Source organism: Brucella pseudogrignonensis (assembly GCF_031454375.1).
GTDB classification, from domain to species: domain Bacteria; phylum Pseudomonadota; class Alphaproteobacteria; order Rhizobiales; family Rhizobiaceae; genus Brucella; species Brucella pseudogrignonensis_A.
Genome location: NZ_JAVDQT010000002.1, coordinates 282033 through 339703 on the forward strand (window position 1 = coordinate 282033; position 57671 = coordinate 339703).

Genomic DNA, 57671 nt, shown 5'->3' on the forward strand with positions numbered 1-57671 from the left:
GCTCAGGAACTGCGCAAGACTATAGCCATAAGGACGAAGCTGCTCGTCCTGGAAGCCGAAATCCTTAACCAGCCAAGGCCAGAAAGAGAACTGACCATCCTTGGAGATCAGGATTGTTTCTGCATTGGCAAGGTCTTTGAAGTCCTTGTATTCGCCTTCATGTGCCATCAGTGCCTGCGGATCCTTCTGGTAGAAAGCAGCCACGACAGTGGTTGGCACGCCATTGGCGACGTTGTTGAACGACAAGAGAAGATTGCCAGTCAGCAGGAAGTCAAGACGGCCAGCAGCCAGCATCGGACGATTGTTGACCTGTGGTCCGCCCATTTCGATCTTGACGTCAAGGCCGTGCTTTTCATAGGTGCCATCGGCAACCGCCTGATAGAAACCGCCATGACCGGCTTGTGCCAGCCAGTTGGTGCCCAGTGTTACCTTGTCGAGTGCATAGGCCATCTGTGCAGAAAGGCCCAGTGAAAGAGCAGCGAGTGCTGTAACGAGTGTCTTTTTCATTTTAGTTCCCCTTAGTTAGTCCTGTGCTACCATGTCGGCTGTCCAGCCGCGGGTTTTGCCCGGATTGAGCAGGCCGTATGGGTCAGCCTGCTTCTTGAATTCGATCTGAACACTGTCGATTTCCTTCATGCCGCCGTCTTCGATGGTGTAGGCGTGCGGATCATAGATGTCGCAGCCATCAACCTGTTCCAGCTCTTCGATCAGGCGGTACATTTCTTCGCGGCCTTCAAAGCGCACGAGCGGCAGTGCAAAAATCTGCAGCTCCCCTTCAAGACGCGCCATTTCGTGATGCATATATTGCGTCTCGCCATAGCGTGCGATCTGGCGTGTCACCACATCGATGTCGAACGGGCGAGGATAGGCAACCTGCAAATAAGTCCAGCCCGGTTCTGCCTTGAGTGCCTGAAGTGTCGTGTGGTTCCAGCCGCATTCGTAAGCGGGTTGCAGTCCAGCCTTGTGCAATTCATCAAGCGTCATCGAGAAGGTGACTTTGCCACCAAATTCAGTCGCAAGAGCTTCAAAGCGCGCCACTTCTTCTGGTGCAATCATCGCAAAAACCGCATCCTTGTCGGATGGGAAAAGATCACCAAACTTGGTGTAGAAGCGTGCAAAGCGGCGATCCACCGTCGTCAGCAGATAGCAATCCAGATTTTCTTCGAGTGCTTTGAGGCAGAATTTCAGTGTTGCCTCGTAGCTGTCGAAGAGGGCTGCGGTATGCACCCACTCGGTTGCTTTGGTGAGACCTATTTCGAGTTCAAGAATAATGCCATTGGTGCCATAGGCGTGCTGCACTTTGTGAATGTCGCGGCCTGTCAGCTCAATGATTTTTGGCTCGGCCTCAACGGTCAGAACCTTGACTGAATAGACATTGCCATCGTCGCGCAGCATGCCGTGGCGCAGCGAACCGATACCGCCCGAGCCGCCTGAGAAAAAGCCGCCAATGGTGGCAATACGGCGCGTGGACGGGTACATCAGCAGTTCCTGACCCGTTTCACGCACAGCATCGTCGAGGCGCGAAATACGGGCGCCGCCTTCAACACGAACCTTACCCGGCTCGATTGCAATGATGCGGTCGATCTTGGTCATATCAAGAATGACGCCGCCTTCGAGCGGAACGCACTGGCCGTAATTGCCGGTGCCACCGCCGCGAACGGTGATTGGAATGCGAAGCTTGGCGGCAGCAGCTGCCACGCGGCGCACTTCATCCTGATCTTTTGGGATAACAACGAGATCGCCTAGATAATGACCGATATCTTCCGTCAGGATCGGGCTATACCAGAAATAATCGCGGGACCGCAATTCGACCTGCTTTGGGTCGTCATAAATGCGGATACCTTCGATTTCGGCGCGAAATGCGGCCCAGTCATAGATGCGCTGTGGTGCGGCAGAATTCATGGGGTTCTCCGATTAAATTGGTTTGCCATCGCGCCAAACGGTTCGATGTGCTTGTGGACGGCTGATGAGGTCGTTGATGTCGGTGGCGTCGTGCCAAATGAAGTTTGCAGGTCCGCCTTCGGTCAGCGTCTGGACGCGGTTGCTTCCGATGAAACGCGCGGGCAGTGTGGTGATGCTATCTAACCATTCATCCGGCTCCAGATGGCAGACCGGGGCCGCGAGGCGCAGGGCCGAAAGCGGGTCGTAGTCGCCATAAGGATAAAACGCGTCGCGCACATTGTCGGAACCGAGCATGGCGTCCATTCCCGCCCGGCGCGCTTCTTTAAGGGGGGCAACACCACGAAGGCGTGGCGATTTTCCGCCAAGCCTGTCTTGCAGGTAGAGGTTGGATGTTGGCAGCGATACCAGCGCTGTTCCTGCATCCGCAGCAGCATTGAGAATGCGGCTTAGGTCTTCGGGCGAACGCAATGAAAGTGAACAGGCATGGCCGCAAAGAACACGGCCCGCCATATTGTGTCGCTTGGTTGCAGCAACAATCAGCGAAAAGCCATCGGCCTCTAATTCAAGCCCTTCATCGACATGAAAGTCGAGCTTGAGGCCGTGCAAAGCCGCGAGACGAAACATCTCTTCGATTTTTGCTTTAAGATCAGCATTGCGATAGAAGAATGCGCCAAGGACGCCGCCGTCTTTTGCTACACGTTCAGCAATGGCTGCACCTGCGCCGAGTACAATGTCGCCATGGATAAGAGCCGCAAGCTCAAGATCAATGCGGTCTTTCCATTCCTGACGCAGCTCGTTCAGCGCAGGCCACGCGGTCGGTACATCAGGTGTCGTCCAGTCGACATGAGTACGCATTGCGCCAACGCCCTGAGCATAGGCTACTTCAAGAGCAATGGTGGCGCGTGCGTGAATATCGTCAGCATTCCAGTGCTGGCGATCAATATTCATCAGATCAATCGCGTCGAACAGACATTCAACTTTGGCGCTGCCTCGTTCGGCAATGCGGCCAATGGTGAATGTTTTGTCGAGATGCACATGCACGTCGGCGAATAGCGGTGTAATAAAGCCACCATTTTTAGATTGTGAGGGCGTCAGTGAAGCAATGTGCCCGCCATTGATGCTGATGTCGTAATGACCATCAAGATCAGCAATGGCGACACCTTTCAGCATATCAACGTTCACGGCGGATCTCGCTTTCATGCCAGCGTCCGAGAACGAGGCGCGATAGCCAGCTTGTGAGCAGGAAAATCACGATGCCGAGCAGTGAAACGAGGAACAGTGCCGCGAACATGCGCGGGATTTCGTTACGGAAGCTCGATTCCAGAATGCGAGACGCGAGGCCGGTACTTTGGCCAGCGCTGCCCGCAACGAACTCTGCTACCACAGCACCGATCAGCGAAAGACCACCCGCAATCTTGAGCGCTGCCATGAAGTAAGGCAGAGCACTTGGGGCAAGCAGATAGCGCAGACGTTGCCACGGCGAAGCGCGATAGAGTTTGAACAGATCCCGCAGATTATGATCAGCACTGCGCAGGCCGATGACGGTGTTTGACAGGATCGGGAAAAAGGCCACAATCCACGCGCAGATCAGCAATGCTGAAAATGTATCGCGCACATAGATCAGGATTAGCGGTGCAATGGCGATAACCGGGGTCACTTGAAGAATGACGGCAAACGGAAAGAAAGCCATTTCAATTGGTCGCGACAGGGCAAAGATCATGCCGAGCAGAACGCCGCCGACAATCGCGCAAAACAGCGAAATGAGTGTGAGCTTGACCGTAAACCACATCGACGTCGCCAATGATGGTCCGTCTTTTACGAGCGTTTCACCGATCAGTGACGGGGCTGGGATGAGGTAATGCGGCACTTCATAAAAGCGCACAAGGCCTTCCCAAATGCATAGTGCGATCAGGATCGCGAATGTCGGCATGATGATGCGCAGATTGCGCTCACGACGAGCGAGACGGTGTTGCTCTGAATTAAGAACAGGCAGTTCGTTTTGCATTTTCCCCGTCCTCAATGGTCGATGTCTTGCGACGAAAGCGTTGCGGTGAGCGCATCGGAAACCCGTGCGCAATCTTTTGCGTAAGCTTCGGTGGCACGATAATTTTCGGCGCGTGGATAGCTGCCGTCGATGCCGATATCGGCAACAACGCGTCCGGGACGGGCGGCCATGACGATGACGCGATTGGAGAGATAGACGGACTCGTAAACGCTGTGCGTGACGAAGATCACGGTTAGACCGTGTTCCCGCCAAAGCCGCAGCACGTCGTTGTTGAGCTTGAAGCGCGTCATTTCATCGAGCGCCGCAAAAGGCTCATCCATCAACAAAAGGCGCGGGCGTGTTACCAATGCACGGGCAATGGATACGCGCATCTTCATGCCGCCGGAAAGTTCGCGCGGATAAGCGGCCGCAAAGCGTGACAGGCCAACTTGCGTCAGAGCTTCTTCGACGCGCGGGGTGGCTTCCCTGCGCGACATGCCGGAAAGGCGCAGTGGCAAATAGACATTGTCGAACACGCTGGCCCACGGCATTAGGGTTGGCTCCTGAAACACAAAGCCGATGTCCTGCGCACCAATCGGGCCTTTGCCCGGTGCATGGCCATTGACGCGAATGTCGCCAGCGGAGATGGATTCAAGCCCTGCGATCATGCGCAGCGCTGTACTTTTGCCGCAACCTGATGGGCCGAGGAAGCTTACGAACTGACCTTGTTCGATCTTGAGAGACATATCGCTGACCGCAATGACGCCTGTGCCATACTGCTTGTAGACGCCGTTGATATCGATCAGGGAAGGTGAGGTTTGCGAGTTGGGGGCCACGCTCATCGTCCTTACCAGGCAGGCTTATTATCAAGCCAAGAGAGCGGCGCTCGCTCAATCTCAGCCAGGACTTCAACCAACCGTTCGGCGGCGAAATCGATGGTCTTGCGGCCTTTTTCGGCAGTGGCGAGCGACGCGTCACCCGCAGCACCATGTGCATTGATGTCCTGAACCTGCCATGCAGGTTTCGCACCACCACTCAGCGAAAGGTGCTTGTAGTCCGAAGCTAATGTTTCAGTCAGCGTGTGGAAGTTCTGCGCTTTAGACATATCCACCAGATCGGGGTGGAACTCGAGCATGACAGAAGTTTCCATATCGCCTGCATGAATGCCGTGCTTAAGCTCATGCTCGCTATAAACACCGTCCGGCATACCGAGGCCGAACCAGTTGACGCTGAACACCATCATATTGTGCTTAATGCGCAATTCGCGGGCGACCGTATCCATGATCGTGATCTGGCCGCCATGGCTGTTCAAAAGCGCCATTTTGCGCACGCCACTTGCTGCAACGCAGGCACCGATTTCGCACCACATGCGAATGAGCGTCTCTGCGGAGAATGTTAGCGTACCGGGATAGAGGCTATGTTCATTGCTTTTACCAATGGCCTGTGTCGGCAGAAAAAGTGCATGGCTTTCATCAGGCAGGCGGGCGACGGTCTCTTTGACCATGCCGTCTACGATTGCCGCATCGACTGCCAGCGGCAGGTGTGGTCCGTGCTGTTCAATTGCGCCAACGGGCAAAACCGCCACAATCTTCTCGCGCTCGAGGCGTGAAAACGCTTCGCTCGTGTAATCAGACCAATATCTTTTCAATGCGGTGGCTCCTGCATTCTTGGGAGGCGGTAAAGCTTTTTACTAAACAATCTGACCGATCGGTCAAACTAAATGTTTTAAAAAAATAGGATGCATGTAAATAAGGTGTGAATCCGTGACGAATTCGCCACGCGACAGCCTGCCTCATGTTTATGATGCGCGGAAATTTCCGGAGGTCCTATGGACAACAGATGTATTATTATTGGCGCGGGGCATGCCGGGTCACAGGCCGCAATCAGTCTGCGACAGGAAGGTTATGCTGGCGAAATCGTTCTCATTAATGATGAGACGGATATTCCTTATCATAAGCCGCCGCTCTCAAAATCTTATCTGAAAGCCCCAGAAGCAGGCATTCTCGTTCTGCGCCCGGAAAGCGCTTATCGCGATAATAATGTTGAGATGCTGTTTGGGCGTAGCGTTGAGTATCTTTCGCTTGGTGATAAGACCGTCACGCTTGATGATGGCAAAGTGCTTCAATGGTCGGAACTGGTGTTTGCCACCGGCGCTCGTGCGCGAATCCCCGATATGCCGGGTGTTGACCTTGATGGCGTTGTTACGCTGCGCCGTTTGGATGATGCGCGCCACATTGCTGAAATGATGCCACGTGTTGAGAACGTGGTGATTATCGGTGGCGGCTTTATTGGCCTTGAAATGGCACATAGTGCAGTTGCGCTTGGCAAGAAGACGGTTCTGATTGAAGCAGCGCCACGTGTCTTGGGCCGTTCCGTTGCCACACATATTTCGGCCCATGTCGAAACACGCAGCCGTGCGGCGGATATTACGCTTCTCACGGGCGTTGGCGTTGAAGCAATTCTAGGTGAAAACGGCCGGGTAACGGGCGTAAAGGCAGCAAACGGCACCGTTTATTCGGCTGATATGGTTGTGCTTGGCACTGGTGCCGTTCCGAATGTCGAGCTTGCGACCGAAGCCGGACTCGCTGTCGATAATGGGATTGTGGTTGACGAGCATATGCGGGCGTCAAGTGAGCATGTTTATGCGATTGGCGACTGCGTGAGCTATGATCATTTTCACGCAGGTCGTCGCGTGCGTCTGGAATCGGTGCAGAATGCCACCGATCAGGCCAAGCATGTTGCGCGCTCGATTTTAGGTCGCGGCACGCCCTTCCGCGATATTGCATGGTTTTGGTCGGATCAGGGCGACATGAAGTTGCAAACGGCTGGTCTTTCTTTTGATGCCGACCGCCATATTCTGTCGGGCAGTCTCGAAGACAATGCCTTTTCCGTATTTCACTTTGCAGGTGACAAACTGGTGGCGGTTGATTCCATCAATCGCCCGACGGATCACATGATGGCGCGGAGATTGCTCGCGGCTGGTATCAGTCCGAGTGAAGACGATATTGCAGTTGGTGCCGTGCGTTTCAAAGAATTGCTAGCAGCCGCGCCGAAAGCCTGAGGATATAGAATGACTTTTTTAAAACATCTGCTCCCTGCCGATATGGCGGCTCCCTTTGCTGCTTATAGCCATGGCGTGAAGGTAGTCGCTGGCGCTGAACTGGTTTTTTGCTCTGGCCAATTGGGTATTGGGCCGGATGGTTCTGTGCCTGAAGATGCAGGCGCGCAGGCCGAGCTTTGTTTTGAGAATATCCGCCGCATTTTGCGTGATGGTGGCATGGACTTTTCAAACGTTGTGCGCATCAATGCCTATGTCACGGATCGTGCGCATATGCGGCCCTATATGGATGTGCGTGATCGCCTGTTTCCGCAGCCTGCACCGGCTTCGACATTAATGATCGTTTCCGGTTTTACGCGGGAAGAGTTTAAGGTCGAGATCGAGGTTGTCGCGGCGAAATAGCTATCCATCATTGTGAATTGATCACAATAAAGCGTATCGCCTTCGCTTGCGAGGAATGGTAGGGTTGTCCGACATCCTCCATTCCCTTCAGGCTTATTCATGTCAAATAATCAGACTTCGGCTTTGTCGCCGGAAACTTTACCGCGCTCGTCTGTGCGACTGGCAGAGCTGGCACTTGCCCTTGGCGGCTTCGGTATTGGCACCGGAGAATTCGCAATCATGGCGCTTTTGCCGGATATCGCACGTGATCTGCATGTGACGATTCCAAGTGCAGGCCATTTAATCAGTTCTTATGCGCTGGGCGTGCTGATTGGAGCGCCGGTTCTGGCCGTGTTTGGTGCACGGCTTGATCGTCGCAAACTGGTATTTTTGTTTATGGCGCTGTTTGCCTTTGGCAATCTCGCCAGTGCATTTATGCAAAGCTATGACGGCCTGATCCTGATGCGCTTCGTTGCAGGTTTTCCGCATGGCGCATATTTTGGCGTTGCGTCGCTTGTGGCGGCATCAATGGCTGAGCCGGGCAAGCGTGCGCAAGCGGTTGGGCGCGTCATGACTGGCTTAACGGTCGCAACGCTGGTTGGTACGCCGTTGGCAACATGGCTGGGGCAAATTGCAGGTTGGCGCGCCATGTTTGCGGCGGTTGGTTTGATTGCTATTCTGACGATGGTGTTGATTAGTGTTTTCGTCCCGAAGCAACCTGCAGAAGAGGGCGCTTCGCCGCTACGCGAACTGGGTGCTCTGCGTCGCAAACAAGTTTTGCTGACCCTTGCGATTGGCGCTGTGGGAACGGGCGGGCTGTTTTCGGTCTTTTCTTACGTCGCGGCAACGATCACAGAAGTTTCGCATGTCGATATGAAGTGGATGCCGATTGTCTTTGCCATGTTCGGGCTTGGTATGGTGCTTGGCAATATTGTTGGCTCTAACCTGACAGACCGCTCCGTTATGGGAACGGTTGGCGGCGTTCTTCTCTATGACCTTGCCGTGATGCTGGCATTCCCATTTTTGATGCAGCATCCGGCAACGGCATTTCTGAGCGTTCTGCTTGTCGGTGGTGGCTTTGCATTGGTGCCTGCATTGCAAACACGCCTAATGGATGTCGCCGCTGATGCGCAAACGCTTGCGGCAGCACTTAATCATTCGGCACTCAATCTTGCCAACGCGTTAGGCGCGTGGCTCGGCGGATTGGCGATTGCATGGGGATATGGCTGGACCGCGACCGGAACAGTTGGTGCTTTCCTGGCGGTTGCAGGGCTGGCGGTGTTTGCGGTCTCATTGCTGACGGATCGCATAACACGCCAAAAAACAGCGCTTGCCGTTGAATAGTGCACAAAAAATAACACCCGCCGCGGGAGGAGCGGCAGGTGTCATTTAGGGTAAGACCGGAATGGGAGGAGGAGGTCCGGTCTTTATGTCACCGAGGAAAATGGGAGGAGGGAACACCCCGGTGAAAACTCTGGAAACTGTAGAACCGCGTGAATAAGGCATCGCGGTTCAAATCAAAGGCGTTAGCCTTTAGATGGCGCGTTCTTAGCGAACAGCTGCCTTACGTGCAACGAATGGAATTTCCGAAGGCATAATGCCGAGGTCGTTCAGTTCGCGTGGGCTCAGGCGGCTCAGTTCGTTTACAGTGTTACGGTAACGGCGCCAGTTGTTGTACGAGCGGATCAGGTTCATTTCTCTCACCTAGTGAAAATCAAATCTCTTTGTTGCCACCAGCATATAGGCGCTATGTTTTTGGAAGTGGAGAGCCAGATTTGCATAGCTGCTGTGCAATATAGCCTGTCGATTGCATGGCTTTTGCGCAACTTGGCCATTTTATAATCACAATCATCTCGCCAGATTGCCAAATCACCATTTGACAGCAGATGTTGTTGTCTTATCAGACTATCGTTTTAACAGTTTATTGATATTTACGGGGCCGCGTGAAGCTGCGCTCTTGATGTTTGCGATTATTTCCTGCGAAAGGCCGAGATCATCATAGTCGCAATTTTCAGTTTTGATTTTATTTATAGCTTTCTTCGCTGTACCTTCGTTGTCAATCTTAAGGTCATTTTGGGAAAAATTCTCAAAAGATGCAGGTAAGTCCTTATTAAAGACGATCACTTCGCCTGCGATTTGGTTCTTAGCGGTGCTGTATATTTGACCTAAGTCAAAATCGGTTGAAAGTTCACGTTGTGTAGAAGTAAACTCGTACGGGACTTGCAGCGTGAATTGATAAGGCATTAATTTGCCTGCATCGATAGCAGCGAAAAATTCTTTTCCGAGTTCGTATCCACGTTTTTTGAATGGGTCGCCATAGATGCTTAGCCCAGTAGCTGTTTCATGAAGATAAGCGCATTGAAAGTTTTTCCATGAACGGGCGGATAGATTAATATAATCCTCTTTCGTCATGTCCTGAGCGAACGTAACTCCCGCGTTTGATAAAATTACAATTACTGTTATTATATATTTACTTGCTGGCAATCTAATATTCCTTGTTTTAAATAAGTCGGTAGCTTTTAAACGATATTTGCGCGGTTATTGTAGTTATCATTTAGTTCAATAGCGATGTTGGCGCACAGATTTTTTGTCGCAAAAACCCCGGGATTTGTCGCCTTGTGACGATAATTATACATGACTCTGGAAATGGTTTAAGCTAAGTGACGTATGTCGTGTGATGGAGCTGTGCTTCTTGTAAGTATGTTTTATCACTGTTTGTCTGCGGGAGAGAGCTGGCGGAAGCTGGCCACCGAAGGGGAAATCGCCCGAAATCTCTCAGGTACCATGAACCGCAGATGGGTAAGGCAACTCTGGAAAGTCGGGGGAAACCCCGCGCCGAAGGTGTAAGTATAGCTTTATAGCTATGCGAGTCTCTCAGGCCTGAGACAGAGGGGCACGAAGCAACCGCATTTCGCGGAGGCACACGTGCGACTCTGGAGTTGTTATGGGCGATACCGCACACTTGAATACCCTGCCTTTGCAGGATCTGCATGAGGAAGCTGGCGCACGCTTTGGCGGTTTTGCTGGCTGGAACATGCCGATCACTTATCCGCTCGGCGTTATGAAGGAACATCTTCATACGCGTGAGCATGTCGGCCTTTTCGATATTTCTCATATGAAGCTGATTGAAGTTTCGGGCGCAGATGCAATTGCGCTTTTGAGCGAAACCTGTCCGCTTGATCCTTCGGTTCTGAAAATAGGCCAGTCGAAATACACTTTCTTTCTCAATGAACAAGGCGGCGTTCTTGACGATCTTATCGTCACGCGCCTCGGCGAAGACCGTTTCATGGTTGTTGCCAATGCGGGCAACGCCGATGCCGATATTGAGCATCTCAATGAAGCAGCATCTGGCAAGGATGTAACGGTTAATCCACTGGATCGGGTTTTCCTGGCCATTCAGGGTCCGGAAGCCGAAAGCGTCATTACCGATGCTGATCTTAAAGGTGCAGAGCTCGGCTTTATGAGCGGCTTTGAGCCTAATCCCAACTGGTTCATGACCCGTTCGGGCTATACCGGCGAAGATGGTTTTGAAATTGGCTTGCCTGCCGATGAGGCGCGCGCGCTCGCAACCAAGCTTCTGGCCGACGAACGCGTCGAATGGATCGGTCTTGCTGCCCGCGATTCCTTACGCCTTGAAGCGGGTCTTTGCCTGCACGGTCAGGATATTACGCCGGAAACCGATCCTGTCTCTGCCGGTCTCACATGGGCAATCACCAAGTCAGTGCGTGAAAAGGCTGCCTTTAAGGGCGCCAAAGCAGTTCTGGATGCGATTGCCAAGGGTGCAACCGCCAAGCGTGTTGGCCTTAAGCCTGAAGGCCGCCAGCCAGTGCGTGGCGGCGCAGAACTTTTCGACGAATCCGGTTTCCAGATCGGCACCGTCACATCGGGTGGCTTCGGCCCATCCGCAGGTTTCCCGGTTGCCATGGGTTATGTCGAGGCAAGCCTCGCAGTCCCCGGCACCCGCATTTTCGCAGACGTCCGCGGTAACAAGGTTCCCGTTGATGTTCATGCACTTCTCTTCACACCGCATCGCTATCGCAAAGGATGATTTCCATGGCCAATATCCTGTTCACCGAAGATCATGAGTGGATCAGAGTCGAAGGTGGCGTTGCCACTGTCGGCATCACGATCCACGCACAGGAACAGCTGGGCGACCTCGTATTCGTAGATCTGCCGGAAGTCGGTCGTACCGTTTCCAAGGGCGAAGGCATCGTCGTTGTTGAATCGGTCAAGGCCGCTTCCGACGTTTATGCTCCGGTCGATGGCGAAGTGGTTGAAGTTAACGAGGCCGTTTCGAGTGATCCGGCTCTCATCAATCAGGCTGCAGAAGGCGAAGGCTGGCTGTTCAAGCTCAAGCTTTCCGATGAAGGCCAGCTTTCGGGACTTCTCGACAAGGCCGGTTACGACAAACTCGTAGGATAAAAAGATGACGCAACAGGTTCTCCCCTTTGTTGCCCGTCATATCGGGCCACGCGTAGAAGACGAGCGCGCAATGCTTGCAGCGCTCGGTCTTCCTTCAATGGAAACACTGATCACGCAGGCGGTTCCGGCATCGATCCGCTTGAACCGCGCGCTTGATCTTCCAGCGGCTTTGAGCGAACACGCAGCCCTTGCCGAGCTCAATGAAATCATGGGCCGCAATGTGGTGAAGAAGAGCTTCATCGGTGCGGGCTATCACGGTGTGCAGACGCCACCTGTCATTCAGCGCAACCTGTTTGAAAATCCAGCCTGGTACACGGCTTACACGCCTTACCAGTCGGAAATCAGCCAAGGCCGTCTGGAGCTTCTGTTCCACTTCCAGACGCTCGTTGCCGAGCTCTCCGGCCTGCCGGTTGCCTGCGCATCGCTGCTGGATGAAGCAACTGCTGTTGCTGAAGCCGTGGGCGTTGCCGTTCGTCATCACCGCGACAAGCGTTCGCGCATTCTGCTTGCAGGCGATCTGCATCCGCAGAGCGTGGATGTGATCAACACTCGCGCAGAGCCACTTGGCTGGCAGGTTGAAGCCGGAAGTGCTGTTGACGACAACACCGCTGCCGTCATCGTGCCTTGGCCGGATACGCGCGGCGTTTATGGCGACTTCGCCGCTGTCATCGCCGATGCCAAAGCTAAGGGCGCTTTGGTCATCGCTGTTGCCGACCCACTGGCGCTGACCATTCTGGAAGCGCCTGCCAAGTGGGGCGCTGACATGGCTGTCGGCTCTATGCAGCGCTACGGCGTTCCAATGGGCTTTGGTGGTCCACATGCTGCATATCTCGCAGTATCTGAGCCTCTGACGCGTATCATTCCGGGCCGCATCGTTGGTCAGTCCGTCGATGCGCATGGCCGTGCCGCCTATCGTCTGGCTCTTCAGACGCGTGAACAGCATATCCGCCGCGACAAGGCGACGTCCAACATCTGCACCGCGCAGGCGCTGCTTGCCAATATGGCTGCATCTTTTGCCATCTGGCATGGTCCTGCTGGCCTTCAGGCTATTGCAACGCGTGTTGCCGGTCTTGCGTCTCGCTTCGCAACGGGCCTTAAAGCTGCGGGTGTTGAAATTGCTGGCGACAGTCTGTTCGACACCGTAAGCGTCAAGGTTTCCGGCAAGGCGCAGGCCATTGCTGACGAAGCTGACAAGGGTGGTCGTCTGCTTCGTATCATTGATGCGGATACGGTCGGCGTCACCTTTGACGAAACTTCGACGGAAGACGATCTTGCAGCACTCGCCGTTCTGTTTGGCGCAAAGCCAGTCGGTAACGACGATCTGTTGGTTCCCGGCAAAGGCCGTGGCGAAGGATTCCTGACACAGGACGTGTTCCATTCGCACCGTTCGGAAACCGAGATGATGCGCTTCCTGCGTCGTCTGGCGGACAAGGATCTGGCGCTTGATCGTGCGATGATCCCGCTTGGCTCCTGCACGATGAAGCTCAATGCGGCAGCAGAAATGATGCCAGTGAGCTGGAACACGGTTGCCAATCTGCATCCGTTCGCGCCTGCCGCACAGACAACCGGCTATGCTAAGATGACCTCAGACGTCGAAGCTTGGCTTTGCGAAGTCACCGGCTTTGCAGGTGTATCGCTGCAGCCAAATGCGGGTAGTCAGGGCGAATATGCGGGTCTTCTCGCAATCCGTCACTATCACCAGTCACGCGGCGAAGGTCATCGCAACATCTGCCTGATCCCATCGTCCGCACATGGCACCAATCCTGCAAGCGCATCGATGGCTGGCATGAGCGTTGTGGTCGTCAATTGCCGTCCGGATGGTGATATCGATATCGACGATCTCAAGGCTAAGGCTGAAAAGCATCGCGACAATCTTGCAGCGTTCATGATTACTTATCCGTCGACCTATGGTGTGTTCGAAGAGGGCATCAAGGCTTTCTGCGAAATCGTCCATGACAATGGCGGTCAGGTCTATTTCGACGGCGCTAACCTTAATGCACTCGTTGGTCTTGCACGTCCTTGTGATATTGGCGCAGACGTTTGCCACATGAACCTGCACAAGACCTTCTGCATTCCGCATGGCGGCGGTGGTCCGGGTGTTGGTCCGATTGGCGTGGCCAAGCATTTGGTTCCTTACCTGCCGGGTCATGTTGATCTCGGTTCCAAGCACGCAGTTTCGGCTGCACCGTTTGGCAGTGCATCTATTCTGGTCATTACGTGGATGTATATCCGCATGATGGGCGGCGCGGGTCTCAAGAAGGCAACCGAGGCTGCAATCCTCAACGCCAACTACATCGCGCATCGTCTGAAGGACGCTTATCCGATCCTTTACACTGGCGCACATGAACGTGTGGCACATGAGTGCATCGTGGATACGCGTGTTCTCAAGGATAGCGCAGGCATTACCGTGGAAGACGTGGCCAAGCGCCTCATCGACTATGGTTTCCATGCGCCGACCATGTCGTGGCCGGTTGCTGGAACGCTGATGATTGAACCAACCGAGTCTGAACCAAAAGCGGAAATCGACCGCCTTTGCGATGCGATGATTGCGATTGCAGGCGAAGCGAAGAAGGTTGCCGATGGTGTCTGGCCTGCGGATGACAATCCGCTTGCCAATGCACCGCACACGGCAGGCGATACGCTGGCAACAGAATGGACACATCCTTACACCCGTGAGGAAGCAGTGTTTCCGGGTAGCGCGTTGAGCGGTGATTTTGACACGACGGCAAAATATTGGCCGCCGGTCAGCCGCATCGACAATGTGGGTGGCGACAGAAATCTCATCTGCTCTTGCCCGCCGGTTGCGTCTTACGGCTAGGGCGCATCCCGAAAAGTGTAAAACGGTTTTCGGGTAAGGTGCGCGTTGAAAAGACTTTGTTAAGCAGCAGAACGGAGCGGTACTCTATCGCTCCGTTTTGAATAGAATTTCTTGTTCTGCGAACCGGTTTTATTTACCGGTTTAAAGAGCCGGAAATAGATTTTTAGAACAAAAATGATGATGAGAATCCTGTTCTCATGCGATTATTTTTGACGAAAAATACTCGTGATTTTATGAAGCGCTGCAGCAACGCAGCGCTTTTTATTTTTATTCTAAGCTTTTGAAATTTAGGCAAAAAAAGAGCCGGACTAAAAAGCCCGGCTAAGTTATGAAGGTGCCATAAAGGCAAACCTCCAGAGGGGAACACTTACCGCGCGCAATGGGAGGAAGCGCAAGCGGTAAGCAAGTGTCATATGGACCCGTTGCAACTATTCTTCAACCCCTAAAACGCGAAATTTTTGACCATTTCGGAAAATTCTGAAACTTTTCACAAACCTGTGTAATTTCCCCGACATCATGTCCGCTGGCGCGTTGTGATTTTTCGATCTGTCTGACAGATCAAAAGCATTGATATTTCCGTTAGATAGCTCTGAAAGTCGCCGTGTACACGGCGGCCTCTTCCATTAGCTATCCTATAAAGTGCTACATAAATCTATGAAATCATTAGAATAATTCTAAAACATTCCCATGGTGTTCATGTTCATTTCAGTTGCTTGGCCGCATCCAGAGTTATAGAAAGGAAGGTGATCGACGATGGTCTGACGAACTATTGTGGGGGCTTAACAGCATTTCCTGCAATAGCACTTGGCGGCATCGTGTGGGGCGAATGCGATAGGTAAGATAGAGAGTGATTCCCTTCAAACGACGATGTCGGGCACCGCTCTGGTCACTGCATGAGAGTCGCTCTCGTTCGGTTTCAAGCGTACTGGATTGTTTCGTAATGCTCGTGCCATTTCTCATTATGTTCCGTGAAGGCGTGGAAGCTGCGCTGATCGTTGGTATCATTGCGAGCTATCTGCATCAGACCGGACGCAGTGCATGGATGCCAGTCGTATGGATCGGCGTTTTCCTTGCGCTCGCTTTGTCTTTGTCTGTTGGCGCCATTCTGCAATTGCTGAGTGCTGAATTTCCGCAAAAAGCGCAGGAATTGTTCGAAGCCATTATCGGATTGATTGCCGTATTCGTCCTCACGTCGATGGTTTTCTGGATGCGCAAAGCTGCGCGTTCCATCAAAGCGGAACTGCACCACTCGATTGATGCTGCTTTTGAAACGCCAACACATAAAGGCTTTGGCCTGATCCTGATGGTGTTCTTTGCTGTGGCGCGTGAAGGGCTTGAGTCAGTTTTCTTTTTGCTCGCTGCTTTCCAGCAGAGTGAAGGTGGAGCCGCTCCGCTTGGTGCCTTGCTGGGTGTGCTGCTTGCAGCTTTGGTCGGGTATGGTATTTACCGCGGCGGTTTGAAACTCAATTTGCGCCGCTTCTTCCGCTGGACGGGTGTGTTCATTCTGATCATCGCGGCTGGCATTCTCGCAAATTCCGTTATGGCTTTGCACGAAGCAGGCATCTGGAACCACTTCCAGACCGTTGTTTTTGACACCAGCGAAGTTCTGCCGCTCGATAGCACGCTTGGTTCCGTATTGGCCGGGATATTCGGCTATATCGCGACGCCGACCGTTAGCGAAGTTTTCGCTTATCTGGCCTTCCTTATTCCCGCCCTTATTCTATTTCTGATGCCATCGTCCGCACCGGCGCAAAACGCGCCTGCCAAACGTTCCGCGTAATTAAAGAGATTTCTCATGACCAAGCCGCAAGATTCAAAGCCAGCCGCACCATTCTCCCGCAACCTTGTGCGAGCGGTGTTGGTGCTTGCTATTTTGTTGGTATTGGCGGCAGGCGCTGCGTTTTACTACGCCTCTAAGGTTTCAGATAAGTCACGTCATGCGGATGCTGACGGTAAGGTTCAGGTCATTATTAACGCGAAGAGTTGCGAGCCGAATGAGCTGACAGTGCCCGCTGGGCGTACTGTTTTTGAAATCGTCAATAAATCAGATCGCTCGGTCGAATGGGAAATTCTCGATGGCGTTATGGTGCTTGAAGAGCGCGAAAATATTGCGCCGGGATTCAAGCAAACACTTTCAGCCAAGCTTTCGCCGGGCGAATATCAGATCACTTGCGGTCTGCTTTCTAACCCACGTGGCAAATTAATCGTAACACCTTCAGCAACCAGCGAAGCTGAAAAAGGCAAGCTGCCTTTGACTGCTTTCCTCGGCGCATTGGCTGAATATCAGATCTACCTCGCAACAGAAGTGGCGGAATTCCAGAAGGCGGTTGGCGTGCTCTCGGATGCTGTCTCAAGTGGTAATCTGGAAGCTGCACAGGCCGCTTACGCGCCAGCGCGCGAAGCCTATGCCCGTATTGCGCCCGTTTCAGAAGCACTTTCTGATCTTGATACGGCAATCAATGCGCGCGCTGATTTCTTTGAAAAGCGCGAGCAGGATCCAGCATTTGGCGGTCTGCATCGCCTTGAATATGGTTTGTTTGATCAGAAGTCGCTTGATGGACTTCAGCCTGTTGCAGCCAAGCTTGTAGCGGACGCGGCTGGCCTGAAAGATCGTATTCGTGCGTTGCGCATCTCGCCTGACCGTATGCTGGCGGGTACGGCATCGGCAATTAATCGCTTTGCATCAACAGCTGGTGATACCGGCGATGACCGTTATGCGCATACGGATTTACAGGTATTTGCGGGGCTTATTGAAGGTTCCGCAAAGACGGCGGACGTATTGCGTCCGATTATTGTCAAAGTTGACCCCAAGGTTCTCGATGGGGTTGATGCGCAGGCGTCTGCTGTGAAGTCGTTGCTCGCGGCTCAAAACGGCAAGGCCTATGATACGCTTTCTGCTGATGAGAAGGCAAAAATCAAGGACGGTGCGACTGCTCTCGCCGACCAGTTTTCAAAACTCCGCGATCAACTTGGAGTGGATTAATGACCAAGAAATTTTTCAAAAAAGATAATGTAAAAGACAATCCAATATCGCCAGAGCGCCGCGCACTTTTGCTTGGTGCTGGTGCCGCAAGTGTTGCAGGTGTATTGGCATCTCCGGCAGCCAATGCGCGCTCGTCGAACAACACGCTATCGTCCGAAAGCGTGACGAATGCGCCTGAAAGTGACAAGCTGCATGAGGCACAGCCATTTTATGGCATTCATCAGCCGGGTATCGTAACGCCACGTCCGGCAACAGGACTTGTTGCGGCGTTTGATGTTCTGGCGCGTGACCGTGCCGATCTTGAACGCATGTTCAAGCTTCTCACGGAGCGGACAGCCTTCCTTATGAAAGGTGGCGAACCACCTGAACTTGATCCTAAATTTCCGCCTTCGGACTCCGGCATTCTCGGGCCGCATGTGACGCCAGATAATCTGACAATTACGGTTGGCCTCGGCAATTCGTTGTTCGATGATCGGTTTGGCTTAAAACCGCATAAGCCGAAGCAATTGCAGCGTATGACAGCGTTTCCAAATGATGCACTGCAGAAAGATCTCTGCCACGGCGATTTGGTCATTCAGTTCTGCTCGAATACGGCAGATACCAATATTCACGCCTTGCGCGACATCGTGAAGTACATGCCAGACCTGCTGATGATACGTTGGAAGCAGGAAGGCTCTGTACCAGTGCAGCCGCCGCATTCGCCAAAAGCGAAAGAAAGTGCGCGCAACTTCCTTGGTTTCCGGGATGGTTCGGCCAATCCCGATGCTGCTGACAAAGCGCTGATGGACCGTATTGTCTGGATTCAACCAGACAAAGGCGAGCCGGAATGGGCTGCGAATGGTAGTTACATGGCGGTGCGCCTCATTCGCAATTTCGTTGAACGCTGGGATCGTACGCCACTGCAAGAACAGCAGACAATCTTTGGTCGCCACAAGGATAGCGGTGCGCCCTTTGATGGCAAAACCGAAGCGGATGTGCCTGACTATGCGAAAGATCCTGAAGGCAAAGTTACGCCAATGGATTCCCACATTCGGTTGGCCAATCCGCGCGATGCTCATGCCGAACAACATTTGATTTTGCGTCGTCCTTTTAACTATTCAAATGGGGTCACAAAAGCTGGACAGCTCGATATGGGGCTGCTGTTCATTGCTTATCAGGCCGATTTGGAGAAGGGCTTTATTACTGTTCAGAAGCGCCTCGATGGCGAGCCTCTTGAAGAGTATATCAAGCCAATCGGCGGCGGTTATTTCTTCACGCTACCCGGCGTGAAAAATCAGGATGACTTTTACGCATGTGCTCTTTTGCAGGCGAGTGGGCCGCAGAATGCACGTGGGTGAAAGTTGTATCACCACGGAGAGGCAACTATGAAATATCGTCTTCCACTTCTTGCGTCGGCTTGTGCTGTCGCTCTTTCCCTGAGCTTTGGCGTTGCAAAAGCTGAAATTTCCCCACTCGATCTCGTTCAGCCGATTGCTGACTATAAGATCTATGTTCAGGACAACCTTGATGTTCTCGTAAAAGACACCAAGGCTTTCACCGATGCCATCAAGGCTGGTGATCTGGCGAAGGCGAAAGAGCTTTATCCATCAACGCGCGTTTCTTATGAAAGAATCGAGCCGATTGCCGAACTTTTCGCTGATCTTGACGCATCGATCGACAGCCGTGCAGACGATCACGAAGATGCGGAAAAGTCAGACGATTTTACCGGCTTCCATCGCCTCGAATATGGTCTTTTCGACCAGAATTCGACCGAAGGTCTCGATAAATATGCTGATAAGCTTTACGCAGATGTTGTCGAACTTCAGAAGCGCATCAAAGACATGACCTTCCCACCTGAAAAGGTAGTTGGTGGTGCAGCAGCACTTATGGAAGAAGTGGCTGCAACCAAGATTTCTGGTGAAGAAGACCGTTATAGCCACACGGATATCTGGGACTTCCAGGCCAATGTTGATGGTTCACAGAAGATCGTCGAACTTTTCCGTCCGTTGATTGAAAAGGAAAATCCAGAGCTTCTGAAGAAGTCGGATGCCAATTTCAAAACCGTCAACGACATTCTTGTTAAGTACAAGAAGGGCGATGGCTATGAATTGTATGATAAGCTGACCGAAGAAGATCGTAAGGTTATGGCTGGCGCGATCAACACGCTTGCAGAAGATTTGTCGACGCTGCGCGGCACGCTTGGCTTGAACTAAGCACTACAAATTTAATCGAAATGGCGGGCTTTGCCCGCCATTTTTTATGCCGACAAACGCAACTTGATTTCCGCATTGAGAAGAATGCGGTTCTCCGGCGGAAGGCTCGCTCTGTTTTCGGTCGTTTCGCCAAGCGTGCGGAAAAGAAGCTCCATCGCCAGCCTACCAATCTCGTTGTAATCCTGCGCAACTGTGGTCAGCGGAGGGCAAGTATATTCAGACAATGGATTATTGTCATGACCCGCGACTCGAATGTCGCAGTCATTCAGTCTCCCAACCTTGAGACCCGCTTGCCAGAGCGCCGATGTGACACCAAATGCGATACGGTCGTTCGAGCACAGTATCGTGCTAGTCGGGAAAGCACGCTTTTCCCGCAAAATACGAGCGGCCTGTTCAAAGGCATATTGCTCAAAATCCCAGCTTCGGCTCTGTTCCAGCTCAATAATCCTCGGCTGGTAACCAAGCTTTTCCATTGCTGCGCAATAGGCTTCCTGTCGCTTGATCGCATTGTTGTTAACGAGCGGCATAGGGAAATAACAAGGTTCGCTTCCTGATCGGCATAGATAATCGACAATCAGATGAAATGATTTCGAATTGTCCGTGCCAACGAAAGGCGAGGTGCTGTCGAGCGGTGAATCCACGTAAATAATTGGCACGTCTTCGGCGAGGCGTATAAGCGCAGAATGTTGCGACTGCTCACCGAGAGGGGCGATAATCGCTCCAGCCACATTTAGAGATCTTAATGTCTCAATGGCCTCTTTTTCAAGCTCTGCCTTTCCATCGGAAGACAGAACAATTGCAAGATACCCGTGCCGCTCTGCAAGCGTTTGAAGGCGCTTGGTCAACGCCATATAGAAGTGATCAATCTGGTTAGGGATGATAATTCCCAGAATTGTCGTGCGTCGCCTATTTAAGTTTACTGCGAACAAGTTTGGTCTGAAACCAGATGTCTTAATCGCAGCTTCAATGAGCGTGCGAGTTTTTGGGCGCACTGAGTCAGGTGCATTAAAATATTTGGAAACCGTCGGGCGAGACAGTCCTACGAACTCAGAGAAATCCTCCATTGTGCGAATGTTTTTTCGCACGTCTTTTGTTTTGTCTGTCATATCCGACCCTGCGCACATCAGCTTATCGCAGAGTTTTTAATACTGCATTTCGCCAGATTGCACGTTACTAAGCGCATTCATTCATGAGTTATATCGGCAGACACAACGCATAAAGATCAGCGGAATCAATTCATTACTGTCAAATATCTTGCGCTGCTCCTCCTGCTTGCAAGATGACTTCAAAGTGTCAAAGGCTGATCGAAACGTCAAGCAAACAAATGATTTAGAAGAGTAAGATGCAGTGTTTTGATAAATGTGCTAGAATGAAATTGGGATGATTTCGGCTAAAGTAATAATGAAGAAGACGAAGAAATCGATCGATTTGCGGTAAATTTAAAGGCCGAAAAACAATTTGAAAACCGTGCTTGACAAGCCACGGAACTCCGCGCGATAAATTTTACACATGTAAGAAATTTGCTATGCATTCGTAAAGGAGGAGACGAGATGCGAACCAAATCTTATATAGCCGGGCTTATTGCGTCGGTTGCAGGGGGGGTGATCATGGCAGGTTCGGCCTCGGCCGAAGAGTTGACCATCGCGACGGTCAACAATGCCGACATGATCATTATGCAGAAGCTTTCGTCGGAATGGGAAAAGGAAACCGGCAACAAGCTTAATTGGGTGGTTCTGGAAGAAAACGTTCTGCGCCAGCGCGTAACCACCGACATTGCTACCAAGAGCGGCCAGTTTGATATTATGACTATCGGTGGCTACGAAGCGCCGATCTGGGGTAAAGCTGGATGGTTGCTTGAAGTCGATGATCTTGGTGACGATTATGATTATAACGATCTGATCAAGCCAGTTCGCGCCGGCTTAACGGTCGATGAGAAACTTTACGCCGTACCTTTCTATGCAGAAAGCTCGTTTACGCTTTATCGCAAAGATTTGTTTGATGCTGCCGGTCTTACAATGCCGGATCAGCCAACTTATGAGCAGATCAAGGAGTTTGCAACCAAGCTTACTGATAAGTCGAAAGAGCAATATGGTCTTTGTCTGCGCGGAAAGCCGGGCTGGGGCGAAAATATGGCTTATCTCGGAACGCTGGTGAATACTTACGGCGGTCGTTGGTTTGATGAAGAGTGGAAGCCACAGATCAATTCCGATGAATGGAAAAAGGCGATCAACTTTTACGTCGATCTGATGAAAGAAGCTGGCCCTCCCGGAATTACCTCAAACGGCTTCAACGAAAATCAGGCACTTTTCTCTACTGGCCATTGTGCCATGTGGATCGACGCTACGTCCGCAGCGGGACGTATTTATGATCCAAACCAGAGTCAGGTTGCCGATAAAGTTGCTTTCACCAAAGCACCTGTCGAAGTGACGCCAAATGGCTCGTCATGGGCTTGGTCATGGAATCTCGCAATTCCGGCATCGACAAGCAAAGCAGAAGCCGCAAAGTCGTTCCTGAAATGGGCCACTTCAAAGGGGTACGTTGATCTGGTCGGTGAAAAGGAAGGCTGGGTTGCTGTTCCTCCGGGCACGCGTCAGTCGACCTATGCCAATGAGAACTACAAAAAGGCAGCGCCATTTGCTGCAACGGTTCTCACGGCTATTGAGTCTGCTGATCCGACAAAACCTACTAAGGATCCTGTTCCTTATACAGGTATCCAGTTCGTAGCGATCCCTGAATTCCAGGCTATTGGTACGATTGTCGGTCAAGCCGTTTCTTCGGCTGTTGCAGGTCAGCAGAGCGTGGATGCCGCTCTTGATGGTGCACAGCGTCAAGCAGAGCAAATTATGACACAGGCCGGTTACATCAAGTAAACGGATATATGCCGATGATCTGCTGCCTGATAGCAATAACGGGCAGCAGGTTAAATTTTCGCAAGCTTCTTATTGGAGTGAGAGTCGCGCGGAAAGGGAGGGGCATCTATGCCATCTAATAACGCTGCTGTAGCCAGCACCAAATCTCGTTTTGCATCCAGATCGCGTCGTAGCATTCGCACCGGGCCTCTGCTTGCGCCTGCCGTTATTGTGTTGCTGCTTTGGATGATCGTTCCACTGGCGATGACGCTGTGGTTCTCTTTCCAGTATTACAATCTGATCAATCCGTTTGTCACCGGATTTGCTGGTGTTTCAAATTACAAGTTTCTTCTCTCCGACCCCGGATTGTGGTCGGCGATTGCCAATACATTGATCCTGCTTGGGTCTGTTCTGGCGATATCAATCGTATTCGGCGTCTTTTTCGCTGTTATTTTCGATCAGGACTTCTTTGGCAAGAATATTGCGCGGCTTCTGGTTATTGCGCCATTCTTCGTCATGCCGACCGTGTCGGCATTGATTTGGAAAAATCTGCTGATGCATCCGGTCAACGGTTTTTTCGCGTTTGTTTCGCGTAGCTTTGGCTTACCGGTAATTGACTGGTTTTCGCAGTTTCCTATGGCCTCAATCATTATGATTGTGTCCTGGCAATGGGTGCCTTTTGCTACTCTTATTCTCATGACAGCGATGCAGTCGCTGGATCGCGAACAAATGGAGGCAGCGCGTCTTGATGGCGCGAAAGGTCCGGCGATGTTCTACTACATCATCTTGCCGCATCTGCTGCGCCCAATCTCGGTCGTCATAATGATCGAGACGATTTTCCTTCTGGCTATTTTTGCAGAAATACTTGTCACCACCTCGGGCGGTCCGGGAATTGCTACCACCACACTCACCTACTTCATCTACCTCAAAGCGCTTCTGCAATGGGATATTGGCGGTGCTTCGGCTGCTGGCGTGATTGCCATCATCCTGGCAAATATCGTTGCCTTTTTCCTCATCCGTACCGTCGCGCGTAATCTGGATAATTAGGAGGCTGAGATGGCTGCAAAACGTAAGTTTAATAACGCAACAGTCTCTGCCGGCATTATCGGATGGGCAGTTGCGCTGCTAATGTTTTTTCCAATCCTTTGGATGCTGCTTGCATCTTTTAAAACTGAAATCGATGCGGTTGCGCCACCAAAGTTGTTTTTCACGCCGACGCTTGAAAATTTTGAGGTGGTCAATCAGCGTGCAGACTATTTTCGTTATGCGATGAACAGTGTTGTGGAAAGTGTCGGCGCTACGATACTTTCACTCATCATTGCTGTGCCTGCGGCTTACGCAGCTGCATTCTTTCCGGGCAAGCGCACGAAAGATCTTTTGCTTTGGATGCTTTCCACCAAAATGCTTCCGGCAGTTGGCGTCTTGGTGCCGATCTATCTGCTCGCACGCGATAGCGGGCTGCTTGATAGCCGCACTGGTCTTATAATCATCTTCACGCTTTCCAATTTGCCCATTGTTGTCTGGATGCTGTATTCTTTCTTCAAAGAAGTTCCACATGAAATCCTGGAAGCAAGCCGCATGGACGGTGCAAAAGTGGGCCAGCAAATCCGCTATCTCCTTCTGCCGCTTAGTTTGCCGGGTATCGCTTCAACAGCACTTTTATCGATTATTCTTTGTTGGAACGAGGCATTCTGGAGTCTCAATCTGACTGCTTCAAAAGCTGCACCACTGACTGCTTTCATTGCGTCCTTCTCGTCACCTGAAGGGCTGTTCTGGGCAAAGTTATCGGCAGCTTCCACGCTCGCCATCGCGCCAATTCTTGTCTTTGGTTGGATTACGCAGCGCCAGCTGGTGCGCGGTCTGACTTTCGGCGCCGTGAAATAGAGGGAACCCCATGGCTACACTTTCTTTCCATAACGCGACTAAGTCTTATGGCAACGTTGATGTTATCAGAGGTGTTAATCTCAACATCGAAGACCGCGAGTTCGTCGTTTTCGTCGGCCCCTCTGGCTCAGGCAAATCCACGCTTCTGCGCATGATTGCGGGACTTGAAGAAATCACCGGCGGCGAGCTGAACATAGACGGTCAGCAATGTAACGATGTGCCGCCAGATGAGCGCGGGCTTGCGATGGTGTTTCAGACATATGCACTTTACCCGCATATGAATGTGCGAGATAATATGGGCTTCGCACTTAAACTCGCAGGGGTGTCTAAATCAGAACGTGATCGTAAGGTTGAAGAAGTCGCCAAGACACTTCAGCTTGACAAGTTGCTTGATCGAAAGCCGCGCCAATTGTCGGGCGGTCAGCGTCAACGTGTCGCAATTGGTCGTGCCATGGTGCGCGAACCGAAAATCTTTCTTTTTGACGAGCCGCTATCCAACCTTGATGCTGCACTTCGTATAAAGATGCGCATTGAACTTGCACGTCTTCATGATCGCCTCAAAGCAACAATGATCTATGTGACGCATGATCAGGTTGAAGCGATGACGCTTGCCGACAAAATCGTTGTGTTACGTGATGGGCGCGTGGAGCAGGTGGGATCGCCACTTGAGCTTTATCATCATCCAGTCAATCGCTTCGTCGCTGGTTTCATTGGTTCACCAACTATGAACTTCATCGATGTGACGGTGAAAGCTGCGGGTGCGGATGGCGTTACAGTCGAATTGGCTAATGGCAAGAGCATTACAGTGCCGGTTGAGGTCGATGGGGCCAATGTCGGCGCATCGTTGACCCTTGGTGTACGTCCCGAGCATCTTCATCCGGCGAGTGACGGCATTCTTGATGGAGAGATTATGGTCGTCGAGCGCTTGGGCGGAGAAACCTATCTCTACGTTCAAAACCCTGCGGCGTCCGATCTCATTGTTGCAGAAGCGGGCGGCGGAAGCACGTCACGAACGCATGAGACCGCCAATTTGGGCTTTAATCCCGCAGATGCGCATCTTTTCAAAGCTGATGGTTTGGCGCTTGAACGCCGTGAACGTCATCCGCTTCTACTCGCTGAAACGAAAAAGTCGCGTTGACTTGATTTATTAATGCTCCCGGAGAATTTCTATGAGACTGAAAGATAAAGTTGCACTTATCACAGGTGCTGCACGCGGTATTGGTCTTGGCTTCGCCGAAGCCTATGCGCGTGAGGGTGCAAAAGTCATCATCGCCGACATCAATATTGAGCGCGCGGAGGAAGCGGCGCGCGGTCTCGGTGATGCGGTGAAAGCAGTAAAGCTCGACGTGACCAACCTTGCAGATATTGAAAGGGTGGTCGCGGAGGTCGACAAGGAATATGGCGGTATCGATATTCTGGTCAATAATGCTGCGATTTTCGATATGGCGCCGATCAATGCGATCACCGAACAAAGCTATGAAAACGTGCTTGGCATTAATCTGAAAGGCCCGCTTTTCATGATGAAGGCCGTATCGAACGTCATGATCGAACGCGGTCGCGGCGGTAAGATTATCAATATGGCAAGTCAGGCTGGCCGTCGGGGCGAAGCGCTCGTCACACTTTATTGTCTGTCAAAGGCAGCTATAATTTCCGCAACGCAGTCCGCTGCACTGGCACTCGTCAAGCATAACATTCAGGTCAATGCGATCGCGCCGGGCGTTGTCGACGGTGAGCATTGGGAAGTCGTGGACGCAAACTTTGCTAAGTGGGAAGGCCTGAAGCCTGGAGAGAAGAAAGCAGCGGTTGCCAAATCTGTACCGGTGGGACGTTTTGCAACCCCGGAAGACCTGACAGGCATGGCAATTTTCCTTGCATCTTCCGAAAGTGATTACATCCTCGCCCAAACATTTGGAGTCGATGGCGGCAATTGGATGGCTTAGAGCACGTTTCGATCTGATTACATCAGATCGATGCTCTAACTCCTTTTATTTTAAGCATAATCTTACCGATCGTCATTCCACTTCGGTCGGATTATGCTCTAGGCCAGTTTTAGGTGCAAAAATGAAAGCCATTTATTTTACCGGGCATGGTGTAGCGGAGCTTACCCAACTCCCTGATCCAGAACTCAAACCCGGACACGCCTTGATTGACGTCAAGGCTTCAGGGTTATGCCACACTGATATTGATGTGTTGCATGGCCGTTACGGCTCGAGTGCGTTTCCGCTTGTGCCGGGTCATGAGTATGCGGGTGTCGTGATTGCTGTTGCGGAAGATGTGACCAATGTAAAGCCCGGCGACCGGGTGGCAGTCGACCCGAACATTCCCTGCGGGCATTGCAGTGCCTGTCGGAAGGGGCTAACCAACTTATGCGCTGACCTTAAAGCCTATGGCGTCACGCATAATGGGGGCTTTGCAGATAAAAGCCTTGTAAATGCGCAGCATCTTCATCCGATTGGCAACTTGCCTTTCGATGTGGCGGCGCTTGCCGAGCCGCTGGCCTGCGTTCTCAATGGCCTTGGCGCGGCAGAGTTAAAGGCAGGCCAGCAAGGGTCCGAAACTGCACTGGTGTTTGGGGCAGGGCCAATCGGTCTTTTGCTTGCTTTGTCTCTCAAAGCGCAAGGTGTTGAAAAAGTCGCCGTTGCGGACATCAACGAGCACCGTCTGGCTTTTACTGAGAGCCTCGGCCTTCAGCCTATTGTTTCCGGTTCTGCAGAACTTGAGGCGCGCAAAAAGAGTTTTGATTTCGTTGCTGATGCCACTGGCATTGCGAAAGTCGTGGAAGGCATGGTCGGCTTTACGGCGGATGGCGGTACGGTGCTGGTGTTTGGTGTTTGCGCACCCGATGCGCGCGTATCGGTGGCACCATTTGAAATCTTCCGTCGCCAAATTCGTATTGCAGGGTCTCATTCACTTAATCGCAATATTCCGCAAGCGCTCGAAATTCTTCAAAAGGACAGGGGCGATATGGCACGTCTGGTATCGCATCGCTTGCCGATTGAAGAAATGCTGCCTTTCTTCACAAAACAGGGCAGTGATCCTGCTACGATGAAGGTACAGTTCGTTCCGGCTTGATTTCAGGAGGAAGTTTTCATGACCAAACTTACGCATGCCACTTTGCATGGCTTCACTAAGGTTCAAAAACCGGGCTATGATTTTACGGCATTAAAGCCCGGAATTGTGCATTTTGGCGTGGGTAATTTCCATCGCGCGCATCAAGCCGTCTATCTTGATGACTTGTTTGGTCTGGGACTCGATCACGATTGGGCTTTGGTTGGCGCGGGTATTCGTGGGAGCGATGATGCCATGCGCGATACGCTCAAAGCGCAAGACTGGCTGACAACAGTTGTCGAACAGGAAGCTGACTATTCAAGCGCGCGCATTACGGCATCAATGGTCGACTACGTGACCATATCGACGGATGGGGGTCGAGAAGCCTTGATGACCTATCTTACATCGCCGGATATTCGCATCGTTTCGATGACGATTACTGAAGGTGGTTATTATATCGATCCGGCAAGCCAGCATTTTGATCCAGCGCATCCGGATATTGTCTATGACAGCGTTCATACCGATAAGCCGAATACGGTCTTCGGCCTCATTGTGCAGGCGCTGAAACTGCGAAAGAAAGCCGAAGTTGAGCCGTTTACGGTCATGTCCTGCGATAATATTCCCGGCAATGGCCATGTTACCGAAGATGCCGTCGTAGGACTTGCCAAGCTCAGCGATCCGGAATTTGCTGACTGGATTGCGGCCCATGTGGCTTTCCCGAATTCGATGGTGGATCGCATCACGCCCGCGACGGGTGAGCGCGAACGCGATATCGCGCTACAGGAGTTTGAAGTTGAAGATGGCTGGCCGGTCTTCTGCGAAGGGTTCAAGCAATGGGTGGTAGAGGATAAATTCCCGACTGGACGTCCCCGGCTGCAAAAAGTTGGCGTAACCTTTTCCGATCAGGTCGACGCTTATGAGCTGATGAAAATCCGGATACTTAATGGTGGGCACGCGGCAATTGCCTATCCGGGAGGGCTTCTTGATATCCATTTTGTGCATGAAGCGATGGAACATCCACTGATCCGTCAATATCTGGAAAAACTCACCAGAGAAGAAATCATTCCTGAGGTGCCACCGGTTCCAAATACGGTTCTTGAAGACTATCGCCTGCTTATCGACAAGCGTTTTGCCAATCCAAAGATCGGCGACACAATCCGCCGCCTTTGCCTTGATGGTTCCAACCGTCAGCCGAAATTTATTTTGCCGACAGTTTCAGACCGTCTGGCCAAAGGTCATTCGGTCACGGGCCTTGCACTGGTATCCGCTCTCTGGTGCCGCTATTGCTATGGAACGACGGATAACGGTGCGGTGATTGAACCCAATGATCCGTCATGGGATCGTCTGGTAAAGCAAGCGTTCCTTGCCAAAGACGAACCGGCGCACTGGCTCGAAATGACCGATATTTTCGGCGCATTAGCCACCAATCCAGCTTATATCGATGCCTTTTCGGCGGCGCTCAAGCGTATCTGGCAGGATGGCACAGCCAAAACGCTTGAACGTTATCTGGCAGATCAGCCACTATAAAACTTACAGTGCGCCCGGATAGACTCTAACCGGGCGGTTGTCTTTGACGGATTCCATCACCACGAAAGTGGACGTACTTGCCACATTCGGCAGGCTCGAGATTTTTTCGCCCAGCACCTCGCGGTAACGCCGGATGTTGGGCGTTCGCACTTTCAGCAGATAGTCGAACGAGCTTGCGATCATATGGCATTCTTCGACTTCGCGTATTTTGCGTACCGCTACATTGAATGCGGTGAGGGCCGCTTCGCGTGTGTCCGATAATTTCACGGTCGTAAAGGCGATATGATCGAGGCCCAGCTTTTCGGGATCAATCGCCGCGCGAAAGCCGATAATATAGCCTTCGTCGACCAATCGTTTGACGCGTGCCTGACATGGCGTCTTGGAAAGTCCGACTTTTTTTGACAACTCGGTCATAGCAATGCGACCATCATCGCTTAGCACTTCAAGAATGCGGCGATCGAACTGATCCAGATCGTCTACAGAGTCTATCTTTCGCATTCAAAATGCCTCTTAAAGTCGCTTTAATAAGATCGAATTGCCTTTATATGGATCAAATGAAGGCAGAATGCAATTTGCGTCGATGATAGTGTGCGACCACATATAGCGCATCCCGAAAAGTGTGAAACGGTTTTCGGATAAGATGCGCTTTAAAACAAAGAATGAGAGCGCTGATCTGATATAGTCAGATCGAAATGCGCTCGGAAGCATAGTTGAACTGGGCCTGAGCCTTTTTTTGCGAGCATTGCACCATGACTGATAAAGTATCCGCCAACGCTACCCCTGTTTTCCAGAGCTTCGCGCCGCCAATCCGTCCGCAGACGCCGTTGCGCAAGGCGATTACCGATGCCTATCGTCGGCCAGAAGCTGAATGCGTGACCGCGCTGGTTCAGCAGGCGACCCTGCCTGAAGAAACGACCAAGCAGATCAGAGCGACCGCTCGCAAGCTGATCGAAGCCCTGCGTGCTAAGCACAAGGGAACGGGCGTTGAAGGTCTGGTGCATGAATATTCGCTGTCGAGCCAGGAAGGCGTGGCGCTGATGTGCCTTGCCGAAGCTCTGCTGCGTATTCCGGATATGGCAACGCGTGATGCGCTGATCCGTGACAAGATTTCCAATGGCGATTGGAAATCGCATGTCGGCGGTGGTCGTTCGCTGTTCGTCAATGCTGCAACCTGGGGTCTTGTTGTTACCGGTAAGCTCACCAACACCGTCAATGACAGCGGCCTTTCGGCAGCGCTTACTCGCCTGATCGCCCGTTGTGGCGAGCCGGTTATCCGTCGCGGCGTGGATATGGCAATGCGCATGATGGGCGAGCAGTTTGTCACCGGCGAAACTATCGATGAAGCACTCAAGCGCGCAAAGTCGCTTGAAGAGCGCGGATTCCGTTATTCCTACGACATGCTCGGTGAAGCTGCCACGACGGCTGCTGACGCAGAACGTTATTACAAGGATTACGAGACTGCGATTCATGCGATTGGTCGCGCTTCCGCCGGCCGCGGCATTTATGATGGTCCCGGCATTTCGATCAAGCTTTCGGCGTTGCATCCGCGTTATGTTCGCGCGCAGAGCGAACGCGTCATGGGCGAACTTCTGCCAAAGGTGAAGGCGCTCGCAGCCCTTTCCAAGAAGTACAATATTGGGCTCAACATCGATGCCGAAGAAGCAGACCGTCTTGAGCTTTCGCTCGATCTTCTGCAGAGCCTGATTGAAGATCCTGATCTGGCTGATTGGGAAGGCATCGGCTTTGTGGTGCAGGCCTATGGCAAGCGCTGCCCGTTTGTGCTTGATTTCATTATCGATCTTGCCCGCCGCAACAATCGTCGCGTCATGGTTCGTCTCGTCAAGGGCGCTTACTGGGATGCCGAAATCAAGCGCGCGCAGGTTGATGGCCTTGAAGATTTCCCGGTTTACACCCGCAAGGTTCACACCGACGTTTCCTACATTGCTTGCGCCCGCAAATTGCTTGGCGCCCGTGATGTGATCTTCCCGCAGTTTGCAACGCATAATGCGCAGACGCTTGCCACGATCTATCATCTGGCAGGCCCGGACTTCAAAACCGGCTCTTATGAATTCCAGTGCCTACATGGCATGGGCGAGCCGCTTTATGACGAAGTTGTCGGTGCATCGAAGCTGGGTCGTCCAGCTCGCATTTATGCGCCGGTTGGTACGCATGAAACGCTGCTGGCCTATCTGGTCCGTCGTCTGCTCGAAAATGGTGCGAACTCTTCCTTCGTCAATCGCATTGGCGACAAGAGCGTGTCGGTTGATGAACTGATTGCCGATCCTGCGGAAGTCGTTCGTTCGATGGCCGTTGTCGGTGCACGTCACGACCAGATCAACCTGCCGGAAGGCCTTTATGGCATTCGCAAAAACTCGGCAGGTTTCGACCTTTCCAATGAAGAGCAGCTGGCAGAACTGAGCGAAACGCTCAAAGCCAATGCTACACGCGCCTGGACTGCGGAGCCGCAGATTGCTGGCGCCAAGGTTAAGGGTGAAAGCCGTCCGGTTCTGAATCCCGGCGATCATTCCGATGTCGTGGGTACGGTTACGGAAATCGCCGCCGACGATGTTGCACAAGCAATGAAGGCGGCTGAGAAGGCTGTTGCAAGCTGGTCTCAGGTTTCGCCTGCTGATCGTGCAGCCTGCCTTGATCGCGCTGCCGATATCATGCAGCGTGAAATGGCAGAACTGCTTGGCCTCATCATGCGTGAAGCTGGCAAGTCCATGCCAAACGCTATTGCAGAAGTGCGCGAAGCTATCGACTTCCTGCGTTATTATGCCGAACAGACCCGCCGTACGCTGGGCGTTGCGCACAAGCCGCTTGGTCCAATTGTCTGTATCAGCCCGTGGAACTTCCCGCTGGCGATCTTCACCGGTCAGATTGCAGCAGCCCTTGTTGCAGGCAATCCGGTTCTGGCAAAGCCTGCTGAAGAAACCCCGCTCATCGCAGCGCAGGGCGTGCGAATTCTGCACGAAGCTGGCATTCCGGCCGATGCATTGCAGCTTCTGCCGGGCGATGGCCGAATTGGTGCAGCCCTCGTTGCAGCACAGGAAACCTGTGGCGTGATGTTCACCGGCTCGACCGAAGTTGCACGTCTTATTCAGGCGCAGCTTGCGTCGCGTCTGCTGCCAAATGGCAAGCCGATCCCGCTGATTGCTGAAACCGGCGGCCAGAACGCCATGATCGTGGATTCGTCCGCTCTTGCCGAGCAGGTCGTGTTCGACGTTATCGGTTCGGCTTTTGACAGTGCCGGTCAGCGCTGTTCGGCTCTGCGCGTTCTTTGCCTGCAGGAAGATGTTGCTGATCGCATTCTGACCATGCTCAAGGGCGCGCTCAAGGAACTGTCCATTGGCCGCACCGACCAGCTGAAAGTTGATATTGGCGCCGTAATTACTGCTGAAGCCAAGGATATCATCGAAAAACACGTTCAGACGATGCGCGATATGGGTCGTAAGGTGGAGCAGCTTCCGCTTGGACCTGAAACCGGCAAGGGCACCTTCGTTGCTCCAACCATCGTCGAGATCGACAGTCTGCGCGATCTGAAGCGTGAAGTGTTTGGTCCTGTTCTGCATGTTGTGCGCTACAAGCGTAACGACATGGACAGCTTGATCGATGACATCAACGCAACTGGGTATGGCCTGACTTTCGGCCTGCACACGCGCCTTGATGAAACGATTGCTCACGTTGCTGATCGTATCCGCGTTGGCAACGTCTATATCAATCGCAACGTTATCGGTGCGATTGTGGGCGTCCAGCCTTTCGGTGGCCGTGGTCTGTCCGGCACGGGCCCGAAGGCTGGCGGTCCGCTTTATCTCGGTCGCCTCGTTGAAACAGCGCCAATTCCGCCGCGTATGGCTTCGGTGCACACCGATGCCGCGCTCAACGATTTCGCAAAGTGGCTTGGCAATCGCGGCATGAACGAACTGGCGCAGGCCGCTCGTGAAACCGGCAGTGCTTCTGCACTTGGTTTGAATATCGAGCTTCCGGGTCCGGTTGGTGAACGCAACCTCTATGCGCTTCATGCGCGTGGTCGCATTCTTCTGGTTCCGCAGACTGAAACCGGTCTCTATCGTCAGCTGACAGCGGCACTCGCCACTGGCAACGAAGCGGTAATCGACGAAGCTTCAGGCTTGCGCAATGTTCTGAAGGACTTGCCTTCAAGCGTCGCTGCTCGCGTTGTCTGGACAAAGGACTGGCAGGCCGATGCGCCTTTTGCCGGTGCGCTTGTTGAAGGAGAGGGCGAACGCCTGACCGACATCAATAAGAAGCTGGCAGCTCTTCCAGGCCCGCTCGTGCTGACACAGGCAGCAACTTCGGCGCAGCTTGCCGAGAGCGCTGATTGCTATTGCCTGAGCTGGTTGCTTGAAGAGGTTTCTACCTCCATCAACACAACGGCTGCAGGCGGCAATGCCAGCCTGATGGCCATTGGCTGATAAGCCTTCCATTGATTAGAAAGAGGCGGTCTTCGGGCCGCCTTTTTTGTTGTTCAAACTTTTTGCAAGGCTGTGCAAAATTGGAATGGAATGATTATTTCACCGATTTTCAGAATGAAATATTTAAATTGTGATTGACACATAAATTTAAAAAACAAAGAGTATGCACAGCTTTGCAAAATCTCAGATTTTGCCGGTATTAAACCAACTATGCCATGCATCTTCATTCCTGCTGACTGGAAACCAAGCATGACCTCAGACATTTCAAAAGAGCTTGAAGCACGATTTAAGCTTGCGCAGGACATTGCGCACGAGGCTGGTGCGCTGGCACTCGATTACTTCAATCGCCGCGAGACGCTGGTGATTGAAACCAAGCGCGATCCGCAGGATGTGGTGTCCATTGCTGACCGCAATGTCGAACAGCTGATCAATGAACGTGTATCAGCAGCTTTCAGCGACGATGGCTTTCTGGGTGAAGAATATGGACTGAATGCGGGCAGCTCAGGCTATACATGGGTGGTTGATCCCATCGATGGCACCAGCCCTTTTGTCAATGGAATGCCGAACTGGTGCGTTTCCATTGCCGTGCTGAAAGATGGCGAGCCGGTGATCGGTGTTATTCAGGCGCCATGTTTTGATGAGCTTTACGCATCCGCCAAGGGGCAGGGTGCAACGCTTAATGGCAAAAAGCTTGTGCTTGATGAAACGCGCACAATTCGCAACGCGGTGACGGGCATTGGTGCCAATAATTACGTAACCCCACAGGTGGTTGCGAAGATCGTTGAAGATTTGCTTGAAGCAGGCGGCACATTCATTCGCAATGGCTCAGGCGCACTGATGATTGCCTATGTGGCAGCAGGGCGTCTGGTGGGCTATTACGAGCCATATATGCACGCTTGGGATTGCATGGCAGGTTTTTGCCTGGTCCGCGAAGCAGGCGGCTATACGCATCCATTTCCGACAGAGGGCGAAAAGCTCACCAAAGGTAGTCACGTTTTCGTTGCAGCACCCGGTGCGGTGGACGATTTGAAAAAAGTGGCAAAACTCTAAGAAGAAAGCCCCGGAAATCCGGGGCTTTCTTTTTATGCTGATGGATTATCGCATTTATAAATCCAGTCGTGATCCGGATGGTTTTTAAATCGCCATTTGCGGATCGGTCCAGCCATGACGTTGAGATAATACATCTCATAACCATAGGGCGCGCCGCATGGGTGATGTCCCTTTGGCACCAGAACGACATCGCCGTCAGAAACGGCCATGGTTTCATCGAGACTGCCATCTTCGGTAAAGACCCGCTGAATGCCATAGCCCTGCGATGGGTTTAGGCGATGATAATAGGTTTCTTCCAGATAGGTCATATCCGGGAAGTTATCTTCATCATGCCGGTGTGGCGGATAGGATGACCAGTTGCCCTGTGGTGTGAAAACTTCAGTCACCAGTAGACTATCGGCGACATCGCGGCCTTCCATGGCAATATTGAAGATGTTGCGGGTATTCGCACCTTGTCCACGCGTATCGAATGTCAGCCCTTCCGGTCCGAGTTTTTGTGCCTTGCGGCCCGGTTTGCCCGGTGCGGTGCAGACAGCAAGCACGCAATCGGTTGTCGCCACTGCATCCCAGTCGCTCTCAGCAGGCACATAGAGGCAATGCGGAGCGAGTTTTTCAAACACGCTCATTCGATCGCCCATTTCACCGAAATCTTCTCCCGATGCTTTGAGCTTTGCCTTGCCTTCGACCAGCACCAGAATGACTTCCCGGTCGCCGGTTTTCTCGGTTGCGGTTTCGCCTGCTTTAAGTTGATAGAGGCCAAAGCCAACATAGCCCCAATTGGCGCTTTCCGGCGTGATGTCGTGCACCTTGCCATGCTTGCCGCTCGGTTTGCGTAACAGATTGGCCATAGCTCAGTCTCCTTTGTCTAACCCTGCTTCGCGCGCAAATGCTTTAAGCGATTTCAGCCCCAGCGACTGATATTCGAATGGATTGCGCACATCAGGGTCCTGTTCGGCTTCAATCACCAGCCAGCCCTGATAGCCATGCTGGGCTGCGACCGTAAGCACTGGCACAAAATCGACACCGCCTTCATGGTCGCCGGGAACCGTGAATACGCCGCGGCGCACACCTTCCAGAAAGGACAGGCTCTGGTCGCGTACCTGTGCCGCTATAGCCGGGCGCACATTTTTGGCATGGATATGGCGAACACGCCCCATATGGTTCTTTGCAACGCGTTCAGGATCACCGCCGCCAAACAGACAATGACCTGTATCAAGCAGTAACTTGGCATGTGGACCGGTATGTTTCATCAGAAGGTCGATCTCGTCTTCGCTCTGAACAATCGTGCCCATGTGATGGTGATAGACGAGTGCAATACCCTGTGCGCTCGCATATTCGGCCAGTGCTTCAACGCCTGCACCAAACTCAGCCCAGCGTGCTTCTTCCAGCACCGGACGTTCGGAGAGTGACTTGCTATCGTCTCCATGAATGGCGTTCGATGTTTCGCAAACGATGATGACCTTGCAGCCCATGGCGTTCAGAAGATCGAGCGCTGGCTGCATCGCAGCCTTCTCATTCTCAACCGAATTGGTAAGAAGGTTCAGCGAATGCCAGCCGGAAACGTAGCGCAGATTGCGTGGTTCGAGTACTGCTTTAAGTTCCGCTGCAACTTGTGGAAATTTATGACCTTTTTCGATTCCGTTGAAGCCGATTTTTGAAGTCTCATCAAGGCATTGATCAAGGCTTATATGCGCGCCAAGGCTGCGATCATCATCGTTCGACCAGGCAATCGGGTTGGTGCCATAGAGGATCATCGGTCAGTTTCTTTCTTTGATCTGAGCTTCATAATTTTCACGCGCGGCGCGTACTTGGTCGCGGTCGGAGACTTCCGGCACAGCCACGTCCCACCACCAGCCGCCGGTTTCAGGCGTTGGGTAAGGATCGGTATCGATGACGATAACTGTTGTGCGCGGGCTGTTGCGCGCTTCTGCCAGCGCATCTTCCAGTTCACGGATAGAGCCGACTTTCTTACTGTCGGCACCCATCGCACCTGCATGGGCTGCGAAGTCGATATTCGATGCATTCACATGGGTTGTGTGGTCGAGCAGATTGTTGAACTCGGCACCGCCGGTCGCCATTTGCAAACGGTTGATGCAGCCATAACCGCGATTGTCTGTAAGAACGACTGTGATCTTGATGCCCATCATCACAGAAGTCGCGAGCTCTGAATTGGCCATCATATAGGAGCCGTCACCTATCATCACGATCACGTCGCGATCCGGTTCCGCCATTTTGATGCCAAGCCCACCTGCAATCTCATAGCCCATGCAGGAGAAGCCATATTCCATGTGATAGGACATCGGGCGACCGGCTTTCCAGAGCTGGTGCAATTCACCCGGCATGGTTCCCGCCGCGCACATGACGACGGTATTTTCTTTCGACTGACGCTGAACTGCGCCGATTACCTGCATGTCTGTGGGAAGCTGGTTGGCGTCACCGGGAGCGGCCGTGAAACGGTCTGCTGCTTCAAACCAGCGTGTTTTCAGCGTGGTGTCGAGCGTGCCGCGCTTATAGTCTTTCAGACCAGCTGAAAGTGCTAACAGCCCAATTTTTGCATCTGCGACAAGTGAGACTGAACCTTGCTTGTGGGTGTCATAGGGCTGAACGTTGAGCGAGAGCAGCTTTCGGCCCGGATGCTTAAACAATGCCCAGGAGCCGGTGGTAAAATCCTGAAAGCGAGTGCCTACGCCTATGATCAGATCGGCACTTGCTGCAACTGCATTTGCACTGTCTGCACCAGTTACGCCGACCGGACCGAAATTGAGCGCATGATCCCACGGCAAAGCCGATTTGCCTGCCTGAGTTTCGATAACCGGTATGTTGTGGGTTTCCGCAAAGCTTTTCAGCGCTTCATGGGCGCCTGAATAATGTACGCCGCCGCCCGCAATGATAACCGGGGTCTTGGCAGCTTTGATTGCGGCAATTGCCGTTGCCAGCTCATGTTCATCGGCTGGCGGTCGCCGCCAATGCCAAACTTTTGGCGCGAAGAACTCCTCTGGCCAGTTATAAGCTTCGGCCTGCACGTCCTGACAGAAAGATAGCGTTACCGGTCCGCAATCCGCAGCGTCGGTCATTGTGCGGAAGGCGCGCGGCAGGGCAGTGAGAAGCTGCTCAGGGCGGGTAATGCGATCAAAATAGCGGCTTACGGGGCGGAAACAGTCATTGACGCTCACTGTGCCGTCGTTGAAATCCTCGATCTGCTGCAACACTGGATCGGGGCCGCGATTTGCGAAGACATCGCCGGGAATGAACAGGACCGGCAGACGGTTCACATGGGCGAGCGCTGCCGCTGTGACCATATTGGTTGCACCGGGGCCGATAGAGGAGGTGACAGCGCAAGCGCGTTTGCGACCAAGTTGCTTACTATAGGCAATGGCCGCATGAGCCATGGTTTGTTCATTATGGCCGCGCCAGGTCAGGAGCTTGTCGCGGATGCCATGCAGTGCCTCGCCAAGCCCGGCAACATTTCCATGGCCAAAAATCGCCCAGACACCAGCAATGAAAGGCTCACCTTCTGGTGTCATCTGATTGGCAATATAGCGCACAAGAGCCTGTGCCGCAGTCAGTCGAACAGTCGTCATAATTCCTCCCGGCGGAAATCCGCCTCATCGCAATTTCAGATACAGGCCTCCACCTGTTGCTAAGATGCGTTTATTTCTGGCGCAGTCTGTCCCACAGATCGCAGAAACTGCGGTAGCGTTCTGCCATTTCCGAAACAGCATCTGCATCGCTCATTTTGCCTGCAAGCCACTTGCGGGCAACTTCGCCTAAAATGGTGCGGCCAATTGCGAAACCTTTGACAAGATCAAAGCGCGCTGCAACTTTGAGGCTTGCTTCCAGTTCTTCGGCGGGTGCATCGAGGCCCAGCACGACAATGCCGCGCGTATGAGGGTCATTGCGCAGGATGGTATCGCAGGTACTTTGCCATGCTTCTTCTGTCGTCAGAGGTTCCAGTTTCCACCAGTCCGGATAAACGCCGATCTCATAGAAACGCTCGACGACTTTCGCCGTGCTCATGTCATCGACAGGTGCGACTTTGGACGGAATAACCTCCAGCAGGAATTCAAGTCGGTTACGGCGTGCAGCTGTATAGAGCCGTTTTACAGTTGCTTCCTGTTGTGCTTTTATCTCGTCACTGTCATCCGGGTGATAGAAGGAAAGCACTTTTACGACGTGCTCAAGCGGCCATTCAATAAGACCACCGCAATCGGGGCCGAGTTCAGGTTCAAGCTCCAAGGGACGCGAACTTGGCCATTCTGTAGGGCGTCCGATCCAAAGACCAGTTCCAGCGGCACGGTAAAGTGCGTCGCGACCTAGTCGGCTATCACAAAGGATGCCGTAGCCGTTTTCACCGCCTGAAACCTCTAATGCAGCATTCAAGCATAATTCTTTGAATTGTCCGATTTTTTCATCACGCGCACCAGCTTCCCTTGCCATCTCTTCTAGCTGAATACGGTGATCAAAAGCGAAGACCCGCATATGTGGCCAGTCACCGTTACGATTGGTCGACCAGTGAATTTGCTCGAGTGCCTGATCATTGCGGAGCGCTTTGTCGCGAATGCCGGTGTTGAAGAAATATTGCAGCTCTTCCCAGCTCGGATAAGCGGGGGTGCAGCCATGGCGTGACACGGCGAAGGCACCGCAGGCATTGGCAAATTTCAGACTGGTAGGCCAATCTTCATCCTTGAGCCAGCCGCGCAAAAGGCCAGACATGAAACCGTCGCCCGCACCAAGCACGTTGAACACTTCAATTGGAAAACCTTCGCCGGATTTTCCCTCGTCGAGACTATCAGGAATGTCGTCTTCAAAGACCACTGCGCCCATTGGCCCGCGCTTGCAAACGAGTACTGCTGTTGTGATATCGCGAACGGCTTTGAGGGCTTCAACTGTATCGGTCGTTCCACCGGCAATGTGAAATTCTTCTTCCGTGCCGACGATGAGATCGAACAGATTCAGCGTCGTTTGGAGTTTCGCGGTAACGGCGGCAGATTCGATAAAACGGTTTTCACCATCGCCGTGACCTGCAAGTCCCCAGAGGTTCGGGCGATAGTCTATATCAAGCACTGTGCGGCTGCCATTTTCCCGCGCGAGTCTCAGTGCCTTGAGAACTGCAGCTTCTGTAGACGGATGCGACAGGTGCGTGCCGGTGGCGAGTACACATCCGGCCTGTGCAATAAAGTCTGGATCAATGTCATCTTCGCAAAGCGCCATGTCAGCGCAGTTTTCGCGATAAAAGATCAGTGGAAAATGCTGCTGGTCACGAATGCCGAGAATGACAAGTGCTGTCAGTCGCTCAGGATCGGTTACGATGCCACGCGTATCCACGCCTTCGCGTGCAAGTTCATTGAGTAGAAATCGCCCCATATGCTCATCGCCGACGCGTGTGATGAGCGCGGATTTAAGTCCGAGGCGAGCCGTTCCGGTTGCAATATTTGTGGGAGAGCCGCCAACATATTTGTTAAAGGACGACATATCTTCGAGCAGTCCACCGACCTGTGCGCCATAAAGATCTACCGAAGACCGGCCAATTGTGATCAAATCCAGCCGCTTCATTCCATCCTCCACCGGTGTATGCGTCTTTCATTCTATTTCTGATTAAAATGGATTTAATATTCCATTTCAACTGAAAAATGGAATGCCGTAGTATTTTATGATTGGCGTTTTGTACCGACGGCGACAGCGAGCGTAATTGCCAGGCAGAGCGTTGCAGAAAGCGAGCGGAATGCACCGAAATCCACCTCGGAAACGAGCAATGATTGTTGTGCCAGCTTGCTCATAGGACTGACAATTGTGTCGGTGATTGCGATAACATCGATGCCGCGCGCGCTGGCATTTTCTGCCATGGCGATTGTTTCGGGCGAATAGGGCGAAAAAGAAATGGCAAGCAGTACATCGCCCTTGCGAATGGAATGTTGGTTTTCAAGTTTCCCCACTGCGCTGTGGAGCATCGCTGGAACCTGCATCTTTTCAAGAGCATAGGCCAGATAGCTTGCAACCGGAAATGCGCGCCGAACGCCAATGATGTGAATGGTTTCTGCCGTTGCCAACAGCTTGACGGCTTTCTCAAGTGCTTCCGGCTCGATGGTCTTCAACAGGCTTTCAAGTGAAGTGCGGCCTGCCTCGGCAAACTCTGCCAGAAGGGCCGGGGCGCTTCCTGCCGCCGTTTCACGCAAATGTTCAAGCCGCGTGGAATAATCGGGCCAACCGCCAGCATAGGAGTCGCGAAAAAGTTTCTGCATTTCCGAGAAGCCGGAAAAGCCCAATATCTGACAAAAGCGCATGAACGCTGAACTCTGAACGCCTGCGCCTTCGGCCATTTCCGCCACAGTCGAAACCGCGATTCTGTCCTGATTGGCTGCAACATAATCGGCGCATTGCTTCAAGCGCTTGGGCAGGCGATCTGCAATTTCCAGCAATTTCACTTCAAATTCTTTAATATTGCCTGGAGCTGTAGCAACCTGTTCGACGTCCATTACGGCCCTTTCAGAAACACTCTCTTGACTTCTATTATATCACAATCTAGCAAAATAGAATAAATATTCTATTGCCATTGTGCTCTCGCACGAAGTGCAAAAGGTGAAACTGTTCTGTCGGTCAATCGAGGATGACCGTTTTGGGAGGATGAAGGCAATGGTTACACGTCTTGCTCTGCTCGGTGCTGGTCGTATTGGTAAGGTTCATGCAGGCGCGATAGCTTCCGACAAGCGCGCAAAGCTGATCGCAGTAGCAGATGCTAATGAGGATGCAGCGCGTGCCATTGCCGATTCTGCGGGTGCTGAAGTGCGCACCATCGACGAGATTGAAAATTCTTCTGATGTTGACGCGGTGCTGATCTGTACGCCAACGAATACGCATGCCGATCTGATTGAACGGTTTTCCCGCGCTGGCAAAGCGGTGTTCTGCGAAAAACCGATTGATCTCAACATTGAGCGCGTGCGTGCGTGTCTCGATGTCATCAAGGAAACCGGCGGCAAGGTTATGCTCGGGTTCAATCGCCGCTTTGATCCACATTTCGCGGCAGTTCGCAAGGCTATTGATGACGGTCGGATTGGCAAGGTCGAAATGGTAACGATCACCAGTCGTGATCCGGGTGCGCCGCCTGCGGAATATATCAAGGTTTCTGGCGGTATTTTCCGCGATATGACGATCCATGATTTTGACATGGCGCGTTTTTTGTTGGGCGAAGAAATTGCAACCGTATCGGCCTCTGCGTCGGTTCTTGTCGATCCTAAGATCGGTGAACTTGGCGACTTTGACAGTGCAAGCGTGATCCTGACGACGGCTTCTGGTCGTCAGTGCGTGATTTCAAATTCACGCCGTGCTTCTTACGGTTACGACCAGCGCATCGAAGTACACGGATCAGAAGGAGCGGTTTCGGCTGAAAACCAGCGTCCGGTTTCCATCGAGGTGGCATCAAAGGATGGCTATACCCGCCCGCCGCTGCATGATTTCTTCATGACTCGTTACACGGATGCTTATGCTGCTGAGGTCGCATCGTTCATTGATGCGATTGATAATGGCAATGCTCCAACACCTTCTGCTGAAGATGGATTGCAGGCTTTGGCGCTTGCAGAAGCTGCCCTTCTGTCAGTCAAGGAAGGTCGTGCTGTGAAAGTTGCGGAAGTTCTCGCCTAAACACTCATTTTCATTTGCCTTTTTTCGCTATCGGCTGCGATATGCGGAGCATGGCTTATGAATTTGACAAGTTGTCGCTCGATGAGTTTTTTGTGCCTGTGGCAAATGCCACGGCTGCATTAACTAGGCTTGACGAGCGGCTTGCCCGATCACCGATCCGCGATGGAATGTTGGAGCGTATGCATATGCATGACGCTGTCGCCTCCATGTGGCTTGAGGGCGAGCTGGTGCATCTAGAAGATCTGATTTTGCATGACGCAGTGATGGATACGCGTATGCCGAGCCATGCGCTTACGATTGCGCACTCCGTTTTGCGTCTTCGTCGGCAAGTCGCTGGACGCGCAGCAGGCTGGGCTTTGAGCAGTTCAGGCATCCAGCAATTGCTTGGTCGGAATGTCGACATTCAAGCCGAACCCGTGAAGCAATATGATGAGCCGGAGGAGGGTGAAGCCGACGCACTTCTGGATGATATTGATGCACTGCTCGCGCGCACTGATGCACTTTTGAAAGGCATTGTTCAGGAGAAACCCAAGCCTCAGCCTGTTGAAATTGATCCGCTTTTAAATGATGAGGACTGGAATGAGGATGAGCGTTTGCAGCAATGGCGCGACATCTTTGAAAAGTCTGCTTACCTGCCTTCCTTGATGCGTGCTGCAATCATGTATGATGCCTGGTTTGATATTGAGGTGGTGCAGCGCTCCTCATGGGTAGGGCGCTTGCTCGCTGCCGCTTATCTGCGTCAGTCGGGAATAGCTTCTTCGCATTTGCCAGCACTGAGCATCGGATTGCGAACCAAACGGCCTGATGAACGCCGCTCGCAGAACCGTCTGGTCCGTCTCAAAACCTTCTTTGCAGCCATTGAGGATGGTGCTGAGACAGTGATGAAAGAGCATGACCGTTTGATGCTGGCGCGAGAGCAGATGCAGCGTAAACTCAAAGGGCGTCGTTCTAATTCCCGCTTGCCGCAACTCGTGGATATGATGATGCGTAGCCCGCTTGTATCGAGCCCAATGGTGGAGAAGGAGCTTGATGTCACGCCACAAGGAGCACTCAAGCTGATCGCTGAGCTTAATCTTCGGGAGATTACCGGGCGGGGCCGTTTCCGTGCATGGGGCGTTCTTTAGAGCGCGTTTCGATCTGATTTTATCAGATCGGCGCTCTATGCATTTGTTTCACGCACACCCTGGTCCGAAAACCGGTTCCCACTTTTCGGGATGTGCTTTAACTCATTTATTCATGCAATGATTGCGCAGATGCGTTGCGAATAGCTGGTATTCATTGCGTCTTGCAGCCTTTGCGCGCCAGACTAAAGCGAGCGAACGATAGTTGTTCTGCCCTTCATAAGGCACGATACTGATTTCACTGCCACGGGTAACGCCTGCTTTGATTGCGACTTCTGGCAGAAGCGTTACGCCCATGCCAAACTCCACAAGCTGCACCAGTGTCATGATGCTTGTCGCATGAACATCACCACTTGTCTGGGTGGGCTTTGAGCCAATGGCGGCCATGACGTGTTCGCGTAAGCAATGGCCAGTTTCAAGCAGCAGAAAAGGCTGATCCTGTAGGTCGCTGGCATCAATATGGTCGCGATTTGCGAGCGCATGATCGCGGCGCACGGCGAGAAAGAACGGATCTTCCCCAATTTCAGCGACTTCAAAATCATCAAGATCATAGGGGTGAGCGACAAGCGCCACATCAAGCGAACCCGAGCGCAGATTGTCGAGAAGGGTGCGCGTCAACCCTTCACGCACGCTTAATTGCAATTCGGGAAAGGCTTTGGCTGTTGTCGGCAACACCTTGGGCAATAAAAACGGTGCAATTGACGGGATAACACCCAGTCGCAGACGCGTGGTCAGAGGGCGTTCTGCCTGACGCGCATGTTCAGGTAGTTCCTCTATGGAGGCAACGATTTCTTGCGCACGAGTGAGAAAATCTTCACCCGCCGGCAACAATTGCATGCGTCGTCCGGTGCGGTCGATCAGTGTAGCGCCGATCTCGGCTTCGAGCGCCTGAATGGACGCACTGAGCGTTGATTGCGTAACGCCGACCGCTTCTGCCGCGCGCGAAAACGAGCCCGCTTTAACAAGAGCGATAAAATAGTGGAGTTGTCGAACACTGATATTGAGCATAGTTCCGGGCTAAACTTATCCCCATCGTTAAAATCGATGGATTTGATCGTTTTAATCGCTTTGACCGATTGTATTAGAATCCCTATATATGTCTAGCAAGTAGAGAGTTCTGAAACTTCTGAATTTTCTGCATAACAACGAATTGACAGGCAGGTATGAGATGCTCGGTATTGGTGACAAGCTTCCTTCTTTCAAAGTAACCGGCGTGAAGCCTGGTTTTAACTTCCACGAAGAAAACGGCGTTTCGGCTTTTGAAGAAGTCACCGAAGCAAGCTTCGAAGGCAAGTGGAAGGTTATTTTCTTCTACCCTAAGGACTTCACATTCGTTTGCCCAACAGAAATCGCAGAATTTGCACGTTTGGCTTCGGACTTCGAAGACCGCGACGCAGTCGTTCTCGGCGGCTCGACCGACAACGAATTTGTGAAGCTCGCATGGCGCCGCGATCATCAGGATCTCAACAAGCTGCCAATCTGGTCGTTTGCTGATACGAACGGTTCGCTGGTTGATGGCCTCGGCGTTCGTTCGCCAGATGGCGTTGCTTACCGCTACACCTTCGTTGTTGATCCTGACAACACGATCCAGCATGTTTACGCAACCAACCTCAATGTTGGCCGCGCTCCTAAAGACACGCTGCGCGTTCTCGACGCTCTGCAGACCGATGAGCTTTGCCCATGCAACCGCGAAGTCGGTGGCGAAACGCTTAAGGCTGCTTAATCAGCATAAATCATTTGACACGAGGCGGGTTGAGACCCGCCTTTTGTTTATCAAGAACTGACACATGACATTTTAAAGAGGGTTCCATGTCCATTGATGATCTGAAGTCTAAAATCCCGGATTTCGCCAAGGATGTTCGTCTTAACCTTTCGTCCATGGCAAGCGATGAAACGCTGACGCCACAGCAGAAATATGGCCTGTTCATCGCCTGTGGTATTGCTTCGCGCAATGCTGATGTGCGCAAGGCGCTGACTGCTGAAGCAGCTGGTAAGGTTGATGCTAGCGTTGTGCAGGCTGCAAAATCCGCTGCCTCCATCATGGGCATGAACAACGTTTATTATCGTTTTGTGCATCTTGCGACTAACAAGGAATATCGCACGCTTCCAGCCAAGCTGCGTATGAACGTTATTGGCAACCCGGGCGTTGATAAGGTCGATTTCGAACTTTGGTCGCTGGCTGTTTCGGCAATCAATGGCTGCGGCATGTGCATTGATGCGCACGAAGATGTTCTACGCAAAGCAGGTGTTTCGACCGAAGCTATCCAGACTGCTGCACGCTTCGCTTCGATCATTCAGTCGGTTGCGATTGCGTTAGAAGCTGCTGATACCGAATAAGTTATCAGTTTTAAAAGAAAAGCCCGCGTGGAGCGATCCACGCGGGCTTTTTTGTTTGGTGTTTAGTTTGGCTTATTCGCCGCGCTTGAACGAGATGAATGCAAAGCCGATCAAAGAAATCACAGCGGCAGCAGTCATGTAGTAACCAACATAAGCGAAGCTATAATGGGTTGCTAGCCAGGTTGCGATGTAAGGTGCAACCGATGCGCCGAGAATGCCTGCCAGATTGAAGGTCAGCGAAGCGCCGGTATAGCGAACCGAAGTCGGGAACGGTTCAGCAAGCGCTGCGCCAATTGGACCATAGGTCAGTCCCATCAAGCCAAAGCCAAGGATAAGGAAGGCGAGAACGCCGACAGTGCCGCTGAGGAAGAGCGGAGCCATCAGGAAGCCGTAGATACCAATCAGCACTGTGACGATGATCATGACTGGACGCATGCCGTACTTATCTGAAAGCAGTGCTGCGACAGGAATGGTGAGGCCGAAGAAGATAACACCGACCATTTGCAGGATGAGGAACTGCTCACGGCTATAGCCGAGTGCACGCGTACCCCAGCCGAGCGAGAACACCGTCATGAGATAGAACAGGACGAAGGTTGCAACAGCGCCGATGGTGCCAAGAAACAGGCTCGCCTTGTGCTTTTTGAAAAGCGTGGCAACCGGAACTTCAACGCGTTCAGCCTTGTCGATAGCCTTTTGGAATTCTGGTGTTTCAGCGATCTTTAAGCGGATGAAGAGGCCGACGCCAACCAGCAGGGCACTTGCGATGAAAGGAATACGCCAGCCGAACGACATGAACTGTTCTTCGGTCAGGAGTTCAGCAAGAACCAGGAAGATACCCGTTGCAAGGATGAAGCCAACAGGCGCACCAAGCTGTGGGAACATACCGTACCAAGTACGCTTGCCTTCCGGCGCGTTTTCTGTTGCGAGCAGAACTGCACCACCCCATTCGCCACCAAGGCCAAGACCCTGACCCAAACGGCAGAGTGCGAGCAGCAGAGCCGCCCAAACGCCGATGGATTCATAAGTTGGCAGGAAGCCGATTGCGACCGTAGAAATACCCATGGTCATCAGTGCTGCAACGAGCGTTGCCTTACGGCCAACCTTATCGCCGAAGTGGCCAAACAACGCGCCGCCGATTGGACGTGCAAAGAAGGCAATAGCGAAGGTCGCCAGCGACTGGAGTAGTGCCGAGTTACCGTCACTTGCCGGGAAGAAAAGGTGCGGGAAGACGATTACCGCAGCAGTGGCATAAATATAGAAGTCGAAGAATTCGATTGTTGTTCCGATCATGCTCGCGGCCAAAACGCGGCGTGCAGAATTTTTCTTTGGAACAACTGCTTGAGCAACAGTCATTGTTTCATATCCATACTTGTGGGCTTTACATTGTGGGGGAAGCCCAAGATGCTGCCTTCTTAGTGCCACAAAATACGAAACCGCAAGCTTAAAAGGTGTTTCACGTAATTTTCTGATTTCGAATGTGTCGTTTTCGAAACAAAATGAATGTGAAGGGTGTTTTGCGGAGTCGAAACGCAGGATGAAACACAGCCAAATGGTAAGGAATCAAACAGGCGCGTGGGTGATTTTCGATCGAGTCGAAGGGCAAAAAAATTTGACCGCTAAAAAGCAAAAATCCCGGACGAAGCCGGGATTTTGTTGCCTACACTTAACGGAAAACTGGAGCGGGCGAAGGGATTCGAACCCTCGACCCCAACCTTGGCAAGGTTGTGCTCTACCCCTGAGCTACACCCGCTCGCGCCAGTTTTCAGTTTGGAAACTGTTCTCTAGGAGAAGTCGTTTCCGTTAGGCAAGCGCTATATGGACCAACGCTTTTGAGATTGCAACAGGGAATTTCATGTTTCGACTAAGTTATTTTCAAAGATTCACAGGCTAATTCATCGCTTGCGTCTGGAGATGCTGATAATTGAGGCCAATGCGGCAAAACCAGCTGCGACAAGTAAGATATTGGGGATGTTGGTTAGTCCCCAATGCCCTAGCAGAAATGCGACGAACGCTGCACCAAGTGACTGGCCCATCAACCGCGCTGTGCCGAGCATGCCGCTTGCTGCACCACTTCTGGCTCTCGGGGCGGATGTTATAATCATGCGATTGTTGGGTGCCTGAAAGAAGCCAAAGCCGATTCCGCAGAGTGCCATACGCCAGGATATGTCCTGAACCGTTGGTTGTTCGGGCAAAAGCCCCATCAGCCCTAGGCCAGTTGCAAAAATGATCAGCCCGATAAGGCCGAGCGTTGCGGGTGAATATTTGTCAGAGAGTTTACCAGATACTGGTGCGACAATTGCCAGAGCAATTGGCCATGGCATCATCAGAAAACCGACTTCGATGGGCTGAAAGCCGTAAACCGTTTGAAACAAGAATGGCAGCGAAATAAACGCCATCATCTGTGCCAGAAATGACATGATAGAAGTACAGAGTGAAAGGCTGAATACTGGAATTCGTAGCAGATCAAGCGGTAATAGCGGATCTGTTTTGCGCATTGAGCGGCGAATAAGCCATGTTGCAGCGGCGATACAGCCAACTGCCTGTAACAGAAGCCATGATGCATCAATTTCGCTGCCAGCACTGTCAACCACTGTCACCAAAAGCCCAAGCGTAAGTGCACTCAGTATAGCGCTCAGATAATCGAAACGGCGCGATGAACGCTCATTATCGGGCAGATTTTTTAGGCCCATGGCAACAGCCAGAACGCCCAGCGGAATGTTGATGACAAAAAGCCAAGGCCAGCTCAGCGAATGAAGAATCACACCCGCAAGCGTTGGTCCGATTGTTGAAGAAACAGCAACAAACAAAGCATTTAACCCGATAGCAGTGCCAAACTTGGCCTGCGGCACCGTATAGCGGAGTAGGGCAGTGTTGACGCTCATCAGGCCCGCAGCACCAAAGCCTTGAATGACGCGTGCGATGGTAAGAGCTTCAAGCGAATTGGAAAAAACACAGGCAATGGATGCGAGTGTGAACAACGATACACCCAGAAGATAAATGCGACGATAGCCGTAAATCTCACCCAAGGCTGCAAGCGGCAAAAGCGTGATCACGATTGCAAGCTGATAACCATTGACGATCCAGATCGATGCTGATGGCCCGGCAGAAAAGTCGGCCGCAATCGTTGGAAGTGCAACATTGGCTATAGTGCCGTCGATGACGGCAAGAGTAAGCCCCACCATCAGGGTCGCCCAAGCCCAGTATAAACGCGGCTTTGGCAGGCCATCCGGTGCTACGAACGTACTTTCTTGAATAACCTTTTCATGCTTCATTTTATCGACCACTAACCAGTACCGCACAAGCAGACCAGCGCGCGGCGAATGTATGAGAGGATTCTGGAAACCTTATCCGGATGGGCAAGGTTCGCATGTCATGTAGAGCATTAACGCCTGAAAAGCACCGGTTGTCGTGGTTAAACCAAGCATAGTCACGCTATTGTGTGGGGCTTTCGTTCATATTGGGCAGTTTCATCGCGCGCGCATAGTGGCGGGGATTGAAGCTTAAATATAGCGGGCAGATGCTGGCAACCAGAATAAGATGCATGATCCAACCAGAGGCAAATGTCCCTGTCAAATTGTGCAAGAAAGCCGTTGCAACAGGGCCAAGCGCTGCAATTAGAAAGCCACCGCCCTGCATCATGGCTGCGAGAGCGCCAGCCTCCTCAGGCTTTGGTAGATGATCAAGCGATGTAATCATGGCGAGCGCAAAGCTCCCACCAAGTCCGGCACCACATATCGCCGACCAAAACATCGGCGAGAGTTGCGGCAGAAATGCAAGGCCCGCAAAACCAATAGATTGCATAGCTAGTGTCAGCAGCAGCCAAGGACGGCGATCAATGCTGCGACTGGCAAGAAGTGGAAGAATAAAGGCGGAAACTGCTTGAGCAATCGCCATTACTGCAACCAGATTACCGGTCGCCGCAGGACTGACACCGAGTGCCTGATAATAAGGTGCCAACCACGCAACCATTGATGAGTAGCCCGCATTTACAAGGCCAAATGCGATCATCAATATCCATGTGCGCGGACGGCGCAGCAATTTGCCTGCTATGTTCGATTTTGGGCCGGAAGCTTTCGTTTCCTGAAGAATCGGAATTGCGGTGAGCAAAGCCAGAATTGCTGGAATTGCGAGAACGGAAAGTGCGAATCGCCAGTTATGTTCGGTACCCGCAAGCCACGGCGTGAGACGAGCACCAAGCGCACCTCCACCCATGATCATTGCAGAGTATAGGCCGGTCACGGTGGCAATGTTTGCTGGAAACTTTGCCTTAATGAGGCCCGGCATCATCGCTTGAATCATTGCCACGCCCGCACCACAAAGAATAGCGGTCAGGATCAGCGATAAACTATCAGGAACGAATCCCCGTAAAATTGAGCCCGTCGCCAGAACGATAAGTGCTGCGAACATGCTGCGCCGTGTTCCGACAATGGACTGGATATGCGGTGCTACAAATGCCCCAAGTCCCATCAACAACATTGGCAGAAAGGTTAGCAATGACAGTGCACCAAAACCCATACCTGTATCGCTTGCGATATAGCTGAGCACAGGTCCGGGTGCCGTTAGAAATGGCCTAAGATTGAGGCCAATAAGCACGACGAGAACGATAAGCGCTACAGGCGTTGCCTGCTTGCCTACGGATGGGGCTGAGGTTGAAACCATTTTAAGGTCTATTGCTCGGATAGTTGTTTTTGTTGCCATACGCGATAGAGCTGAGCCTCATCTTGTGGCGAACAATGATCAAACCTTATTCCTGTCTGCTCACTGATCGGCCTGGCAAGCTCTTTCGCAATCTGTGCTGTTGAAAGATTATAAGGTTCTGCCTCATCGTTTGAGTAGGCAAAGATGATTTCTTTGATGCCTGACATACGCATGGCGGCAAAACACATGGGGCAGGGCTGACCACTCGCATAAACCGTGCAATCATCGAGGCGCACTGATTGCAAAGCCTGACCTGCCGCACGTAATGCAAGCAGTTCGGCATGCGCGGTTGGATCGCAATCAGCCTGCATACGGTTGACACCGGTGCCGATAATCTTGTCATTTTTCACGACGACGGCACCAAATGGGCGGCCGCCCTGTTTGATATTTTCGAAAGCAAGCGCGATTGCCTGACCGAGAAAAGTATTACTGGTGCTCATTTCGCGCCAGCCTTTTCAAGCATAGCCACCATTGGCGAAAACCCGCGTTGACGCGCATGCTGTAATGGTGTGACCCCATCTTTATCGGCGAGATTAACATCTGCACCGGCATCAATTAGCAATTTCATAATATCAATATGTCGCTGCCCGCCATCACCAAGAATGATAGCTTCGAGCAACGCAGTCCATCCAAGATTGTTGACGTGATCGACCTCAACGCCCGCTTTAATCAGCGTACGAACAGTTTCGACATGGCCGCGCTCGGAAGCGGGAATAAGGGCCGTACCGCCGTAACGATTTGTGCTTTTCAGGTCCGCGCCGTGAGCAAGTGTTAGCTTGAGGATTTCGAGGTGGCCGCGCGCGCCAGCATAAAGATAGGGGCTATCCTTGATCGAATCCTTTGCATTCACATCAGCACCGGCATCAATAAGTGCGCGGGCTACATCGACATGATTGGCATGTGTTGCGGCAAGCAGAGCTGTTTCGCCCGCTTTGCCACGCGTATCGAGATTGACACCTGCTTTGATTGCTTCTTTGACAGCAGAGAGGTTCCCTGCGCTAGCTGCATCAATAAGTGAAGTCTGCCCATATGCTGTGGTTTGATGCCCCGGCAGTGACGGTTCTATCATGACAATTGCTCCTGCAATTAATGCCAAGGCATTCAAGCGGATTAAGGTTTGACGCATGGCTGTTCTCCTATTTCTTGCTAAAATAGTTGCAGTGAGACATATTTAAAAATTAAATGTTCAACTGGCGTTCATTCAAAAAATGAATAACATTTTTAGTCTCGATCTTTTACGCGCTTTTGTAGCCGTTGTGGATACACGCAGTTTTACCGCTGCGGCACAGCAACTACATTCAACGCAATCAACTGTGAGCCAGAAGATCTTGCGACTCGAGGACGCTGCGAAGCAACCTTTGCTAGAGCGCGCCAGACATGATGTCCGGCCAACTGAAGCAGGTGAAAAGTTGCTCGGCTATGCGAGACGCATGCTGCATCTCCATGACGAAGCGACTGCTGCGATGACCGGCAGTTCATTGGCAGCGGTGTTTCGCCTCGGTTTGGCAGAAGACTTTGCGGCGAAGCTTGTCACGCCGGCACTTGCAGCCTTCCTTCGCGCACATCCCAATATGAAGCTGGAAGTCACCAGCGGGATGAGCCGTGATTTACAGAAGGGGTTTGAGACCGGCGAATATGATCTGGTGATGGTCAAGCAAAAGCAAGGTGATACGCGAGGTGTGATACACTGGCCTGAGCCACTTTCATGGTTGGAAAGCGCTGATTACCCAGTGTCTCATATGAATCCATTGCCGCTTGTGGCGTTCCCACCAAATGGTCTTTATCGTAGCGATATGATGGAAGCTCTCGATCATATAGGGAGGCCGTGGCATGTGGTATTTACCAGTTCCAGTCTTGCCAGTGTTCAAAGCGCTGTGGCAGAAGGCTTGGGTGTAAGCCTGTTACCTGACCGGGTGGCGTTGTCCACGCATCGCATTGTTCCCGAAGCTTCGGACCTCCCCCTGATCAGCCCGATGGAAATCGTTATCCAGCATACAGACAATGGCTCTGATCGAATGCTGCAATTGGTCGAAATGCTCAGCGCGCTCGTTAGCGAATAGAAATTTCTGCATATGTAAGGACCAATTTTGGACAGACAAATGTCAGTTTATGTTGCTTGACGAATTTTGTATCCAGGATATTGTGTCCAGAAAAGTTGGGAGGCTTTTCTTTTGGCGGCTTTTGAATGGCGCAGTCAGACCCGTTTGCTGGACGAAGTTGCAGAAGCGCTTCGTGAGAGAATTTATGCGGGTGTTTATGCGCCGGGTGCCATTCTTCGACAGGAACATATCGCTGCGGAATTTGGCATTAGCCGCACGCCCTTGCGCGAAGCCTTGCGCGTTCTGGAACGAGACGGGCTGGTTATCCACTTGCCTGGCAGGGGCGTTCGTGTGGCCTCGGCTGATCTTACACGCCTGATTGATGCTTATGCTGTGCGAGAAGTTCTCGATGGCGTTGCTGCACGTTTTGCGGCTGAACGCGCAACAGATGAGGATATTGCAAAATTGCGCGCCCATGTCGCTGGGCAGGCAACTGTTGTCGATCCATGGGACCCGAAAGCTTATACGCAGACGAATGTCGACTTTCACATGGCGGTGATGAACACTGCGGGCAATGCTTCGCTGATAGCATTTGTTCCGCTGTTGCGCATGACATCGCAGGTTTTTGCGCCATCTTTTTCGTTATCGGTAGACCGCGCACGCGATGCAATCCGCGAACATGGAGCAATTGTTGAAGCCATCGCCTCGCGTGATGGGGAAGAGGCCGAACGGCTGGCGCGGGCACATATCCGCGCAACCACGGCAAGACTGAAATCTGGTAAATCCGAGACGAATAATGTTGGCTCGTTATGATCGCCATTTTGAAGCATCCAGATTACGAGAATATGCATAGCACGTGGGAGAATTGCAGTGTCGCTTGAAGGTAAGGTCGCGCTCATCACTGGAGCAGGTTCGGGGTTTGGTGAGGGCATGGCAAAGCGCTTTGCCAGAGGCGGCGCCAAGGTCGTCATCGTTGACCGCGACAAGGCAGGTGCCGAGCGCGTCGCAGGCGAAATTGGTGATGCAGCACTGGCGGTCGCTGCCGATATTTCCAAGGAAGCAGATGTTGATGCAGCAGTAGAAGCCGCCCTGTCGAAGTTCGTTAAAGTCGATATTCTCATCAACAATGCTGGCATCGGCCATAAGCCGCAAAACGCTGAACTGGTTGAGCCGGAAGAGTTTGATCGCATTCTTGGCGTCAATGTGCGTGGCGTTTATCTGATGACGCGCAAACTCATCCCACATTTTAAGAGCAATGGTGCCAAGGGAGAGGAATGCGTCATTCTCAATGTCGCTTCGACTGGCGCAGGTCGTCCGCGCCCGAATCTCGCTTGGTACAATGCGACCAAGGGCTGGGTGGTTTCTGTGACCAAGGCGCTCGCTATCGAGCTTGCACCGGCGAAGATTCGTGTGGTCGCTTTGAACCCGGTTGCGGGTGAGACACCGCTTCTCACTACCTTCATGGGCGAGGATACCGAAGAAATCCGCAAGAAGTTCCGCGATTCCATTCCGATGGGCCGCCTGTTGAAACCTGATGATTTGGCTGAAGCTGCGGCTTTCCTTTGCTCGCCTCAAGCCTCTATGATCACCGGAGTTGCGCTCGACGTCGATGGCGGGCGTTCGATTTAAAAAATTGATAAGGGGAGCCAAAGAGAAACGATGAGTAAACTGCTGAAAGCCGGGCTGATTACAGCCACGATGCTTGCATCGATCAACGGTGCCTTCGCAAAGGATACGCTGGTGGTCGGCGAAGTGCTGGAACCGCCGGGCCTTGATCCGACGGCAAATGCTGCTGCCGGTATCCGGCAGGTTACTTACGCCAATCTCTATGAAGGCTTGGTTCGTATCGTCGAAGACGGCACAGTAAAGCCACAACTGGCCGAAAGCTGGACAGTGTCTGACGATAAGAAGACTTACACCTTCAAACTGCGTCAGGGCGTGAAGTTCCACGATGGGACGCCATTCGATTGTTCGGTTGTTAAGTTCTCCTACGAGCGTGCGGTGGCTCCAGATTCCACCAATGCGCAAAAGGGTCTTTTTGAACCAATCGCCAGCACCGAGTGTCCTGATCCAGCGACTGCAGTTGTAACGCTGAAGCGGCCAACCTCGAACTTCCTGTTCAATATGGGGTGGGGCGACGCGGTTATGATCGCTCCGAATTCGGCAGCCGATAACAAGACCAAGCCTGTCGGAACAGGTCCGTTCAAGTTCAAGCGCTGGGTGCAGGGTGATCGTGTCGAGCTCGACCGTAACCCGGACTATTGGGGCGAGCCAGCAAAGCTTTCTGCGGTTACTTTCCGCTTTGTGAGCGATCCTTCGGCAGCAGCCGCTGCAATCCTTGCTGGCGACATTGATGTCTTCCCGATGTTCCAGGCGCCGGAATTGATCAGTCGCTTCAAGAGCGATGATAAGTTGCAGGTCGAAGTCGGTGATACTGCAGGCAAAGTTCTGCTTTCGCTTAACAATGCCAAGGCTCCATTCGACAATGTGAAGGTGCGTCAGGCACTGGCCCATGCCATTGACAGCAAGGCGCTGATCGAAGGTGTCTATTCCGGTTTTGGTACACCAATCGGCTCGCATTATGCACCCGTCGATCCGGGTTATGTCGATCTTTCGGAAACCTATCCGTATGATCCGGCAAAGGCGAAGCAGCTGCTGGAAGAGGCGGGTGTTCCGGCTGGCACGTCAATCACCATCACGCTTCCACCTCCGGCCTATGCGCGTCGTGGTGGTGAAATCATCGCAGCCATGCTGGCGGAAGTGGGTATTCAGGCCAATCTCGTTCCAATCGAGTTTGCACAATGGCTGGATCAGGTATTCAAGCGCTCGGATTTCGATGCCACGATCATTGCACATACCGAAGCGCGTGATCTCGATATCTATGCTCGCGACAAATACTACTTCAACTACAACAACCCGGAATATAAGGCGCTCTATAAAGCCTATGCCGAGGCCGGTAGCGACGAAGAACAGCTCGAACTGGTGAAGAAGCTTCAGGAAAAGCTTGCTGCAGACGAGCCGAATATCTTCCTCTATGCGCTGCCAAAAATCGGCGTGTGGAATAAGAACGTCAAAGGTCTGTGGAAGAACATGCCGATCCCGGCTGATGATCTGACACAGGCTTACTGGGCCGAATAAGAACATTTCCGCCCCGACTTTTTTGGCGGGGCGGTTTTACGCGAATAGCCGTGCAGCGATAACAATCAAGGGGCTGCGGCACGGCGAGAAATGGAATGTGGAGTGAATGGCGTGAAGCGCTCATTCCTGCATTTTTATGACGCACAATCTAGTCCGACAGGCCGGACAAGTTTTCGGGATTGTGCTTAGGAGGTCGCCTTGCTGGCATATATTTCCGGGCGAATAGTTTCGCTCTTGCTTACGACGCTTGCGGCCTCCGTCATCGTCTTCCTGTTGATGCAGGTGCTGCCGGGCGACCCTGCCGCAGTTATCCTCGGTATCAACGCGCAACCTGAAACACTGGCAGCGCTTCACAAACAGCTCGGCCTCGATCAGCCGCTTTGGTGGCGGTATCTTTCGTGGATTGGCGGTTTTCTGAAGGGGGACTTCGGCACCAGCTACACCTATTCCGTGCCGATCAGTGAATTGCTCGGACCACGCATTATGGTCACGCTGCCGCTGGCGCTTTTGTCCATGGTCCTGTCGGTCGCGGTAGCTATTCCCGTGGGCGTTTATGCGGCCTCCAAACGTGGCAAAACCGGCGATGTGCTTTCCATGGGTGTGGCGCAGGTGGGGGTTGCTATCCCGAATTTCTGGCTCGGCCTGCTTTTGATCCTGTTGTTTGCTTTGCAGCTTGGCTGGTTTCCAGCTTCTGGCTTTGCTGGCTGGGAAGGTGGATTCTGGAACGGTATCCGCTCGCTGTTTCTGCCCGCGCTGGCTCTTGCCCTGCCGCTTGCCGCTATTCTTGCCCGCGTGACGCGTTCCGCCGTTATCGAAACGCTGGGTGAGGATTTCGTGCGGACCGCGCGCGCAAAAGGTCTTACCCGTAACGCGGCACTCTGGCGCCATGCGGTGCCAAATGCGCTAATCCCGGTTGTCACGATTATTGGCCTGCAATTCTCATTTCTGTTGGCTGGAACGATCATCATCGAAAATGTCTTCAATCTTCCCGGCCTTGGAAGGCTGGTGTTTCAGGCAATCGCCCAGCGCGATCTGATAACGGTGCAATCGCTGGTGACGCTGCTTGCGGCTTCCGTGATTACGGTCAATTTCATTGTCGATCTTGTCTATGGCTTCATTGATCCGCGTCTTTCGACGGGAGGCAGCCGATGAGTGAGGTTCAGACAATTGCAAAGCCAAGCCGTTTTCGGACGCTGTTTTTAAGCCGCAGCCTTGTGATCGGTTCGCTTGTTACCGCTATTCTGGTGGCTATGGCTCTCGTCTCCTATTTCTGGACGCCTTATTCACCCACCGCCATGAACTTCCGCGACAAGCTGCAGGGGCCGAGCTTCAGTCATCTGTTCGGAACGGATAATTTCGGTCGTGATGTGTTTTCCATGATTATGGTCGGTGCGCGCAATTCCATTGCCGTGTCGATTATTGCTGTGCTTGTTGGCGCGGGTATAGGTATCCCTCTCGGTGCCTTTGCTGCAGCGCGCGGTGGATTGGTCGATGGCTTTGTCATGCGTATGACCGATCTGGCCTTTGCATTTCCGGCGTTGCTGACCGCAGTCATTATCACCGCTATTTTTGGCCCCGGTGCGGTCAATGCCATGATCGCTATCGGGATTTTCAATATTCCTGTGTTTGCACGCGTGACACGCGGTGCATCAATGGGTCTTTGGAAGCGTGAATATGTGCAGGCAGCGCGTTGTGCAGGGCGCGGCGATATCTCGATCACGCTGTTGCATGTTCTGCCCAACATCAATCATGTGCTGATCGTTCAGGCGACTATCCAGTTCGCACTCGCTATCGTGGCGGAAGCAGGTCTCTCCTATGTTGGACTTGGTACACAGCCGCCAATGCCGAGCTGGGGCAAAATGCTCAACGATGCACAGACCTTTATCTATGATGCGCCATGGCTGGCGATCTTCCCCGGTCTTGCGATTACACTCGCAGTCCTTGGCCTCAACATGCTGGGTGACGGTCTGCGCGACATACTTGATCCGCGCGTAAGGAGGCAGAGATGATAAAAGCTTTGCCAAAAACACCTCTTCTTGAAATGGACAATATGTCTGTCGAGCTGCCATTTGGCGCGCGCACTGCAGATATCGTGTCGGGCATTACGTTAACCCTCAACCGTGGTGAACGCCTGGGCGTTGTGGGTGAATCTGGCAGTGGCAAGTCGATTAC

At 52.5% G+C, this 57671-nt stretch carries 51 protein-coding genes, 1 tRNA gene and 1 riboswitch (2 of these 53 cut by a window edge); of the genes, 30 read left to right on the forward strand and 22 right to left on the reverse strand.

Translation table 11 applies throughout. The features are described from left to right. The 6 genes in view from J2782_RS09205 to J2782_RS09230 are tightly spaced (at most 15 nt apart) and all read right to left on the reverse strand, a layout consistent with a single transcriptional unit that may run on beyond the window. A protein-coding gene (locus tag J2782_RS09205; protein ID WP_310011698.1) for an ABC transporter substrate-binding protein crosses the window boundary here: on the reverse strand, positions 1 to 507 show its 5' portion. 504 nt of this gene lie to the left of the window's left edge; 507 of the gene's 1011 nt are visible here — the first part of the coding sequence; it begins with the start codon at positions 505 to 507; its stop codon lies off the left edge, out of view. Positions 508 to 522: 15 nt separating this feature from the next. Continuing rightward, positions 523 to 1902: an FAD-binding oxidoreductase gene (locus tag J2782_RS09210; protein WP_310011699.1), complete on the reverse strand. Its 1380-nt coding sequence runs from the start codon at positions 1900 to 1902 to the stop codon at positions 523 to 525. 12 nt (positions 1903 to 1914) lie between these two features. Further along, positions 1915 to 3102: an amidohydrolase family protein gene (locus J2782_RS09215; protein WP_310011700.1), complete on the reverse strand. Its 1188-nt coding sequence runs from the start codon at positions 3100 to 3102 to the stop codon at positions 1915 to 1917. Further along, the gene (locus tag J2782_RS09220) at positions 3074 to 3907 is read right to left on the reverse strand and encodes an ABC transporter permease (RefSeq protein WP_310011701.1); all 834 of its coding nucleotides are present in this window, start codon (positions 3905 to 3907) and stop codon (positions 3074 to 3076) included. The genes J2782_RS09215 and J2782_RS09220 overlap by 29 nt, the downstream gene beginning before the upstream one ends. A gap of 11 nt (positions 3908 to 3918) precedes the next feature. Continuing rightward, a complete protein-coding gene (locus tag J2782_RS09225; RefSeq protein WP_310011702.1) occupies positions 3919 to 4728 on the reverse strand; it encodes an ABC transporter ATP-binding protein in 810 nt (269 codons plus the stop codon). Between the two features lie 5 nt (positions 4729 to 4733). Further along, a complete protein-coding gene (locus J2782_RS09230) occupies positions 4734 to 5534 on the reverse strand; it encodes a creatininase family protein (protein WP_310011704.1) in 801 nt (266 codons plus the stop codon). Positions 5535 to 5714: 180 nt separating this feature from the next. On the opposite strand from J2782_RS09230, the gene J2782_RS09235 reads away from it, so the two are divergent. From J2782_RS09235 to J2782_RS09245, 3 genes are all read left to right on the forward strand, one after another. After that, entirely contained in the window at positions 5715 to 6947 is a 1233-nt protein-coding gene (locus J2782_RS09235) for an NAD(P)/FAD-dependent oxidoreductase (RefSeq protein ID WP_310011705.1), read from the forward strand. A gap of 9 nt (positions 6948 to 6956) precedes the next feature. Further along, positions 6957 to 7346: a RidA family protein gene (locus tag J2782_RS09240; RefSeq protein WP_310011708.1), complete on the forward strand. Its 390-nt coding sequence runs from the start codon at positions 6957 to 6959 to the stop codon at positions 7344 to 7346. 99 nt (positions 7347 to 7445) lie between these two features. After that, the gene (locus tag J2782_RS09245) at positions 7446 to 8669 is read left to right on the forward strand and encodes an MFS transporter (RefSeq protein WP_310011710.1); all 1224 of its coding nucleotides are present in this window, start codon (positions 7446 to 7448) and stop codon (positions 8667 to 8669) included. Positions 8670 to 8873: 204 nt separating this feature from the next. On the opposite strand, the gene J2782_RS09250 is transcribed toward J2782_RS09245, so the two are convergent. Then, positions 8874 to 9020, reverse strand: coding sequence for a DUF1127 domain-containing protein (locus J2782_RS09250; protein WP_250040631.1), 147 nt, complete (start codon positions 9018 to 9020; stop codon positions 8874 to 8876). 210 nt (positions 9021 to 9230) lie between these two features. Next, positions 9231 to 9809: a hypothetical protein gene (locus tag J2782_RS09255; RefSeq protein WP_310011712.1), complete on the reverse strand. Its 579-nt coding sequence runs from the start codon at positions 9807 to 9809 to the stop codon at positions 9231 to 9233. Between the two features lie 228 nt (positions 9810 to 10037). Continuing rightward, positions 10038 to 10127: riboswitch (glycine riboswitch) on the forward strand. Positions 10128 to 10269: 142 nt separating this feature from the next. Here J2782_RS09255 and gcvT point away from each other — a divergent pair. The 7 genes from gcvT to efeO (J2782_RS09290) all read left to right on the forward strand — a co-directional run bounded on the left by gcvT (position 10270) and on the right by efeO (J2782_RS09290) (position 19740). Continuing rightward, positions 10270 to 11373, forward strand: a complete 1104-nt coding sequence (gene gcvT, locus J2782_RS09260) for a glycine cleavage system aminomethyltransferase GcvT (RefSeq protein WP_310011715.1) — start codon at positions 10270 to 10272, stop codon at positions 11371 to 11373. 5 nt (positions 11374 to 11378) lie between these two features. After that, positions 11379 to 11747 (forward strand): glycine cleavage system protein GcvH, encoded by a 369-nt coding sequence (gcvH, locus tag J2782_RS09265; RefSeq protein ID WP_310011716.1) that lies wholly within the window; start codon positions 11379 to 11381, stop codon positions 11745 to 11747. A gap of 4 nt (positions 11748 to 11751) precedes the next feature. Continuing rightward, positions 11752 to 14565, forward strand: coding sequence for an aminomethyl-transferring glycine dehydrogenase (gene gcvP / locus J2782_RS09270; RefSeq protein WP_310011717.1), 2814 nt, complete (start codon positions 11752 to 11754; stop codon positions 14563 to 14565). Between the two features lie 940 nt (positions 14566 to 15505). After that, positions 15506 to 16345: an iron uptake transporter permease EfeU gene (gene efeU, locus J2782_RS09275; RefSeq protein WP_310011719.1), complete on the forward strand. Its 840-nt coding sequence runs from the start codon at positions 15506 to 15508 to the stop codon at positions 16343 to 16345. A 15-nt stretch (positions 16346 to 16360) separates the two neighbouring features. Then, on the forward strand, positions 16361 to 17548 hold the full coding sequence (efeO, locus tag J2782_RS09280) for an iron uptake system protein EfeO (RefSeq protein ID WP_310011721.1): 1188 nt from the start codon (positions 16361 to 16363) through the stop codon (positions 17546 to 17548). Continuing rightward, on the forward strand, positions 17548 to 18885 hold the full coding sequence (gene efeB, locus J2782_RS09285) for an iron uptake transporter deferrochelatase/peroxidase subunit (RefSeq protein WP_310011723.1): 1338 nt from the start codon (positions 17548 to 17550) through the stop codon (positions 18883 to 18885). The genes efeO (J2782_RS09280) and efeB overlap by 1 nt, the downstream gene beginning before the upstream one ends. Before the next feature lie 27 nt (positions 18886 to 18912). Continuing rightward, on the forward strand, positions 18913 to 19740 hold the full coding sequence (gene efeO, locus J2782_RS09290; protein ID WP_310011724.1) for an iron uptake system protein EfeO: 828 nt from the start codon (positions 18913 to 18915) through the stop codon (positions 19738 to 19740). 44 nt (positions 19741 to 19784) lie between these two features. Here the strand turns inward: efeO (J2782_RS09290) and J2782_RS09295 are convergent, their stop codons facing one another. Beyond that, the gene (locus J2782_RS09295) at positions 19785 to 20804 is read right to left on the reverse strand and encodes a LacI family DNA-binding transcriptional regulator (protein WP_310012300.1); all 1020 of its coding nucleotides are present in this window, start codon (positions 20802 to 20804) and stop codon (positions 19785 to 19787) included. A 486-nt stretch (positions 20805 to 21290) separates the two neighbouring features. Between J2782_RS09295 and J2782_RS09300 the strand changes: the two genes are divergently transcribed. The 7 genes from J2782_RS09300 (at position 21291) to J2782_RS09330 (ending at position 29048) form a co-directional block, all read left to right on the forward strand. After that, positions 21291 to 22610, forward strand: a complete 1320-nt coding sequence (locus J2782_RS09300) for an ABC transporter substrate-binding protein (RefSeq protein WP_310011726.1) — start codon at positions 21291 to 21293, stop codon at positions 22608 to 22610. Positions 22611 to 22718: 108 nt separating this feature from the next. Further along, positions 22719 to 23636, forward strand: coding sequence for a carbohydrate ABC transporter permease (locus tag J2782_RS09305; RefSeq protein WP_310011727.1), 918 nt, complete (start codon positions 22719 to 22721; stop codon positions 23634 to 23636). Between the two features lie 9 nt (positions 23637 to 23645). Further along, positions 23646 to 24473, forward strand: a complete 828-nt coding sequence (locus J2782_RS09310) for a carbohydrate ABC transporter permease (RefSeq protein ID WP_310011728.1) — start codon at positions 23646 to 23648, stop codon at positions 24471 to 24473. Positions 24474 to 24483: 10 nt separating this feature from the next. Continuing rightward, positions 24484 to 25611: an ABC transporter ATP-binding protein gene (locus J2782_RS09315; protein WP_310011730.1), complete on the forward strand. Its 1128-nt coding sequence runs from the start codon at positions 24484 to 24486 to the stop codon at positions 25609 to 25611. A gap of 31 nt (positions 25612 to 25642) precedes the next feature. Beyond that, positions 25643 to 26413: an L-iditol 2-dehydrogenase gene (locus J2782_RS09320; RefSeq protein WP_310011732.1), complete on the forward strand. Its 771-nt coding sequence runs from the start codon at positions 25643 to 25645 to the stop codon at positions 26411 to 26413. Positions 26414 to 26534: 121 nt separating this feature from the next. After that, a complete protein-coding gene (locus J2782_RS09325; protein WP_310011735.1) occupies positions 26535 to 27545 on the forward strand; it encodes a zinc-dependent alcohol dehydrogenase family protein in 1011 nt (336 codons plus the stop codon). An 18-nt stretch (positions 27546 to 27563) separates the two neighbouring features. Then, entirely contained in the window at positions 27564 to 29048 is a 1485-nt protein-coding gene (locus J2782_RS09330) for a mannitol dehydrogenase family protein (protein ID WP_310011736.1), read from the forward strand. A gap of 3 nt (positions 29049 to 29051) precedes the next feature. Here J2782_RS09330 and J2782_RS09335 read toward each other — a convergent pair whose 3' ends face one another. Continuing rightward, positions 29052 to 29546 carry an Lrp/AsnC family transcriptional regulator gene (locus J2782_RS09335; protein WP_007879523.1) on the reverse strand — a complete coding sequence of 165 codons (495 nt, stop codon included), beginning with the start codon at positions 29544 to 29546 and terminating at the stop codon, positions 29052 to 29054. Positions 29547 to 29797: 251 nt separating this feature from the next. On the opposite strand from J2782_RS09335, the gene putA reads away from it, so the two are divergent. Together putA and J2782_RS09345 are read left to right on the forward strand one after the other, a co-directional pair. Beyond that, complete coding sequence (gene putA, locus J2782_RS09340) at positions 29798 to 33481, forward strand: trifunctional transcriptional regulator/proline dehydrogenase/L-glutamate gamma-semialdehyde dehydrogenase (RefSeq protein ID WP_310011738.1); 3684 nt, start codon at positions 29798 to 29800, stop codon at positions 33479 to 33481. A gap of 249 nt (positions 33482 to 33730) precedes the next feature. Then, positions 33731 to 34531, forward strand: coding sequence for an inositol monophosphatase family protein (locus J2782_RS09345; protein WP_310011740.1), 801 nt, complete (start codon positions 33731 to 33733; stop codon positions 34529 to 34531). A 32-nt stretch (positions 34532 to 34563) separates the two neighbouring features. On the opposite strand, the gene iolB is transcribed toward J2782_RS09345, so the two are convergent. From iolB to J2782_RS09370, 5 genes are all read right to left on the reverse strand, one after another. Next, entirely contained in the window at positions 34564 to 35379 is an 816-nt protein-coding gene (gene iolB, locus J2782_RS09350; RefSeq protein ID WP_310011741.1) for a 5-deoxy-glucuronate isomerase, read from the reverse strand. 3 nt (positions 35380 to 35382) lie between these two features. Further along, entirely contained in the window at positions 35383 to 36285 is a 903-nt protein-coding gene (gene iolE / locus J2782_RS09355) for a myo-inosose-2 dehydratase (protein WP_310011743.1), read from the reverse strand. A gap of 3 nt (positions 36286 to 36288) precedes the next feature. Then, the gene (gene iolD / locus J2782_RS09360; protein WP_310011744.1) at positions 36289 to 38112 is read right to left on the reverse strand and encodes a 3D-(3,5/4)-trihydroxycyclohexane-1,2-dione acylhydrolase (decyclizing); all 1824 of its coding nucleotides are present in this window, start codon (positions 38110 to 38112) and stop codon (positions 36289 to 36291) included. A 70-nt stretch (positions 38113 to 38182) separates the two neighbouring features. Next, on the reverse strand, positions 38183 to 40084 hold the full coding sequence (locus J2782_RS09365) for a bifunctional 5-dehydro-2-deoxygluconokinase/5-dehydro-2-deoxyphosphogluconate aldolase (RefSeq protein ID WP_310011745.1): 1902 nt from the start codon (positions 40082 to 40084) through the stop codon (positions 38183 to 38185). A gap of 95 nt (positions 40085 to 40179) precedes the next feature. Beyond that, entirely contained in the window at positions 40180 to 41004 is an 825-nt protein-coding gene (locus tag J2782_RS09370; RefSeq protein ID WP_310011747.1) for a MurR/RpiR family transcriptional regulator, read from the reverse strand. 157 nt (positions 41005 to 41161) lie between these two features. Between J2782_RS09370 and iolG the strand changes: the two genes are divergently transcribed. Then, a complete protein-coding gene (iolG, locus tag J2782_RS09375) occupies positions 41162 to 42166 on the forward strand; it encodes an inositol 2-dehydrogenase (RefSeq protein WP_310011749.1) in 1005 nt (334 codons plus the stop codon). 50 nt (positions 42167 to 42216) lie between these two features. Then, positions 42217 to 43290, forward strand: a complete 1074-nt coding sequence (locus J2782_RS09380; RefSeq protein WP_310011751.1) for an RHE_PE00001 family protein — start codon at positions 42217 to 42219, stop codon at positions 43288 to 43290. 102 nt (positions 43291 to 43392) lie between these two features. On the opposite strand, the gene J2782_RS09385 is transcribed toward J2782_RS09380, so the two are convergent. Continuing rightward, positions 43393 to 44295, reverse strand: coding sequence for a hydrogen peroxide-inducible genes activator (locus J2782_RS09385; RefSeq protein WP_310011753.1), 903 nt, complete (start codon positions 44293 to 44295; stop codon positions 43393 to 43395). 160 nt (positions 44296 to 44455) lie between these two features. Between J2782_RS09385 and J2782_RS09390 the strand changes: the two genes are divergently transcribed. Together J2782_RS09390 and ahpD are read left to right on the forward strand one after the other, a co-directional pair. Next, a complete protein-coding gene (locus J2782_RS09390) occupies positions 44456 to 45010 on the forward strand; it encodes a peroxiredoxin (RefSeq protein WP_064321814.1) in 555 nt (184 codons plus the stop codon). An 86-nt stretch (positions 45011 to 45096) separates the two neighbouring features. Continuing rightward, on the forward strand, positions 45097 to 45624 hold the full coding sequence (gene ahpD, locus J2782_RS09395; RefSeq protein WP_310011755.1) for an alkylhydroperoxidase, AhpD family: 528 nt from the start codon (positions 45097 to 45099) through the stop codon (positions 45622 to 45624). Positions 45625 to 45696: 72 nt separating this feature from the next. Here the strand turns inward: ahpD and J2782_RS09400 are convergent, their stop codons facing one another. From J2782_RS09400 to J2782_RS09425, 6 genes are all read right to left on the reverse strand, one after another. Further along, positions 45697 to 46977 carry an MFS transporter gene (locus tag J2782_RS09400; protein WP_310011756.1) on the reverse strand — a complete coding sequence of 427 codons (1281 nt, stop codon included), beginning with the start codon at positions 46975 to 46977 and terminating at the stop codon, positions 45697 to 45699. 322 nt (positions 46978 to 47299) lie between these two features. Next, a tRNA-Gly gene (locus J2782_RS09405) sits at positions 47300 to 47374 on the reverse strand. A gap of 142 nt (positions 47375 to 47516) precedes the next feature. After that, the gene (locus J2782_RS09410) at positions 47517 to 48896 is read right to left on the reverse strand and encodes an MFS transporter (RefSeq protein ID WP_310011757.1); all 1380 of its coding nucleotides are present in this window, start codon (positions 48894 to 48896) and stop codon (positions 47517 to 47519) included. 160 nt (positions 48897 to 49056) lie between these two features. After that, positions 49057 to 50283, reverse strand: coding sequence for a cyanate transporter (locus J2782_RS09415; RefSeq protein WP_310011758.1), 1227 nt, complete (start codon positions 50281 to 50283; stop codon positions 49057 to 49059). A gap of 8 nt (positions 50284 to 50291) precedes the next feature. Continuing rightward, positions 50292 to 50762 (reverse strand): nucleoside deaminase, encoded by a 471-nt coding sequence (locus J2782_RS09420; RefSeq protein WP_310011760.1) that lies wholly within the window; start codon positions 50760 to 50762, stop codon positions 50292 to 50294. After that, the gene (locus tag J2782_RS09425) at positions 50759 to 51448 is read right to left on the reverse strand and encodes an ankyrin repeat domain-containing protein (RefSeq protein WP_310011762.1); all 690 of its coding nucleotides are present in this window, start codon (positions 51446 to 51448) and stop codon (positions 50759 to 50761) included. The genes J2782_RS09420 and J2782_RS09425 overlap by 4 nt, the downstream gene beginning before the upstream one ends. An 82-nt stretch (positions 51449 to 51530) precedes the next feature. Between J2782_RS09425 and J2782_RS09430 the strand changes: the two genes are divergently transcribed. The 7 genes from J2782_RS09430 to J2782_RS09460 form a co-directional block, all read left to right on the forward strand. Then, positions 51531 to 52382 (forward strand): LysR family transcriptional regulator, encoded by an 852-nt coding sequence (locus J2782_RS09430; RefSeq protein WP_310011764.1) that lies wholly within the window; start codon positions 51531 to 51533, stop codon positions 52380 to 52382. Between the two features lie 111 nt (positions 52383 to 52493). Further along, on the forward strand, positions 52494 to 53174 hold the full coding sequence (locus J2782_RS09435; RefSeq protein WP_310011766.1) for a GntR family transcriptional regulator: 681 nt from the start codon (positions 52494 to 52496) through the stop codon (positions 53172 to 53174). A gap of 57 nt (positions 53175 to 53231) precedes the next feature. Then, positions 53232 to 53990 (forward strand): glucose 1-dehydrogenase, encoded by a 759-nt coding sequence (locus J2782_RS09440; RefSeq protein WP_310011768.1) that lies wholly within the window; start codon positions 53232 to 53234, stop codon positions 53988 to 53990. Between the two features lie 30 nt (positions 53991 to 54020). Continuing rightward, a complete protein-coding gene (locus tag J2782_RS09445) occupies positions 54021 to 55499 on the forward strand; it encodes an ABC transporter substrate-binding protein (RefSeq protein WP_064321639.1) in 1479 nt (492 codons plus the stop codon). Positions 55500 to 55697: 198 nt separating this feature from the next. Further along, positions 55698 to 56651 carry an ABC transporter permease gene (locus J2782_RS09450; RefSeq protein ID WP_007878959.1) on the forward strand — a complete coding sequence of 318 codons (954 nt, stop codon included), beginning with the start codon at positions 55698 to 55700 and terminating at the stop codon, positions 56649 to 56651. After that, positions 56648 to 57508, forward strand: a complete 861-nt coding sequence (locus J2782_RS09455; RefSeq protein ID WP_310011770.1) for an ABC transporter permease — start codon at positions 56648 to 56650, stop codon at positions 57506 to 57508. The genes J2782_RS09450 and J2782_RS09455 overlap by 4 nt, the downstream gene beginning before the upstream one ends. Then, positions 57505 to 57671, forward strand: partial view of an ABC transporter ATP-binding protein gene (locus J2782_RS09460; protein ID WP_310011771.1) — the 5' end (the start) only. It continues 862 nt past the right edge of the window; the window shows 167 of its 1029 coding nt (coding positions 1–167); its start codon is at positions 57505 to 57507; its stop codon lies beyond the right edge, outside the window. The genes J2782_RS09455 and J2782_RS09460 overlap by 4 nt, the downstream gene beginning before the upstream one ends.

Bases quoted from the DNA above. Each gene is read 5' to 3' on its own strand.
- J2782_RS09210 (WP_310011699.1), bottom strand. From the start codon at position 1,902: ATGAATTCTGCCGCACCACAGCGCATCTATGACTGGGCCGCATTTCGC.
- J2782_RS09215 (WP_310011700.1), bottom strand. From the start codon at position 3,102: ATGAAAGCGAGATCCGCCGTGAACGTTGATATGCTGAAAGGTGTCGCC.
- J2782_RS09220 (WP_310011701.1), bottom strand. From the start codon at position 3,907: ATGCAAAACGAACTGCCTGTTCTTAATTCAGAGCAACACCGTCTCGCT.
- J2782_RS09225 (WP_310011702.1), bottom strand. From the start codon at position 4,728: ATGAGCGTGGCCCCCAACTCGCAAACCTCACCTTCCCTGATCGATATC.
- J2782_RS09235 (WP_310011705.1), top strand. From the start codon at position 5,715: ATGGACAACAGATGTATTATTATTGGCGCGGGGCATGCCGGGTCACAG.
- J2782_RS09240 (WP_310011708.1), top strand. From the start codon at position 6,957: ATGACTTTTTTAAAACATCTGCTCCCTGCCGATATGGCGGCTCCCTTT.
- J2782_RS09245 (WP_310011710.1), top strand. From the start codon at position 7,446: ATGTCAAATAATCAGACTTCGGCTTTGTCGCCGGAAACTTTACCGCGC.
- J2782_RS09250 (WP_250040631.1), bottom strand. From the start codon at position 9,020: ATGAACCTGATCCGCTCGTACAACAACTGGCGCCGTTACCGTAACACT.
- gcvT (WP_310011715.1), top strand. From the start codon at position 10,270: ATGGGCGATACCGCACACTTGAATACCCTGCCTTTGCAGGATCTGCAT.
- gcvH (WP_310011716.1), top strand. From the start codon at position 11,379: ATGGCCAATATCCTGTTCACCGAAGATCATGAGTGGATCAGAGTCGAA.
- gcvP (WP_310011717.1), top strand. From the start codon at position 11,752: ATGACGCAACAGGTTCTCCCCTTTGTTGCCCGTCATATCGGGCCACGC.
- efeU (WP_310011719.1), top strand. From the start codon at position 15,506: ATGCTCGTGCCATTTCTCATTATGTTCCGTGAAGGCGTGGAAGCTGCG.
- efeO (WP_310011721.1), top strand. From the start codon at position 16,361: ATGACCAAGCCGCAAGATTCAAAGCCAGCCGCACCATTCTCCCGCAAC.
- efeB (WP_310011723.1), top strand. From the start codon at position 17,548: ATGACCAAGAAATTTTTCAAAAAAGATAATGTAAAAGACAATCCAATA.
- efeO (WP_310011724.1), top strand. From the start codon at position 18,913: ATGAAATATCGTCTTCCACTTCTTGCGTCGGCTTGTGCTGTCGCTCTT.
- J2782_RS09295 (WP_310012300.1), bottom strand. From the start codon at position 20,804: ATGGAGGATTTCTCTGAGTTCGTAGGACTGTCTCGCCCGACGGTTTCC.
- J2782_RS09300 (WP_310011726.1), top strand. From the start codon at position 21,291: ATGCGAACCAAATCTTATATAGCCGGGCTTATTGCGTCGGTTGCAGGG.
- J2782_RS09305 (WP_310011727.1), top strand. From the start codon at position 22,719: ATGCCATCTAATAACGCTGCTGTAGCCAGCACCAAATCTCGTTTTGCA.
- J2782_RS09310 (WP_310011728.1), top strand. From the start codon at position 23,646: ATGGCTGCAAAACGTAAGTTTAATAACGCAACAGTCTCTGCCGGCATT.
- J2782_RS09315 (WP_310011730.1), top strand. From the start codon at position 24,484: ATGGCTACACTTTCTTTCCATAACGCGACTAAGTCTTATGGCAACGTT.
- J2782_RS09320 (WP_310011732.1), top strand. From the start codon at position 25,643: ATGAGACTGAAAGATAAAGTTGCACTTATCACAGGTGCTGCACGCGGT.
- J2782_RS09325 (WP_310011735.1), top strand. From the start codon at position 26,535: ATGAAAGCCATTTATTTTACCGGGCATGGTGTAGCGGAGCTTACCCAA.
- J2782_RS09330 (WP_310011736.1), top strand. From the start codon at position 27,564: ATGACCAAACTTACGCATGCCACTTTGCATGGCTTCACTAAGGTTCAA.
- J2782_RS09335 (WP_007879523.1), bottom strand. From the start codon at position 29,546: ATGCGAAAGATAGACTCTGTAGACGATCTGGATCAGTTCGATCGCCGC.
- putA (WP_310011738.1), top strand. From the start codon at position 29,798: ATGACTGATAAAGTATCCGCCAACGCTACCCCTGTTTTCCAGAGCTTC.
- J2782_RS09345 (WP_310011740.1), top strand. From the start codon at position 33,731: ATGACCTCAGACATTTCAAAAGAGCTTGAAGCACGATTTAAGCTTGCG.
- iolB (WP_310011741.1), bottom strand. From the start codon at position 35,379: ATGGCCAATCTGTTACGCAAACCGAGCGGCAAGCATGGCAAGGTGCAC.
- iolE (WP_310011743.1), bottom strand. From the start codon at position 36,285: ATGATCCTCTATGGCACCAACCCGATTGCCTGGTCGAACGATGATGAT.
- iolD (WP_310011744.1), bottom strand. From the start codon at position 38,112: ATGACGACTGTTCGACTGACTGCGGCACAGGCTCTTGTGCGCTATATT.
- J2782_RS09365 (WP_310011745.1), bottom strand. From the start codon at position 40,084: ATGAAGCGGCTGGATTTGATCACAATTGGCCGGTCTTCGGTAGATCTT.
- J2782_RS09370 (WP_310011747.1), bottom strand. From the start codon at position 41,004: ATGGACGTCGAACAGGTTGCTACAGCTCCAGGCAATATTAAAGAATTT.
- iolG (WP_310011749.1), top strand. From the start codon at position 41,162: ATGGTTACACGTCTTGCTCTGCTCGGTGCTGGTCGTATTGGTAAGGTT.
- J2782_RS09380 (WP_310011751.1), top strand. From the start codon at position 42,217: ATGGCTTATGAATTTGACAAGTTGTCGCTCGATGAGTTTTTTGTGCCT.
- J2782_RS09385 (WP_310011753.1), bottom strand. From the start codon at position 44,295: ATGCTCAATATCAGTGTTCGACAACTCCACTATTTTATCGCTCTTGTT.
- J2782_RS09390 (WP_064321814.1), top strand. From the start codon at position 44,456: ATGCTCGGTATTGGTGACAAGCTTCCTTCTTTCAAAGTAACCGGCGTG.
- ahpD (WP_310011755.1), top strand. From the start codon at position 45,097: ATGTCCATTGATGATCTGAAGTCTAAAATCCCGGATTTCGCCAAGGAT.
- J2782_RS09400 (WP_310011756.1), bottom strand. From the start codon at position 46,977: ATGACTGTTGCTCAAGCAGTTGTTCCAAAGAAAAATTCTGCACGCCGC.
- J2782_RS09410 (WP_310011757.1), bottom strand. From the start codon at position 48,896: ATGAAGCATGAAAAGGTTATTCAAGAAAGTACGTTCGTAGCACCGGAT.
- J2782_RS09415 (WP_310011758.1), bottom strand. From the start codon at position 50,283: ATGGTTTCAACCTCAGCCCCATCCGTAGGCAAGCAGGCAACGCCTGTA.
- J2782_RS09420 (WP_310011760.1), bottom strand. From the start codon at position 50,762: ATGAGCACCAGTAATACTTTTCTCGGTCAGGCAATCGCGCTTGCTTTC.
- J2782_RS09425 (WP_310011762.1), bottom strand. From the start codon at position 51,448: ATGCGTCAAACCTTAATCCGCTTGAATGCCTTGGCATTAATTGCAGGA.
- J2782_RS09430 (WP_310011764.1), top strand. From the start codon at position 51,531: ATGAATAACATTTTTAGTCTCGATCTTTTACGCGCTTTTGTAGCCGTT.
- J2782_RS09445 (WP_064321639.1), top strand. From the start codon at position 54,021: ATGAGTAAACTGCTGAAAGCCGGGCTGATTACAGCCACGATGCTTGCA.
- J2782_RS09455 (WP_310011770.1), top strand. From the start codon at position 56,648: ATGAGTGAGGTTCAGACAATTGCAAAGCCAAGCCGTTTTCGGACGCTG.